This window comes from uncultured Winogradskyella sp. (genome assembly GCF_947501905.1).
In the GTDB taxonomy this organism is placed as follows: Bacteria; Bacteroidota; Bacteroidia; order Flavobacteriales; family Flavobacteriaceae; genus Winogradskyella.
In genome coordinates, this window is the sequence record NZ_CANMXL010000001.1 from 115,343 (window position 1) to 173,013 (window position 57,671).

The window sequence follows — 57,671 nt, forward strand, 5'->3', positions numbered from 1 at the left end:
CACCAGTCTCAATACGACCAGTTGCAACAGTACCACGACCTGTAATAGAAAATACATCTTCGATAGGCATTAAGAAAGGCTTATCCATATCACGTACAGGCTCTTCAATCCATGTATCTACAGCTTCCATTAATTCCATTACTGTATCAACCCACTTTTGCTCACCGTTAAGTGCACCTAAAGCAGAACCAGCAACAACAGGTCCATTATCTCCATCATACTCATAGAATGATAATAAATCTCTGATTTCCATTTCTACTAATTCTAATAACTCTTCATCATCAACCATATCCACTTTGTTCATGAATACAACGATACGAGGAATACCTACCTGACGTCCTAAAAGGATGTGCTCACGAGTTTGTGGCATAGGACCATCTGTTGCAGCTACAACCAAGATAGCACCATCCATTTGCGCAGCACCAGTTACCATGTTCTTTACGTAATCGGCGTGACCTGGACAGTCAACGTGAGCGTAATGACGATTTGCTGTTGCGTACTCTACGTGAGATGTGTTAATTGTGATACCTCTCTCTTTTTCTTCAGGAGCGTTATCAATTTGATCGAAGTCTTTTGCTTCAGATAAACCTGCATCAGCTAATACTTTAGTAATAGCAGCAGTTAAAGTTGTTTTACCGTGATCTACGTGTCCAATTGTACCTATATTAAGGTGTGGTTTTGAACGATCGAAAGTTGCCTTTGCCATGTTTAATTTATTTAATCTTAATTTATATTAGTGTTCAATTTTTATATACCAAAAAAAAGAGCCAATGACGAGATTTGAACTCGTGACCTCTTCCTTACCAAGGAAACGCTCTACCCCTGAGCTACACCGGCGTAAAGTATTTATTTCCTCATTAATATGAGATTTCTACCTTCGCAGAAACTTTGAGCGAGAGACCGGGTTCGAACCGGCGACATTCAGCTTGGAAGGCTGACGCTCTACCAACTGAGCTACTCTCGCTTTTTTAATTAGAATTTCTAATTAATGGTTTTCAATATTTCAAACTAGCTTTTAATTAAAAAAAGCTTTGGTGGGGAGAGCAGGATTCGAACCTGCGAAGTTAAAAACAACAGAGTTACAGTCTGTCCTCGTTGGCCGCTTGAGTATCTCCCCAATTATCAATTTTTAGGCTGCAAAATTACAGCTTTTTATTGACATTACATTCTTTTAAAAGAACTATTTTCTTTTCAAAAAAAAGAGCCGATGGAGGGACTCGAACCCACGACCTGCTGATTACAAATCAGCTGCTCTAGCCAGCTGAGCTACATCGGCTTTTTTAGCACTTTTTTTAGTTAAATTTTTAACATAAAAAAGTCCGCTATTTCTAACGGACTGCAAATGTAATGTTTTATTTTTTCTTTCAAAATATTTTTGAAAAATTTTTACTAGGAATGTGACCTCAACTTTTCTTTTCGTTTTTTTAATCGTCTCATCAAAGATGTTGCTACTAGGTCTGCACCTTCCTCAAAAGACTTACTCTGTTTTTTCACAACAAATGTATCTCCTGGAACACTGAGTTTTGCTTCAAAGATTTTATTTTCCTTATCGCTTGTATTTTCAACTTTTAGATACACTTCTGTTTGAATAATTTTATCGTAGTACTGATTTAGTTTTTCAAAACGTTTTTGGATAAAGTTTTTTAACTTAACGTCTGCTACAAAATTGATGGATTGCGTGTTTACATTCATAAGCCAGTTAGATTTTTTAGTTGATATTTCTTGGGTGAGCTTTAGCGTGCACTTTTTTTAATTCGGCTATACTACTATGTGTATAAACCTGAGTTGCTGCTAAGCTAGAATGTCCAAGTAGTTCTTTTACTGCATTAATGTCTGCGCCTTCATTAAGTAAATGTGTTGCAAAAGAGTGCCTAAGCACATGGGGGCTACATTTTAGTTTTGAAGATGCGTTACTAAAATACTTATTTATTACTCTATAAACAAGTGTCTCATAGACTTTTGCACCTTTCTTAGTTAAGAATAAGTGATTTAAGTCTTTAACATCAGTTAGATTACTTCTATATTCTTTATAGATATTTATGGTTTTAATTACCGATGGTATTAATGGGATATAACGTTCTTTATTTCTTTTACCCAATACCTTGAGGGTTTTATTAGTTACATCCACATCTTTTATTTTTATCTCTATGAGCTCAATACGTCTTATTCCTGTGGCATAAAAGAGTTCTACTATTAATTTATTTCTAGCGCTTTCAAAATCATCTACATCATTTAAAATTTGAAGAACATTATTTAATTCCTTTTGGGAAAACGGCACTTGAATTTTCTTTTCAATTTTTAGTGCTTTATGGGTTTTTAATGGGTTGGTTTTTAAGTCTTCTATTTTTAAAAGAAATTTATAGTAAGAATTAAGTGAAGACACTTTTCTATTTATACTTCTATTGGTAATACCCGAATTTACCAAACCTACAATCCATTGGCGAATAATATTATATCCTATATTATGGATAGATTCCTTATTATAGTCTGTATCTAAAAAACTTTGGAAATTTTCTAGGTCTTTTAGATATGCCGTAACTGTATGAGTAGAATACTTCTTTTCTAGCAATAAATAATCTGAAAACTTTTCTAAAGACATAGGTTTGATTGTAGAATTAAAAATAGCTTTTATTTATTTGAGATAAAAACTAGTGATAAAAAAATCCCGTTTACACTTAAGTAACGGGATTTTTAAACTCTTTAGTCTATTTTTTTAAATCTGTTCTGCGTCTTTTAAACCTTGAACATATTCTGCCTTTTGTATTTCTGCTCTACGAACAACTGAAGGTTTAGCATATTGCTTTCGCACTTGAAGCTCTCGTCTAGTTCCTGTTCTATTGAACTTTTGCTTGTAACGCTTTAATGCTCTTTCTATATTTTCTCCTGTGTTTACCTGGATTTTTAACATAGGTCTTAACCTCCTCTCTTTTAAATTTTGAGGCGCAAATATAGAAACTAATTCTACTTTATAAAAGTGAATATGTGATTTTTGAATTAGTCTTTAAATAAGGAGGCACGCTGTGATAAGTCATCAATCATCTCCTCATCTTCTTCACTTTCTAAAAGAACATTATAATTTTTCCAAAACTCTTTATTGTAAGGTTTTGATAAAAAGATGTCCATATCCCATGGTTTACTATTTAATTCTGACTTAACAATATCTCTTTCTAAAATGATTTCAGAAAATAATATTTCTTGTACTGTAGAATAATAACGCTCTTCTCTATTATATCTATCAATCTCTTTTTGTGATACTTTTCTATTAGTTTTTAAACCAACATTTACAAGTTTAGGTGTTTCGTAATAAATGTAATTAGGATACATCTTATCATTATACTCTATATAATTGATAATTAGTTTATGATTGGTTTGGGTACCAAATAATCTTTTACTTCTACTTTTTTGAGCATTTGATGCAGCGACTAACTCATACTCTACTTTTTTAATAGCGTAATTATCATAGTAAATATATAACCATCCTTGGGCTTTGTAACCATCATTGTATATACCTTTAGTATTAAGGTTTACAAAATTGGTACTTTCGTCTATTTTGATTTTATAAATCTTTCTACCATCATCTACTAATATAGTGTCTAATGCAAACTGATGTGTGTCTAATATATCTTCTCCGAAAAGCGCTTTTTTATCTTGAGCATTTCGAAATAAATTAAGTTTACCTTGAAATAAGTTCTGTAAGCCGTTTACTCGAGTGTCATTCCATTTAATAGATTTCACCAACTGTTGTTTAGACACATCTTCTCTTCTTATATCTTGAGCTCTTAACTTATTTCGCTTAGCATTTCTATTTCTATATGAGACATAAGAGAATATACTATCTACATCTCTTAAATCGTAACTCTTACGCATCTCATCTACATTAATCTTAAGATGTTCTTTACTTTTTGCTCCATAACCAGAGTCGTAAACGGTAATCGCACTTTCTATAAGCCACTTAAACTCTAGTTTATTTCGCTCTTTATGGCGTAAAAATCCTTTTTGTAAATATGCAGAATCTGGTAAATTTTCGGACAGTTCTTCAAGAGCTTTAAGCACAATATCATTCCCAGTTGTTGGCCTTGGGTCTGCAACAATTACAATCTCATCTAGCGATGCTACATCTTCCTCTAGATATATATCTTGCGAACCGCCAAACTCTTCAACAGGAATTTTAAAACTCTTAAATCCTATTGAAGAAATGATAAGTGTATCTTTTTTATTTACGACTGGGACTAATAAAACAAAACGTCCATCAGTATTACTAATAGTTCCGATAGTCGTATTCTTTACATAAATACTAGCGTTTTCTACAGGTGATAAATATGTAGAATCTATAACCTTTCCTTTGACTTCAACTTGAGAAAAACTCAATAAGGTTGAAAAGCAAACTATAATTGTTAATAGTAGATTAATGCGATTAGTGGACATTGTAAGTTGATTATTTTGTTTGGTTAACGTAAAGGCAAATACCGTTCCGTTTTACTCGATAATCGAGATTTAGTTATTAAAAACTCATACTTATTTGTCTTGAGTTATCTAATAGAACTCCAAAACTAATCAATTTATTTTATGTCGCAGGTTTGTAATCTTTGTTATCGATAACCATTTTAGCAAAATTGTTTTACAATTTTAGCTAAAATAATAATCTCAAAAATTTATGTAGCAGGCTTGTAGTCTTTATTATCGATAACCATTTTAGCGATAATCTCGCGAAGTATTTCACTAGTTCCTCCACCTATTGGACCTAAGCGACTATCTCTTGCCATGCGCGCTAAAGGGTATTCTTCCATGTAGCCATAGCCTCCTAAAAACTGAAGACATTGATAGATAACATCATCTGCCATTTTAGTAGACTGCAATTTAGACATGGTGGCTTCTTTTACGACATAATCACCCATATCTAGTCTTTTAGCGACATAGTAATTAAACTGCTTACAGATTTCCATTTGTGTTTCACAATCTGCATAGGTGTGTCTTAGAGCTTGAAACTTATCAATTGTTGTCCCAAAAGCAGTACGCTCCGACATATATTGTTTTGCATATTCTAATGCATACTCAGCTCGAGCATGAGCATTAACTGCCATAATTAAACGTTCTAAAGAAAAATGCTGCATTATATAAGGAAAACCTTGATTTTCTTCTCCCATCAAGTTTTCTGCTGGAATGACCACGTTATCAAACGCTATCTCACCTGTGTCCGAAGCCCTCCATCCTAACTTATCAAGTTTAGTTGCAGAAACACCTTCAGTTTCTCTATCTATAACAAATATGCTAATGCCTTTATTACCAAGCCCAGGATTAGTTTTTGCGGCCACAACTAAATAGTCACTGTAAACACCATTAGTAATAAAAGTTTTAGAGCCATTGATTACATATGTATCACCTTTCTTAACTGCTGTGGTTCTCATACCTGCAACATCACTGCCTCCAAAAGGCTCAGTGATACACAAGCAACCAATACTGTCTCCAGAAATACTAGGTGCTAAATATTTTTCCTTAATTCTATGATCACCTTCCTTATTAAGGTGTGTCATTGCTAAATAAGCATGTGCCCATATAGCCGCTGAAAATCCACCAGAATTTATTCGTTGTAATTCTTCTAATAGAATTACTGTATAAAAAAGGTCTAAATCCAATCCACCATATGCCTCAGGGTATGCCAGTCCAAAATATCCCATATCTCCAAATTTCTTCCAGATGAAACGCTCTATATGACCAGTTTCTTCCCATTTTTCAATATGCGGAACTACTTCTTTTTGCAAAAACTCTCGTAAACTTTCACGAAATAATTCGTGCTCTTCAGTGAAGTATAATTTTGACATTTTTTAGCAATTTTATTACAGATACAAATATAACTTAATAATCTGTAATTTTTTGAGTGGAAAACCATCAACTTTTGTTAAATCCTCAATATTCTGAAAACCTTCACGTAGTGTCCTTTCCTCGATTATGCTATTAGCAATCTCATAATCTATATGAGGAATTGTAACTAACTGATCTCTTGTAGCCTCGTTAAGATTATACCTATCAATATGTCGCGGTGTCTTTACAACAAAGTCTTCGACAATGCGCTCAATAACTTCTGGAGATAAGCCCCAAACTTCTGGTAACTCTACTTCAGACACAAAACCGCCATACTTATTTCTGTAATTTATTATACGCTCTGAGAGCTTCTCTCCAACACCATATACTTTTTGAAGCTGACTCGCAGTGGCCGTGTTTAAATCTTGCTTTTGAGCATTAGTTTTTGGTTTACTAGAACTCGAATAAGAGTTATTATAAGCTCTAGGTTTTGGATTAGTGACCCAGTCAGGGAATTTAAAATACGGAGAAATTTTAGTTAATAATGAGTCTGAAACCTTAGTGACATTCTGAAAATCCTTAGCAGAGTTTACCCATTTGTTCTGTTTTCTAAATTGATGTAATCTATCAATTTCCTGATTAGACATGCCAAGTGTGTAACCTTTATAATCAGTTATATAATTGGGATTAAACGGATATATCTTTGGTGTTTTATTTTGAAGCGCAATCTTTCTAAGAGAATCTACTTCTGCTCTATATAGTTTTAACTCATCCTTGCTTGGCTGACTAATTTCATCAGAAGAAAAATCAACAAAAAAGTATAGGCATTGCACGATGACAATTAGTAGCACTAATAAAAAAATCCCACTCCGTTTTTGCTTAGAAAACTTGAAGTGGGATTTCATAATAATTTTTATATAACTAAGCTGATCTCTTTGCTTTTATAGCATCTAAATATCTAGTTAATTGCTTTCTTACTATTGGGAATAAGAAGAATAAACCAACCATATTTGGGAATATCATTGCAAAAATCATGGCATCAGAGAATTTCCAGATAGACCCCATACTTGCAGCTGCGCCAATAACAACAAACAGTAAGAATAATACCTTGTAGACCATATCAGCAGTCTTTCCTCGTCCGAATAAGAACTTCCATGATTGTAATCCGTAGTATGACCAAGATATCATAGTAGATACGGCAAATAATACGACAGCTACTGTTAAGAATATATTAGAATAAGGAATATACTGTGCGAAAGCTTTTGATGTTATACCAGCGCCTTCATATCCAACACCATCAATAAACACAACACCAGAACCATCACCACCATATTCGAAGAAACCTCCAAAATTAAATATCACAATTACTAAAGCTGTCATTGTACAAATCAAAACCGTATCAATAAATGGCTCTAATAATGCTACTAATCCTTCAGAAGCAGAATATTTTGTTTTAACTGCAGAGTGTGCAATAGATGCAGAACCTGCTCCAGCTTCATTTGAAAACGCTGCTCTTTGGAAACCTACTAATAAAACACCTATCAATCCACCAACACCAAATGCCGTTGGGTTAAAAGCTTCTCTTACAATAAGACCTACAGCATCATCAATTAAACTAAAGTTACTAAATATAATATATAGACATGCTGCAACATACATTACTGCCATAAACGGCACAACTTTCTCTGTTACCTGAGCAATACGTTTAATACCTCCAATGATGATAATACCTACTAAAATAGCTAGCACAACACCAACGATTGCACCTGCAGCAGTACTTTCCCAGTTGAATAATTCTTTTATTACTATAGTAGCTTGATTTGATTGAGCAGCATTACCACCACCAAATGAACCACCTATACAGAATACAGCAAAAATTGCCGCAGCGACTTTACCTAATGTTTTAAATCCTTTAGATTTTAAACCTTTACTTATGTAATACATAGGGCCACCATAAACTACGCCATCTTCTCCAACATCTCTAAACTGAACACCTAATGTACACTCCACAAATTTTGTTGACATTCCTAAAAGACCACATACAATCATCCAGAACGTAGCACCAGGGCCACCTAAGGCAATTGCAAGTGCAACACCAGCAATATTTCCATTACCAACTGTACCTGAGACGGCAGTTGCGAGTGCTTGAAAATGACTTACTTCCCCTTCTTCACTTTCATCTCTAATAGTTTCTATGGCATCTCCTCCAGGCGTAGAATCACCATAAGCAGGTTCTACAATTGCATGATCTACATCATCATACTTACCTCTAACAACATTAATTGCCTTCCCAAAAAAGCGAATATTAGGAAACTTAAAATACAGTGTGAAAAATAACGCACTACCAACTAACAAAACAAGAACAAAAGGTATTTCCATAGTTTCAGATTTGTAAACTGGAAAGAAAATTGCATCAAAGAAAGCGTCAGCTACTGGCTGGAATGCTTCATCAATCTTTTGATCAAGCCCCTTTTCTGTTTCTTGAGCAAAATTTAATAAGGGTAATAAAAGTGCTAAAATAGATAGAAGAGATTTCTTCATAAGTAAAGTATTAGTTAGTTTTTTTTAAAGTAGCCGACAAGATGCTAAAAAAAATTGAGTTTTTAAAGCTTAGAGCGTTAAAATGGCTACAAAATCTAGACGATATTATATTCTGAATTTAACTTTTGAATTTGTTCTGGACGACCCAAAACTATAATTTTAGAACCAGGTATGAGTCTTGTATCAGCCTCTGGATTAACCAAGTACTCACCTTTCTCGTCCTTAAATCCTATAACATTACATCCTGTTTTACGTCGTAAATCTAGCTCTCTAATAGTTTTTATAGTACTTACATCGTATAACTGCTCTACTTTTACTTCCTCAACATTAATGTTACGTTCCCCAACAATACCTAAATTATCTATAAACTCTACCAAATCAGGTATTACAACTAAAGAAGCCATGTGATCGCCTCCAATTCTGTCTGGAAGAATTACATTATTCGCGCCTGCGAGCTTTAGTTTGTTATAAGACGTTTCCTGAGAAGCACGACTTATAATACTCATTTTTTTATTTATCTGTCTTGCTGATAATACTACAAATAAATTATCCGCATCACTAGGTAATGCAGATATTAAAGTATCAGCCTTTTCTATTCCTGCTAGATAAAGCGTTTCATCTTCATTAGCATTACCATAAACAAAAGGCAAATTTTCTTCCTGAAATCTTTCTATAATTTCTTTATCTCGCTCAATAATTACAAAAGGCTTATTGTAAGCCAATAGTTTTTTTGCGGCTTGTTTCCCGTTTCGTCCATAACCACATATTATAATATGGTTAGACATATTATCAATCCTCTTCTGCATCTTACGTTGTTTTATATTTTCAAAATTATTTTTACTTAAAATGTATTCGGTAATTATAGAAATGGCATAACCAACAATAACGACACTTGTTAGAATTAAAAAAATAGTAAACACCTTAGATGGTGTATCTAATGGATTGACCTCTGCAAAACCAACTGTAGTTATCGTAATCACTGTCATATAAACAGCATCTACTAAAGAATACCCTGAAATAAATTTATAACCCAGAACACCAATAAACGTTAGAATCACTAACATGATTAATGCTGTGTAAATTTTGGATTTAAATAATTTTAATAACGGATTTCCCATAGATTACAAATCAAAAACTGAACTTCTTTTGGTGTAAATAATATCCTTTATACGCATCCAAAATGCTAGAAATAGATATACTGCAAAACCAAAACCTACTGTAACAAAAGTTAAATACATAAATGATGTACGCACCACTTTTGCACGAATACCCAAACGGTCAGCTATTCGTTGACAAACGTAATAACCTCGCTTTTGAAAATAAAGAAGTAGTTTATAGAAAAAATTCATATTGCAAGTTATTCATTTTTTGAGATTAAATAACTACCAATTGCACATTGCAAGCATTTATTTTTATCGCAATATTCCGTTTTAAGCTGAATTAAAGCTTGAGATGTTAATCCTGACTTATCAAGTGGCTTTATACTCAGAAATTTTTCTGTTATACTATTTGATTCTAAACCTAAAGATTTTACTAAAGCGAATATTGAATCTTCTATTGCCTTATCTCTAGCTTTTGCATAGCTAAATTTTAAAGGTAAAATGGTATTAATTATCAATAAGTCTATAAAAGATTTTGATAACTTCTTTTTCGTCAATTTAGATATTTTATCGAACGTATAATGCGTCTTCCAAAACTCTGAAGCTTCAACTTTAAACAATTTATAGAATTCCTCTTTGGTATTTAACTCAATAATATCTGAAAACAAACTTGGTTTGCTGTGGTATAAGACTGCTAATTGAGATAATCGTAATGTTGGAAAGTTAGGCGGTCTTAACCTAAAAAACTGCAAAGGTATTACACCTTGATTATTAAGCTGAAACTTTTGCTTTAAAAATTGATACCTTATATGAAGGTCTTTGAAATAGACATCTTGAACATCATTGTCAAGTAAACCTGCTTGCCCAAAGAATAAGGCTTCTAAATCTGACAGCTCATGCCTAATTTTTCTAATGACTGAAAAGTCGAAAGAATTGGCTAAACTCAGAAAAGGCTCACCATTGACTTTTAGTCCAAAATTTTTGGCTAACATTTTAAAAAGAACAGCTTCCCAATCGTTATTTGATGCTGAAAGGAGTGTTTCTATATCTTTAGATTTACGTTCTAAACGCTCAATATAAAGGCGTTCTAACCAATTATTCATTAAAAACTCATCTGTATCCGGAAAGTCCGTTTCGCAATTAATCCAAGATTTTGATTGTAAGAGCCTATTGTAGCTATTAAGCAATGTATTATCTACAATACCCTTAAGTTCCAAGGTTGTAATTTCTGAATTATCTTTTCTGAATATATCTGAATCGTGTTCCCAAACCACATGCAAGATTACATTATCATATGCTTTATCTTTCTCATGGTTGTGTACATACCAATCTGTAGATTTTACATGAATTTCGACATTACCAGCCCATAACTGACCATTGATATTTATTTGGGCATTAAAAAAATCTGGTCCAGAATTAAGATTATGCTGGCCCAAATTAACTAAAGAAATAGATTCGTCTTTTGTTGACCTTAAATTTGAAACATCAAATTTTTTGTATTTCCATATAAAGTGAAGAAAATCCTCTTGCATACTCTAAAATAAAAAATCCCAAGCAATGCTCAGGATTTTTATTATAATTATATTGTATATAAACTTACAAAGCGCTAATAATATCGTGCTTAGTAATAATATGGTATTTACCATTTTCTAAATCAACTAAAACTGCATTATTTTCTTTATTGATAAGCTTAGAGATTTCTTCAATTTTAGTATTCTTTTTTACAATTGGATAAGGCTTACTCATCACTTCTTTTATAGGTAAGTCAGAAATATTTTTATCTTCAACATACTTCCTAAATAAATCTGTTTCGTCTACAGCACCTACAAAGCCAGTAACATCTTCAACTGGAATTTGAGATATTTTAAAAGTCTTCATACGCTCTATAGCATGAGATACCAATTCTTCAGTTTTTAAAGTAACTAATGGCTTGTCTGAATGATTTTTAATCAAATCTGATGCTACAGTAATTTCGTCTTCTATAAAACCGCGCTCGCGCATCCAATCGTCATTAAACATCTTACCTACATAACGACTTCCATGATCATGGTATAAAACAACCACAACATCATCAGGTCCAAAATGCTCTTTTAATTGCAATACACCTTTAATAGCAGCTCCTGCAGAATTACCCAAAAACATGCCTTCTTCTTTAGCTAGTTTCTGCGTATAAACGGCTGCGTCTTTATCAGTTACTTTAGTAAAACCATCTATAATAGAGAAGTCAACATTTTTTGGTAATATATCTTCTCCAATACCTTCTGTGATGTATGAGTAGATTTCGTTTTCATCAAAAACACCAGTTTCATGATATTTTTTAAATACTGAACCATAAGTATCTACTCCCCAGATTTTAATATTAGGGTTTTGTTCTTTTAGGTATTTACCAACTCCAGATATTGTACCTCCTGTACCAACGCCAACTACAAAATGAGTCACTTTTCCATCAGTTTGCTCCCAAATCTCTGGACCAGTACTTTGGTAATGCGCTTTAGCATTACTAGGATTATCGTATTGATTAACATACCAGGAATTTGGTGTTTCTTCTCCTAAACGCTTAGATACAGAATAATAACTCCGAGGGTCATCTGGCTCAACATCAGTTGGGCAAACCACAACCTCAGCACCAACAGCACGAAGAATATCCATTTTCTCCTTAGATTGCTTATCACTCAACACAAAAATACATTTGTACCCTTTTAGAATTGCAGCAAGTGCCAACCCCATACCTGTATTACCTGAAGTTCCTTCAATAATTGTTCCGCCTGGTTTTAATCTTCCATCTGCTTCTGCATCTTCAATCATTTGAAGTGCCATCCTGTCTTTTACTGAATTTCCTGGGTTAAACGTTTCATACTTAGCCAATACCAAACAGTCTAATTCTTCAACCAATTTATTCATCTTAACCATTGGTGTATTACCAATAGTTCCTAATATATTTTCAGCGTAATCCATAATTCCAAATTTGCAGTGCAAATTTAAGTTAAAAGTGATAAGTATTAAGTGAAAAGTTGATTTTGTTTTAATCGAATCGAATAGCTCTTACAGGCGATATTTTAGAAATAATCACAGAAGGGATTAACAGCATTAACAAACACAATACAAAAGTTCCAAAATTAAGTAGCAAAATATAATCTAAACTCATATAAACTGGAGCTTCACTTACATAATAAGTGTCAGGATTCAATGGAAACAGTTTGAAATATTTTTGAGCAAATAATAAGCCTAAACCTATAAGATTTCCCCAAAGCAAGCCCAAACCTATGAGATAAGATGCATTGTATAAAAACACTTTTCTCACGGACCAATTTGCAGTCCCGAGTGCTTTAAGAACACCTATCATTTGTGTGCGCTCTAAAATAAGTACTAATAAGGCAGTAATCATATTTATACCAGCTACCAAAATCATAATAGCAATAATACCATAGGTGTTATTATCAAAAATTTTAATCCACTCAAACACCGAATAATATTTATCGGTAACCGTTGTCGATTTCATAAGTGAAGGTATCTCTCTGTAAACCGCTTCTCCAGTTTCTTCAATTTTAGAAAAATCATCTACAAAAACTTCAAAAGCACCAACTTGATTTTTCTCCCATTTATTTAAACGCTGAATATGTCTGATATCTGCAATACAAAATTTTTCATCCAACTCTTGAAACCCTGAATTGTAAATTCCAACAATTTCAAAATTTCTAATACGCGGCAAACGTTCTAAATCTTCACCAAAAAGTGATTGAAAGGTATCACCTATTTTAAAGCCTAATCGATTAGCCAAATATTTAGAAATTAAAATTTCATTATTTAGTTTCTGGGTAAAATCTGGTAAACGGCCATCGATAAGGAATTCTTCAAAATAATTCCATTTGTAGTCTTTACCAACACCTTTAATTACAACACCTTCAAAATCAGTAGTTGTACGGATAATGGTAAATTTATTGGCTGTCCCTTGAATATGAGAAATCCCTTCTAGAGTATTAAATTCAGGATAGAAATCCTGTTCTAGACTTATAGGTACTTGAGATTCATCAGAAGTATTAGTGTCATAATTATCAATGATAATGTGACCGTTAAAAGCAACTACTTTGTCTCTAATTTTTTGTTGTAATCCCAAACCAGTAGCAATAGCAATCAACATCACCACAACACCAATAGCAATAGCGGCAATACCAATTTTAATTATTGGTGCTGAAACACTACTTTTATACGTTTTACTACCAATTATACGTTTGGCTATAAACAACTCAAAATTCAAAATCTAATATGGGCTTTAAGGTTTTCAAAAATACAGTTTTATTCTTTGTTTTAATAAGCATTGGCTGCGGTAATGGTTTGAAGAATAAAGAAAGAAGTTTGAAAGTTGAAAACACGAATAAACATGTAGCCAAAATTGACACCACAATAGTTGTTGGTGCTAACCAAACTGAGCACTATTTGCCACTCTTAAAAGGAAAACGTGTTGGTGTTGTTGCGAATCAGACTAGTGTAATATTTAAAGATGAATTAAAAATAATGCTAGATCCGCCTTCAGGTCTATCAGGACAACACAAAAGAACACATCTTGTAGACTCACTTTTAACACTCAATATTAATATCAAAAAAGTGTTCTCTCCAGAGCATGGTTTTAGAGGAAAAGCAGATGCTGGTGAGCTGGTAAAAGATGGAAAAGACACTAAAACAGGATTAACCATACACTCACTGCACGGGAAGCACAAAAAACCAACTAAAGAACAATTAAAAGATTTAGATATTATGGTTTTTGATATTCAAGATGTTGGTGTACGTTTTTACACCTACATTTCTACGTTACATTATGTTATGGAAGCTTGTGCAGAACAAAACATTCCTCTTTTAATTTTGGATAGACCTAACCCAAATGGTAATTATATTGATGGTCCTACATTAGAAAAAGAACATAGTAGCTTTTTAGGAATGCATCCTATTCCGTTAGTACATGGAATGACTATTGGTGAATATGCGCACATGATTAATGGTGAAGGTTGGCTAACAAATAGAATAAAATGCGAAATTACTGTTATAGAATTAGAAAACTATACACATCAAAGTAGTTATAGTTTACCTATAAGGCCTTCTCCTAACTTACCAAACAATCAATCTATTCTGTTATACCCTAGTTTAGGCTTATTTGAAGGCACAAATATTAACGCAGGCAGAGGAACAGAATTTCAGTTTCAACGCTATGGTGCTCCATTTTTAGACAATACACATTATCAATTTACTTATATTCCTAAACCAAATTTTGGTTCTAAATATCCTAAACATAAAGATGAAATTTGTTTTGGTGTAGACTTATCAAAAGAAAAAGTAGAAAGAAGCTTTACTCTTAAATACGTTATCGATGCTTATAATAACTCAGTAGATAAAACTAAGTTTTTCAATACCGAGAATTTTACTAAACACGCGGGTACAACTAAATTACAACAACAGATTGAAGCTGGTAAAACAGAAAAAGAAATTATAAAAACTTGGGAAAAAGATTTAAAAGATTTCGATAAAATGCGCGAGCAATATCTAATCTACGATAGATAGTGATTTTTCAAGAGGTTTTGGAAACTCCCTTTCTACCTCAACCACAAATACAATCTTTAAAGGAGACTGAACAGCTACTAAAACATTGCGCCCTTTTTTTAACTCATTAAGTGGAAGTTTATAAGAATTACTATCAACCCTTAGATTAATATCTTTCTTATTTGAATTATTAGCCGTATAGAGGTAATTTATTTTTTTATTACTTCTAAGAACTAGTGTATCCTTACTCTTATTAAAATCGTGATACAACCCAGAAGCTTGAATATTTTTGTTTTTATAAATTGTTGCTTTACCATTTTGTGCAAAACAAACATTAGCAAAACCTAAGCATAGGATTACTATAATAATGTGGGGGAATATTTTCATTGGAACCATTAAGTCAAACGTTACGTTTAAGCTCAACAGAATTAATTAATCTTGCTAAATATACGTGGTGGAATGAAGTTTGGACTTTTTTTTCGTTAAAATGACTGATTAGTCCGATGATAAAATCTGAGATTAAATGTCAGAATAATCGGTAATTATTCTACCAATCTGAAAATCAACAATCTAAGTAAAAGCAGTTCATTAAACTTCAGAATCAGCCGAAAGAGTAGGCTTTTCATAAGCTAGAAAAGGTTGCTTTAGTAAATCTTTAATGTTACTATTTTTTGCTTCGTTAGGAAAAACATCAACACCATAAACCAATTTTTCTCGGTCCATATACATGTATGTTCCAAGTAAACGATCCCAAATTGAAAAAATATTACCATAGTTAGAATCTGTATATGGCAATCTAAAATGATGGTGAATCTTATGCATATCTGGTGAAATCAACACATAACTAATCATTTTATCTATAGATTTTGGCAACTTAATATTAGCATGAGTAAACTGTGTAAATACTAGCGACATAGCTTGATACAACATCACTATAGCAATTGGCGTACCGACAGCAAAAACACCTAATAGCGTAAACGAGAATCTAATAACACTTTCTATAGGATGATGCCTATTTGCGGTTGTTGTATCTACTTTATGATCTGTATGATGTACTAAATGCACCATCCAAAGTGGTTTAACTTTGTGCTCGACATAATGAGCTAAATAAGCTCCAAAAAAATCTAGTAGTAATACACCGAGTAATATATAAGCCCATAATGGGAGTTCTGGTAACCAGTTAATAATTCCAAAATTATTTGATTCAACCCAAAATGCAGATTCCACTAAAACAAAAGCCAAACCAAAATTTATAACTATCGTAGTCAACGTAAAGAAAAAGTTTGGTATAGCATGCTTCCACTTTTTATAATCAAATTTAAAAAGAGGTATTGCACCTTCTAATAACCAAAACAAAGTTATTCCAGAGACTAAAAGTATACTTCTGTGCAATGATGGTATAGTTTCAAAATAATTATAAAGAGTATCCACGTATTATCGATTGAGATTAACAATGAGTTGAGCTTGTTTCAAATTTAGTAAAGAAATTTCTTTTTCTAAAGCTTGAAAATTTTCTTTATCATTAAGTAATCTATAAGATGTGTAATATAGGAACGATTGTAATGGTTTATTTACCTTTTCTATCTCTAGCTCTTCTAATTTCTTTAATTGACGTAATACTCTTCTAGGCTTATTCTTGATTAAATCCTGTGTTAGCTTTGTAAGTTGAATACGTTGCATTAATTCCGCTTTATTCTCTAAAGCTTGGTCTTTCTCTAAAATCGCCATTGCTTCAGCAAAATAGATGTCTGATAATTTTAAAATTTCTGGCCTCACTTTTTCATTGACCAATAGGCTATAGTCAATATATTTAGATGCCAAATAAAAGGTAGAATAAAAGTCTTTTTTACTGTAATAATTTAGGATTTCTTGCCTAACATAAGATGTATCCAAACGATATTTTAAAACAAATTTTGTAAAATTAAGCAACTCTACATACCCTCCAGATGTACCAATAATATTACCATTAGCATCCATGATTTTTAAAGAATCATCATTAAAATCATTGATATAACTTTGGCTTCTTTTACCTTTTATTTCATTAAACATATCCTCATAAAGAACTTCGTCGATTTTAACTGGCACAAAATATTCCCACATCAATTGGTTTAATTCTTGCGATTCAAAAAGATTTTCCAAAACAACATTTTTGCCATTAGTAACCTGTATTAAGATAGGTAGTGGATATTGTGTTGCTTCTTCCCAAACCATCAAAATAAGTTTGTTTTGAGTTCTTGCCATTCGTTTGGCAAAGTCCATAGACTCCATCCAATTAGTAGTTTGCGAGAAAAGGTTTTGAGATAAAAACGTTAAAAGTAAAACGATAGTAATCTTCTTCATTAATCTAAATTTTTATTTGCTGTTTCATAGCTTCGACAATATTATAAGCAGCTGGGCAAATAGCCACATTTTTTAATGTAAGGTTAGAAATTTGTTGAAATTTCTTTCTGTCTGTATGAGGGAATTCTCTACAAGCTTTAGGTCTTACATCATATATACTACAGTAATTGTCTACTCCTAAAAACGTACAAGGCACACTTTGTAGTATATAATCATTTTCTTCGTCTAGCCTCAAAAATTGTTCCACAAACTTTTGAGGTTTCATCTTAAAATATTTTGCAATACGTTCAATGTCTTTATCGGTAAACAACGGTCCAGTAGTTTTGCAACAATTGGCACATTCTAAACAATCGGTACGCTCAAACTCCTTCTCATGCAAATCTTGCATGATATAGTCAATTTTTTTTGGTGGTCTTTTTTTGAGTTTAGCAAAAAATGCTTTGTTTTCCTTATGCTTATCTTTGGCAAGTTTAGGAAGTCTATTGATTTGGTCCTGCATAGGGTAAATTTAATTAAAAATGAGATGCTGAATCAAGTTTAACTCTACAAACTCTATTGTAATTTTTATATGAAAGACATTTTTGGAAAAGCCTTACTAGATTATTACACCAATAATTACACCGAGGATATTGTGACTTGGACCAATATTTCTGATAAAGACAGTTTACCGATTCCGTATCTATTTCGTAATTATGCTGAAATGCCAAAACTCGAACAAAAAGCGTTACAATTATGTAAAGGGAAAGTTCTAGATGTTGGTTGCGGCTCTGGAAGTCATAGCTTGTATTTACAACAAAAAGATTTTGAAGTAAAAGCCATTGACATCTCTAAAGGTGCCATTAATGTTGCAAAAAAACGTGGTGTTATATATACAGAACACAAAGCCCTTTTAGACGAAACCGAAACTTTTGATACCATTTTACTCTTAATGAATGGTACAGGTATTTTTGAGAAACTTATACAAGTTTCAAACTATTTAAAGCACTTAAAATCACTTTTAAATACTAATGGGCAAATCTTAATTGACTCTTCGGATATTTCTTATATGTATGATGAATACTATTCTAAACGCTACTTTGGAGAACTTGATTACTACCTCAGCTATAAAGGCGACCAAGAATTACCACTAAAATGGCTCTATCTAGATTTTGAAACACTAAAAACTGCTTGCCAATCCGTAGGACTTAATTGTGAAAAAGTTATGGATGGTAAGCATTATGATTATTTGGCTAGGATTAATTAGCAATCTTTTTCTTAAAGAATAAATAAAATAATACAAACATAATAATCGCACCTAATAAACAAACTAACATTACTATTCTATATTTTTCCTCGAATTCTTTCTTTGATAAGATTATTAAATCGTTTTGCTCAATTTGAACAACATCTAAGTTTATACTAGAATTATTTTTATGGGGGATAAAGTATATTTCAATTAAGTTACCCAAATCAATTTTATCTAATAAATCACTAAAATTCTTAGAATACCTATATACTCCAAATTGGATATCATTATCTATTAAGTTAACACAAAGTAACTTCGAGTGATTCTTTGGTTCACAAATTTCAAATATTGATACTTTACCATAAACTTTACTAATCGAAGACAAATCAATATTTTGGTATTGAAACCCTATAAAAGATACGATTAATAAGATACTAATAAGAATCGAAGAAACTAACAAAAAAAGCTTTCGCTTCATACTTTTTATTTTAATGATTTCATTTTAAAAAAAGTTACTGCTTCTCTCCACCAACATAAGTCCCAATAACTTTTGTATTTGGTATATCTACAGCTTCAACTGTAACAATATCTTTATCTAGGATTACAAAATCCGCAAATTTACCAACTTCTATACTTCCCTTTTCATCCTCTTCAAAATTAGAATAGGCAGCCCAAATGGTCATACCTCTTAAAGCTTCCTCTCTACTTAATGCATTTTCCATCTGGAAGCCGCCTTCAGGGTATTGCTCTAAATCTTGGCGTGCCACTGCTGCATAAAACGTCAACATAGGATTTACGCGTTCCACAGGAAAATCAGTTCCTAAAGCAACTTTTCCGTATTGTTTTAATAAGTCTTTAAACGCATAAGCCCCTTTTATACGTTCTGCACCTACTCTATCTTCTGCCCAATACATATCACTCGTTGCATGTGTTGGTTGTACAGATGGTATAATGTCATTAAACTTTGGGAAATCTTCTTGAGATACAATCTGTGCATGCTCTATTTTCCAACGGCGATTTGGTTTGCCGTTCAATACCTCTTTATAAGTGTCCAAAACAGCGTGATTTGCCGAATCTCCAATGGCATGTGTATTCATCTGGTATTCTGAATTAGCAATACGTAGTGCCGTTTCTTTTAGGGTTTTAATATCATTAACCAACAAGCCAAAATGTCCAGGCTTATCACTGTAAGGGTCACGTAACATCGCACCTCTTGACCCTAATGCACCGTCTGCATAAAACTTAAACGAGCGCACATTGAGATGATCTGTTTTAATAATGCCTTTATCTATAAAATAATCTAGGTTTTTTTGAGTTGCTGATGCCATAGCATAGACTCGCATTTTTAAGTCACCCGATTGCTGTAAACTATCAATGAGGTTAATAGCCTCTATACTTAAACCTGCATCATTGACTGTAGTCAATCCAAGACCAAAACACTTGTCTTGAGCATCTAGTAATGCTTTTATGGCTTCTGCTTTGGTAGAAGTAGGCCAATAATCCATGACTAGAGATTCTGCATTATCAATTAAAACGCCTGTCAGTTTTCCATTTTCAGTAAGTAATTCACCACCATCAATTTTACTATCTATAGTTACTTTTCCTAAATCTAAAGCGGCTTGATTTGCTAAAATGGCATGGCCATCAACACGAGTTAATGCAATTGGTGTATCAGGAAACAAGGCATCTAGCTTTGCTTTATTAGGAAATGATTTATCCTCCCAATCGTTTTGATCCCAACCACGACCCATAATATAATCTAAGTTCTTTTCTTTTTGAAAATCTACCACACGTTGTATAACCTCATTATAACTTTTTGTACCCATTAAATCCACTTGATTTAAACCCAATCCTAGATTTAAAAAATGGCAATGCGCATCAATTAATCCTGGTGTTATAACTTGTCCGTTAGCATCAACTATATTGTCAGACTCGTAAGAATTCATAATATCTTCAGAAGTGCCAACAGCAACAAATTTTCCATCTTTAATGGCAAACGCTTCAGCCTTACTAAAGGCTTTATCTACTGTATAAATATTGGCATTTGTGACGATTAAATCTGCTTGTTGTTTCTGTTCTTCACATGAGAACAATACAACTATTGCTAGAATTGAGAGTAGTTTTTTCATTTTTTAGGTTGGTTTAATAGGTCTCGACTCCGCTCGACCTGACAAAAAATTATTTGTAAAAATAATAAAAGCGTTCTGGATAAGAACGCTTTTAAAATTATCTAACTGAATCTATGACTTATGTTAGAATCCAACCTTCCATACTTTATCAGAAGCTTCTAGATATTCTGACAAGGCAGCTGACCCATACCATGGAAACATATCATAATCCAAAAACTTAGCTTTTATAGCTGGGTCAGTTGCTAAAAGTGTTTTAGCTTTCTTCATATCAGTTTCATTGAGTATAAAAATACCACGGTAATTCTTATCATTTTTTCCTACTGGTCCAGCGACAACTAACTTTCCAGCTTCAACCATTGTATCCATATTTGCCATATGACCAGCAAATGCTTTATCGACTTCGGCTTTATCAGTTGAGGTATTCGTACCCGTTTTTAGGATCACAAATATGTAAGACTTCATACCATAATCATCTGCTCCTACTTTTTTGGCCAATTCGGCATCGTAATTTGGATTTGTTTTTTGAGCATTAGTTATTGTAAAACACAATAGCAAGGCTATTAATAATACATTTTTCATGACGAGTGATTTAGTATGCTTAAAGATATAAAAAATGAGACCATGAAACGACACTTCGACCACTTCGACTTCGCTCAGTGACCAAAGCTCAGTGGATCGGTTCAGGGTGACACTACGTTTTAAAAATCAAACTGATAGGTCGCTCCCGCCAAAAACTGTATACCTTGTACAGGAAAGTTATTCCATCTTTGGTAATCTTGATTTGCAATATTATTAGCCTTTGCAAACACCGACAAATAATCTGTGACTTTATAACCCACATGTGCATTAGCATCAAAGAAACTATCTAATGTTACTGGCACAGCTGGTGATGGTATAAGTGTTCCTAAGAGCGTAGATTCGTCTTTTCGTTCTCCGGTAAAGAAAATACTGCCTCCCATAAACCAGTGTCTTGAAATTTGATAATCTAAAAATACTGAGCCCGTTACGTTTGGTAAATTCCAAGCTTCTGCTTGATTATCTGTATTGTAGTTAAAATACTCTCCTTTGATAGCTAACTTAAAGTTTCGGTTAACATCTATATTTAACTCACCTGCAACTGAAAACGTTTTTACATTATCATAAACCACATTAAAAGAATTACCAAACTGATAATCTTCAGTAGCAAAAGTCTGAGCGTCGTTAGTTTTAAACAAAGGTTTACTTTCTTCAGCGAAATAGTTCCCCTTAATATTATAACTCACTGTATTTGATAGCTTTCCTTTTAGACCAATAAAACCGTGATACTGTTGATCCGTTGGAGAGACCAATAAAGTTGGTGATACAAATGGATTCTGATTTGCAAAATCGTAATACGAATTCTGAATTAAATCTCCAGTAACTCCCGCATAACCAATTAATATATCATTAACCAAACGGTATGACGCTTCTATATTTGGATACAAAAACAATTTGTTTTCGCTCTGCTCTGTATCATTAAGATACGTTAATCGTATACCCAGATCTACCGTTAAATCGTCTTGTTTTATTTGGTAAGATGGTGATAAAGTCACATTTACATTTCCATAGTCAATACCAACAGTTGAAATATAATTTCTATCAAAATTACCACCGATATAATCGACACGTAATTCTGTCTCTATTACTTCATTCCGTATTGGGATATCAAATCCTGCCTTAGCTACAAATCGATTTTCGCCAGAATCTCTATCATCTCCAAAACGTCTAAAACGCACACTTCCGTTTTTGATTAAAGCATTATCAAAATTGAGTTTTCCACCGACATAAAAACTATTGTATCTTATTTTAGAATCAATTGTATTGGCTTCTGTTTGTCCAAAAAACTGCTGTGGTAAACCATACCAATTGTAAGCCATAACATCAGCTCCTAAATCAAGTTTCCAAGAAAAATTATTTAGCTTTTTGGAGTAATTAACATTGAGTCCCGTTTTGGAAAAATCATCATCTAACAATAAGCCATTAATACCACCTTGTGATGAATGATGACTAAAATAGCCACCTACATTTTCTCCACTATTTAGCTCATGATTCAGATATATTTCGCCTAAAATAGTCGTATAGGTTCCGACACCTAAAGAGGCATAATTATCATATAGCTTTACAGGTTTAGCCTTATCTACATTGGCTGCTTTTCCTTTAGCTGGTGTAAATGTGGATGCCACTGGAATTGAAAATATATTGTATTTCACTTCCTTTTTATTAATAGTATTGGCATCATCTAAAGATGGCTTATCCTTAATCTTAAATGCATCCGAGATTGTCGGCGTATACGGCTTGATAACATTTACCGTTTGGTCATCAATTGTGTCCTTTGTACGCTCTTGTGCAAACGTAAAAGTGAAGACTAACATTAAAAGTGCTGTTATTTTATATTTGATGTTCATGTATCCTGTTTTGATTTTGATGATAAAAATTTGATTGATGAGATTCTAGTTATCACCTGATTCGATTGATGAATTTGTCTTTGCTTCTTCAGATTTTATTTTGTTCAATTCGGCTCTAGCTTCTCCTACTACATCTTCAAACTCTGGAAAGCTAGAAATGACACTTTCTAAAATGTATGTGGCTTGAAAAGCATCATCTAAAGCGTAATAATTTTTTGCCATTACAATTAAGCCTTTGGCTGAATATAATTTGTAACTGCTATAATCCTTAGCTAATTTTTGAATCACAGTATTAGACGCTGCATGTTTACCTTCTTTGTTTTTGAAATAGGCATTATAATACAATGCTTCTGCAGCCACACTACCCGAAGCCGTTTTCTGAACTTGAGCATAAGCTAATTTTGCTTTCTCTTCGTTACCAGTTTCTATTGCAGAACGTGCAATGATGAGTTGAGCGTCATTTTTAATCTTAGCATCTAAATTAGATTTTGACAATACTTTTTCTGCATAACTTTCAGCCTCGGCATAGTCTTTAGTTTGGTAATAAGCATTCATTAAATTAGACTGTGCATATATAACATTTTGAGGGTAATCTGCTTCTGTTTCTAGTTGCTTTAAAACTGAAATGGCTTCCGTCCATTCAGAATTATTGAGATAAATTTCACTAAGTTTTACAGTAGCTTGTTCTGTGTATTCATTTTTTGCAGCATTAACCACAGCTTTATAATGTGGTTTTGCATTATCAAACAAATCTTTCTTATAATACAGTTGAGCTAGATAAAAATGAGATTTTACAGCATGTATCCCGTTTGGAAATGCATTTAAGTATTTATTGAATTGACGTATCGCTTCATCTGTATCTCCGTCTAAATATTGCTTTTCTGCTGCTAAGTATGTTGTATTATCCAACTCAGCATCAGTAACTTCTACATAGTCCAAAGTTTTTACCCAACGAGCATATTCATCCACACGACCTAAATCGATATAGATTAAACGCGCTGTTGAGACTGCTTGAATAGACTCTTGAGAACCAGCAAAATCTTTGGCTACTTTTTTAAACTTACTTAAGGCTAGCTCATTCTCACTAGCGTTATAATGAATTAAACCCTGACGTAATAATGATTTTGATATAAAAGCACTACGCCTATACTCTGAATTTAAGCGGTCGTACATAGACATGGCTTTGTCCATTTCACTAGCTTTTACATAAGAATTTGCTAGCTCATACATAGCATCATCTCTTAATCCAGATTTAGGATAACCGATAATAAATGTGTTGAGTTCTTTAATTTTTGTTGAAGCCTTACCCATATAACCATGACTCATTGCTTTTTGAAATGATGCATAATCAGTTTCAATTTCATTAATGTTAATGGCTTTATCATAAGCCGAAATAGCATTACTATAATCACTAGACACAAAATAACCATCACCCAATCTTAGATAGGCATCATTTACTCTTAATTTATCATCATTTTTGGCATCGATAAATGTTCTGAAATACGTCGATGCTTGGTTGTAATCTTTTAGTTTGAAGTATGTATAAGCTAGGTTATAATCTAAGTTTTCGATTTCTGGAGTATCAGAAATTCCGTCTTGTTGCTTAAATTGTTTAAACCCTATTAAAGCTTCATTATAATTTGTAAGGTTGTAATCTGTTTCAGCTTTCCAAAACGTAGCACGAGCAACATAAGCATTATCGCGTGGTTGTTTTAAAGAGTTTTCGAACATCTCTAAAGCTTCACTATATCTATCTTCGTTATATAATTCAATACCTCTGTAGAAGGCTACTTTTTGGTATGCCAACTTATTCTCAAAACTATTTTTCTTTTCAAGAAGATTTAAAGCTTCTTTGTAATTTTTTGAAGTAATGTAAGAATCAATCAATAGTGTTTCGATTTCTTCTTTATAAGCTGTTTTTGGGTAAGCTTCTAGATAACCAGCCAAAACTTGTGGTACCGATTGGTATGGATTACCTATCTCGTAACTAATCTTAGCGTAATTTAGCCATGCATCTTCTTTAATAGTGTCATCAAAATTCATCTGAGATGCATTTCTAAATGCATTTAATGCTTCAGGTTTTTTATCTAGATTGATATAACTTTCTCCCAAATGGTAATATGCATTTTGTGCTACTGAATTATTACCATCTATAATTTTATTAAATTCTGAAATGGCATTTTCAAAATCATCTTGTTTGTAATACGCATAGCCCAACTGGTAAAAATCAGTATTGTTCCAGCGTCCGTTTTTACCCTTGTAAGCTTTTAAATATGGGATAGCTTCTTTATACTTTTCTAGATTAAAATAACTTTCGCCAATAATCTTTGATAATTCTGAAGTTTCTTCTTCATTACTTTTTGGTAATTGCTCTTCTGCTAAGGCTATAGCTTTCTCAAACTTACCCAGTTTAAAATTTAAATCGGCTTGATAATAATTAAGCTTCTCTTTATACTTTTCATTATCTGAAACAGCTTCGAAATATTCGTTTGCAGCATCATAGTCATCGCCCTCGTATGCCATATAGCCTAAATAATATTTAGCTTGAGAACCATATTCTCCATTTTCTTTAACACGATTTAGGTACTTTTCTGCACCGTTTTTATTTTTAGTTGCATAAAGGCTATAACCGTAGTTAAAATTGTATCTATCTTGCTCGGCACGAGCAATACTCATCTCATCTACTTTCTGGTACCATTTACGAGCATAAGCATAATCAGAGTTCTCAAAATAATAGTCAGCAACGTCTAAAAATGCTGTGTTACGCTTTGTGCTAGTGGGATATTCTTCTACAAAGTCCTCAATTAAATCATCAGCATTTTTTTGATTTAATCGTACAGCACAATTAGCAATGTAATAGCTACAATCAGATTTTAAAACTTCATCTTCTGTTTCATACTTTATATCATCAAATAAAGATTGTGCGGCTTTATATTGTTTATTATTATATAGAGTGAGTGCTTTTTGATACTCTTTAAATTCACTAGTATAGATAGCGGATTTTTGAGCAAAAAGAAATGATGAGAGTAAGAGGCAAATGCCTAAAACATGTTTTTTTAATAACGTCATTAGCGTCGTTTTTTGATTTGCGATTATGATGATTGGTATCAATTCAAAATTAAATTAATACCCTAATACTAACGCAGAAAATTACTGTTAATTATAAACCAAGTTATCAAACATGGATAGCAACAGCATCTGTTTTCTACTATTGTACGATTATACAATAATTGTTTACCTGCCAATTATTATGCCATTATTAAAATCTGTAAATTGAATTTTTTGCAATACATTTATAGCCATTAACGTTTACTACACCAAAATAAGCATATGTCAGAAACAGTTTTACAACTTAAAAACGCCAACATATATCAAGCAGAAAACCTAGTACTTAGCGATGTTAATGTAGAATTGCAAAAAGGTGATTTTGTGTACCTCATTGGCAAAACTGGAAGTGGTAAAAGTAGTTTTATGAAAACGCTTTACGGTGACTTAGAGCTAACCGAAGGTGAAGGTCATATCGTAGATTTTAATCTACTTGGTTTAAAAGAAAAAGATATACCGTTTTTAAGACGGAAATTAGGAATAGTATTTCAAGATTTTAAATTATTACCGGACCGAACCATAAACGGCAACCTAGAGTTTGTATTAAAAGCTACAGGTTGGAAGGACAAAACTGAAATTAACGAACGTCTTACTAAAGTATTAGATAAAGTTGGCATGGGGAATAAAGGTTTTAAATTCCCACATGAACTTTCTGGTGGCGAGCAGCAACGTGTTGCCATTGCACGCGCTCTACTTAACGAACCAGAGCTGATTTTAGCCGACGAACCAACGGGAAATCTAGACCCACAAACAAGTATTGAAGTCATGGAAGTCTTGCAAGACATTAATAAAAATGGCAATACCATTTTGATGGCTACTCATGATTATGCTTTACTATTAAAATACCCAAGCAAAACTTTTAAGTGTGATGAAAACAAGGTGTTTGAGGTGGTGCAACGGAAAAGCTAATTATATCTCTAAATGCTTTCTATACTCATACCAACATATAACTACAAAATTTCTAAGCTTGTAGAAGAAATTTATAAGCAACTCAGTAAAACAGGTATTGCATTTGAAATTTTATGTAATGAAGATGCTTCCACTAAGCATGTTGAAGACAACAAATTAAATCTAAGCAAATTAAGCAACACTTTTTTGTTTATTTCTGAGATAAACAAAGGTCGTACAGCAACGAGACAATTTCTTTGTGATAAGGCTAAACACGATTGGCTTTTATTTTTAGACGCAGATGTAATGCCAAAAAACAATGCATTTATTAAAAATTACATCTCACAAATAGATTCTGGATATGATGCTATTTTTGGTGGATTTGCATACGATACTTCCATGAAAATTGACACAGGCATTTTACGATGGAAATATGGAAAAATCTATGAAGAAGTTGATGCTAAAAAGCGAAACCTGAAGCCTTACGGGCTTATCATTTCTGCGAATTTCTTAATTAAAAAATCAGTTTTTTCTAAAATCAATTCTAGATTAGATCGAAGTAGTTATGGCCTTGACAATTATTTCTCTGCTTTATTAAGAGGTGAAAAAGTTAAAGTACTTCACATAAATAATGAAGCTTTTCACTATGGTTTAGAAAACAATGCTAAATACATAGAAAAAGCCGAAGAAGCTATCGGTACTCTTTTATGGATGAGAGATAAAAAGAAGATTACAACTCACAATAATAAGCTACTAAAGGTGTATAGCTTATTAAAAAAACTAAGGCTTAATTACGTTACCTCACTACTTTATAAGATATTGAATAAACCTATTCGTAAAAACTTATTGAGTAAAAATCCTAATGTACGTTTACTTCAGATATATAAATTATTATACATTAGCCAGAAAGATTTGAGCAAATAGATATGCCAAGCACACCATTTTTTTCGGTAGTAATTCCGCTTTATAATAAAGAGCTCTATATAGAAGAGACGCTTAAATCTGTACTCAATCAAACCTTTGATAATTTCGAAATCATCATTATTAATGACGGCTCAACAGATAAAAGTCTCGAAAACGCAAAGCATGTTTTAAAATCTTCTTCAAACTATTTAATTCGCAGCCAAGAAAACAAAGGACTTTCAGCTTCAAGAAACGTAGGTATTTCTTTATCAAAAGGAAAAATTATTGCATTGTTAGACGCTGACGATATCTGGCATGAAAATTTTCTAGAATCAATTTACAGTCTTTATTCAACTTTTCCTGAAGCTTCGGTTTATGGCACAGATTATCAAGAAAAGTATAGTGACACAAATATTCTTGAGACTAAAAAAAATCTAGACCATAATCTAAAAAACAACGCTTTTTTAATTGAAGATTTCTTTTTAACAAATAAGTTTCAATCTATAGTGTGCCAAAGCAGCATTGCTTTTAAAAAAGAGATGCTATCCGGAATTTTATTTGATGAAACTATCGATTATGCAGAAGATGTGGACTTTTACTTAAAATGTTTTATAAATAAAAAATTAGCATATAACTATACAGTTCTCACCACAATTTTGAGCAATATACCTAATCAGATAACTAGACAAGGAATTAAAAACAAAACCATTCCAAATTTAGACATGCATGAGAGTAATAACCCAAACAATCGTTCTTTAAAAGAGTATTTAGACTCTAAAAGATATGCTTATGCGATTGAATACAAGTTGGCTAAAGACAGATTGAACTTCGACCATCTTATCAAGTCTATAGATTTTGGAAACCTTAATTTGAAACAAAAAGTATTATTAAAAAGCCCTTTATTCTTTTTGAAATTTTTAAAAAGTATTAAAAAAATATTCTTGAAGTATAATGTTAGAATTACCTCATTTAGCAATTAGAATCTACTTTCCATAAGTTCAGTAATATATTTATCCCATTTTACAGACGTTTGATTCATAGAGAAAGATTGTATACTATCTAAAGCATTAGCTTTACAAATTTCATATAAAGTATTGTCAGTATACATTTCATTTATAGCGTTAGTTAGTGCTTCGAAGTTTTGATTTTCTACTAACAACCCGTTTTTTCTATCTATGATTATTTCATTAGGTCCAGACTTGCAGTCAAAAGAGATTATAGGTGTTTCGCAAGCCAAAGACTCTATCAAAACTCTAGGAAAACCCTCACCTAAACTAGACATAATCAAAAATTTTGCACCTGCTAAATAAGGAAAAGGATTATTTTGAAAAGGTAATAAATGTACTTTATCTTGGAGATTCAATCTTTTAATTTTTGTCAATAATGCTTTTCTCTCTGGACCACTACCAACTATGTACAGTTTAATATTTTGTAATGGTAATACAGAAATTTTATAAGCTTCTAAAAGTTTGTCAAATTGCTTAATAACATTTAGTCTTCCAAGAGCAATTACATAATCATCAGTAATTGTATTCTCTTGTTGTGCTTTATTCTTGATATAACTTATGTCTACAGGACTGTAAATTGAACTAACGTTAGAGAAAGAGAACTTTTTTTCTATTTCTTTTTGAATAGTTTTAGAGACTGTGTTAATTGATAAATACCCTTTGTATAAATACTTTGAGAGCAATATTGGATTTGGAAAGTACCATTTTAGATTAAAATGCCTAACCATATTTATCATGTTAGTTCTGAATACTATTTTATTTAAAATCAACTCTCTAAGAGGAAAGTTTTTCATTCTAAAATCTAAAACAATATCAAATTGGTGCTCCTTAATTTCTCTATATAATTGCTTATATCTGTAATATTTGTTTAATGATGATGTAGATCCATTTTTATATGCACCCAAGTTTATGAGTTCGCCTTTATATGGATAAGCTATATCATCAAAAAGAGTGATTAAGGCAACATTATGTCCTAATTCTGATAATATTATAGATAATAAACCTGCAGAACGTTCAGCTCCACCTCCATTTAACCTCTCAATCAGTATACAAATTTTGTATGTCATTTGTTTTCTATTGACTTAAACTCATCAAAATCTATATTTTCTTGAATTATGCGTTTACGGGCTTTAAAATTATCACTAAATATACTTCTACTCTTGCTAAGAGAGTCACTTTCAATTCCTATTAAATGCGCAAAACTATGAGGAAAATCATCTAACATATATGGGCGTGATTCATCAACAACAAAACCTTCAGGTCTCTCAAATGTAGGTGACATATACACAAAAAACGGAACCTCATACATCGAAGATGTTGGTTTGTCTTCAAAATGTCCAAAATAGTTTGCAACATCATATACTTCTTCTCCATGATCAGAAAAATATAATACTGCACTTTTTTGATTTATATTTTTTACAGAGTCAATTATCTCACTAAGAATAAAGTCAGTGTATAAAATTGAATTGTCATAAGTATCTATAATCTCATCTTTTTTATTCTCTTCTGCAGAAGAAAATTTGATAAAACTATCAGGATACCTCTTATTGTAGGCATAATGGCTTCCTACTAAATGAACAAAGATTACTTTTTTCCCTTTTTCAGAGAGTTTATTCTTGATTTTTGGTAATAAAACCTCGTCATGTAATGTGTTTTTTCGAAAATCATTATAATTTAAAAACAGTGTTTCATCCGAAGAAGAAGCTAACCTAGACACCAAATTATCATGAACACCAACTGCTCTATGGTTTGACAGCCAAACAACTCTAAAACCAGCACTTTTAACGTAATTTATTAATGTATTTGCAGCATTAGGGGTTTCGTAATTTGACAGGGTAAAAATATCTTTAATAGAACCCGTTGTATAGGCATGAGAACTAATTACGTTATTATAAACAACTAATGAATCTGATAATGCTTTTAAGTTTGGATTTGTATTACGACTATAGCCATAAATCTCCATATGCTTTCTACTCGCTGATTCTCCGATAACAACAACTACAACATCATTATCTGTAACTAGTTCTGTTTTGAGATTATTTTTGGAATTTATTGAAGCATTTATAGACTCTATCTGCTCATTATATTGCACATAAGACTTTATAGTGATGTATGACAAATTATAAACTATAAGACCACTAAATTTTAATATTGCTAATATTATAATAATGGCTATAAAATTTGGTCTTAATTTTTTTGATATGCTATTTACTTTCTTGAAAATTTTCCCTTTAAAGAATGGAAATAAGGGCACAAAAAACAGAAGCAACCAGAATAAATTTTTATTGTAATAGACAATACTAAACTCCCTTACTTCATTATAGTTAGTATTTAATATGACATATATATATGAAGCGTTAAATCTTGTTTGAAACAACAAATACAAACCCGTTTCAATTATCAACATCAAATAAAATGCACCTATAATAAAATTAGCTAATGTTTTTCCATATTTAAAATATGAAAGCAGGTTAACCATTATTAAAACAACAACTGCAAATAAGATATTTTCGGCTAAGTTTAAGAATGTAGAGAATTCTATCTCATGTATTATTATCTCTAGCATAAGTGATAATAATACTGGGTAGAGTAATATCGCAACACTTGGTTTTAAATAAATATTAAAATATTCTCTCACACTAATTTATTTTGTTTCTCTTGTAATAATTGTAAATAAAAATAATGACTATTGGCAAATAAACCATATAACTAAAAGCATAAGCCTTTACAACACCAACTAAGCCATATATATCAATAAAAAAGTAGCTCAAACAAAAATACAACAGACTCAAAAGACCATTAGAAAACAAATATGCTTTAAAAAGAAGTTTAGCATGAAATTGTTTTACTAGAACAATAGCTATAACATTAATAAAATCTCCAATAAGTCTCCAAAAAAACAATTCTGAAGTTGGAATAAACTCTTCACTTAAAAGAATATTTAATAACAAATAGCGCAGAAAATAAATAAGTGCAAATACAATTATTAATACAGGTATTATTAATACATAAAAACTTTTTATTTCTTTTTTAAAAACTTCAAAGCTATTTGTTTTTGATAATCGAGGTAATAGATAAAAAGAGGTTAAGCTAATGAAAAACATTAGATAAAATGAAGATATCCTATTCATAGCTTCCCAATAGCCGGCTTCTTCTACACTCAAACTCTCTATAATAAGATTTCGTATTAATAAAAAGGTTATTGACACTATGACTGTAGAATATGCAGCCATTAAAAAATAAATGCTAATATTTTTAAGTGCTTTAATTGAAAATAATTCAAACTTAAAAGCATAAAAAAGTATAAGTCGTTTTTCGCCTAGTGCAAAAAAATTAATGATAAAAACTATTATCGGTCCAAGAATAATGCCTACTAAAGCACCTTGCAAACCAAATTTGATGGCAAAAATTATGGTAACAAGCATATTACCTATACTCAAAATAGAATTTACAATAACTAATTTTTTATAGCACTCCAATCCATTAAGTACATATATTACAAGTAAATTATAGGAGAAAAAAGGTAAGCCTATTGCTAAAGTTTTAATGACATATGCATATGCTTCAGATTTAAACAAAACAGCACTCCAAGCTGAAGAAAATACCCAAAGAATTATACCAATTAAAAAAGCCAACCCAAGGCTTAGTTGAAATATAGTGGCAACAGTCTTTTTTTGCTTAAGTTCATTGTCTCTATATTCAGACACATAACGAATTGTAGCATTATGATAACCTTCTGCAGTAAAGCTTGAAGCCGTTTGTGTAAAGCTTCTAAGATTACCAAGAAGAGCTAGCCCGCTTGGTCCAAGAAATAATGCAATTATTTTTGAAGTGACTATACCAGAAATAGCTCTTACAAGTACTATTATGGCATTATAATAAGAAGCCTTTATAAGAAGATTGGAATTAAAAATCCTAAATTTCATTTACAAATTTCTAATAATTATTAAGGTACAATATTATCAATCATTAAAAACTTAATAGCTAATTTATACTGTATCATCTTGTATAATACCAAAAAGCGAACTACTAAATATTAAAATCACTATTCCAAAGTGTAAAAGATGCGTAAAGAAATGTCCCATTACCGCTCCTTCTAAGCCAAAAACATCAATTAGATAAACACTTGAAAAGTAAAGCGTAACAAAAAGGAATATCTCTAATATGATAAAGTGACTAAACATCTTTTTTGCTAAAAACTGGTAGGCAATAACCATAGCCAAAACTCTTATAAAATCACCTAAAATTTGCCATAAAAACAAATCTCCAGTTGGTAAGAATTCATCAGAAAAAATTAAAGTTACTACAAGCTTTCTAGTAAAATACATGACTATTAAAAGACCTGCAAAATAAGGCATCAAGTTTTTGTAAAAGCTAATGACTTCTTTTCTAAAGTCTTTTTTCGTATTAATTTTTGTTAATTTTGGGACTAAATATAATGCTATCAAAGAGTTTACAAACATAAGATAGTAATCAGAAATCCTATTCATGGCTTCCCAATAACCAGCTTCTTTTAGCCCTATTTCTCCTATAATATAATTACGGATTAAAATCATAACAATTGGCAATGCCACTGCACTAGATAGCGCCATTACAGAATAAGGACTAAGTTTAGAAAGTATTTTAGAAGACACATTCGTGATCTTTATAAAAGGAACCAAACTGGTTCTAAACAAGATACCAACCAAAGTAATTAAGAAGACCAATCCTGGTGTTATAGCAATAGCTACTAAAGCACCATCTATTCGATCTTGCCAGATTAACAATAAAGTTATCAGAAGCCCTGCTACCTGTCCTATAATGTTTATAATCAGTAAAAACTTATACTTAGAATAGCCATTCATTATAGCAAAGCAAAACGCATTTAAGGTATAAAATGGTAATACTATAGCTAGTATCTCAATGACGTAAACATAATCAGAAGAACCAAAAAGAAATGCATTGATATACTCCGCAAAATAATAACAACCAAACGCAGATAGCATTGTGCTTAAAAATCCTATATAGAAGGACGTCGAAAGCACTTCACTTAGCTTTTCACTTTTCTCTTTAAACTCAGCTATATATTTGACAACTCCTTTATAAAACCCTAATGCTGAGAAAGACTGAATAGCTTTTAAAAAACTTGAAATATTACCTACTAATGCTAAGCCTTCAGCTCCAATAAAAATGGCTATAAACTTTGAAGTAAATAAACCTGCAATAATTCTAATTCCTAATGTAAATGAATTGAGATTGGCTACGTTAAATAAAACGTTAGTGTTGATGTACTTATTAAATTTCTTCAACTAAGAGTTAACTTATAGTGGTTTAATAGCAAATCTAATTGTTTAAGGCTTTAACTTCAAACTTAACTCGATAAAATTTAACAAGTTACTGTTTAGTAGACTTTATTAAATAAAAGACATTAACAGCTAAAATTGCTGCATTAGCTATTATAATTGGTAAACCTATACGAAGTGTTGGCATTAAAAATCCGTAAAGAATAAAAAGTATACAACCTGACATATTAACTAACCTCAGCTTTTTTACATCTTTCATTGTAAAAGACAGGAGTACCATAAATGATGCTAAGTAGCCTATATACTCCGTTCCGGTTATTCCAAATAATTCCATTAAAAATTTAGTTTACATTAAAAAGAGAAACACTTTTCAATATTTCTCTTTTTCAAAATTTATAATTTTAGAAATCGTCTAGTGTATCTTGTTACGCTTACGATCTACATCTTTTAAGAATATCTTACGAAGTCTTAAGTGGCTTGGTGTAACCTCAACATACTCATCTTTCTGGATATATTCTAAAGCTTCTTCTAAAGAAAACTTAATTGCAGGTACAATCTTAGCCTTATCATCTGCTCCAGAAGAACGCACATTACTCAATTTCTTAGTTTTTGTGACATTAACCGTCATATCATCACCTCGAGAATTCTCTCCAATAACTTGACCTTCATAGATATCTTCTCCTGGATCTACAAAAAACTTACCTCTGTCTTGTAATTTATCAATAGAATATGGAATCGCTTGTCCGTTTTCCATAGATACTAAACTTCCGTTTTGTCTTTCTGGAATCCCTCCTTTTAATGGCTGATACTCTTTAAAACGGTGGGCCATAATAGCTTCACCTGCAGTAGCTGTTAACAATTGATTACGCAAACCAATAATACCACGAGATGGTACGATGAACTCGCAAACCATACGGTCTCCTTTAGCTTCCATACTTGTCATTTCACCTTTACGCATTGTTACCATCTCAATAGCCTTACCAGATACATGTTCTGGTAAATCAATAGTCATTTCTTCAAAAGGCTCACATTTAACTCCATCAATTTCCTTGATGATTACTTGTGGCTGACCAATTTGAAGTTCATAGCCTTCACGACGCATCGTCTCAATTAATACTGACAAGTGCAATACACCACGACCAAACACCATAAATTTATCTGCACTATCAGTTTCTTCAACACGTAATGCTAAATTTTTCTCAAGCTCTTTTGTTAAACGGTCTTTGATATGACGAGACGTTACAAACTTTCCGTCTTTTCCAAAGAAAGGTGAATCGTTAATTGTAAACAACATACTCATCGTAGGTTCATCAATAGCTATTGTTTTAAGTCCTTCTGGGTTTTCAAAATCAGCTACTGTATCACCAATTTCGAAACCTTCCAATCCAACAATAGCACAAATATCTCCTGCAACTACCTCATCTACTTTTTTACGCCCAAGTCCTTCAAACGTATGTAGTTCTTTAATCTTATTCTTTACAATAGAGCCATCTCTCTTCACTAAAGAAATTTGCTGATTCACTTTTAAGTTTCCTCTTGTCAATCTTCCTATAGCAATTCGTCCTGTAAAAGAAGAAAAGTCTAAAGATGTAATTAACATTTGTGTACTACCTTCTTCAATTTTTGGCTCAGGAATATGCTCAATAACCATATCTAACAATGGCTCAATATTTTCAGTTTCGTTCTGCCAATCATCACTCATCCAGTTGTTCTTTGCAGAACCATACACTGTAGGAAAATCTAATTGCCATTCTTCTGCACCAAGCTCGAACATTAAATCAAACACTTTCTCGTGTACTTCATCTGGTGTGCAATTTTCTTTATCTACTTTGTTTACCACTACACAAGGCTTCAACCCTAAATCAATTGCTTTTTGTAATACAAAACGTGTTTGTGGCATTGGCCCTTCAAAAGCATCTACTAAAAGCAACACGCCATCAGCCATGTTTAATACACGTTCTACCTCTCCACCAAAATCGGCGTGACCAGGTGTATCAATGATATTAATCTTAGTGTCTTTATAAATTACTGAAACGTTTTTAGAGGTAATTGTAATTCCTCTTTCACGTTCTAAGTCGTTATTATCTAAAATTAAATCGCCTGTATTTTCGTTTTCACGAAATAACTGGCAGTGATACATAATCTTATCTACCAAGGTTGTTTTACCGTGGTCAACGTGCGCAATAATTGCAATATTTTTAATAGTCGCCATAATAGGTGCTGATTTTAAGCGTGCAAAGATACGCTTTATTATTGGATATATCCGTCAGCAAATTGTTACGCTGTTTCTTTTCTATTTTTATGAAGTAAAACAGCTCGTTATTGGTATCTTATTAACCCAAAACTTATGGTATATTTGCAGCGTATACTTAAAAACGTTTCCAAAGAATGGCACTTCAAAATATCCCTAATATTAAACATGTAGATTCTAATAATTTCTTTTTGCTTTGCGGACCTTGTGCTATTGAAGGTGAAGATATGGCATTACGTATTGCGGAAAAAGTAATTTCAATTACTGATAAACTTGAAATTCCATACATATTTAAAGGCAGTTTTAAAAAGGCGAATAGAAGTCGTATTGACAGTTTTACAGGTATTGGAAACGAAAAAGCACTTAAAATATTAAGAAAAGTCTCTGAAACTTTTAATGTGCCAACAGTAACTGATATACATGAGGCATCAGATGCCGCTATGGCTGCAGAGTATGTAGATGTATTACAAATACCTGCGTTCCTAGTAAGGCAAACAGATTTAGTGGTTGCAGCAGCAGAAACAGGCAAAGTGGTAAATCTTAAAAAAGGACAATTTATGAGTCCTGAAGCTATGAAGCATGCAGTACAAAAGGTTAAAGATGCAGGCAATGAAAATGCATGGATTACGGACCGCGGGACCATGTTTGGTTATCAAGATATGATTGTAGATTTTAGAGGCATACCAACTATGCGTGAATACGCGCCAACGGTTTTAGACGTTACGCATTCACTCCAACAGCCTAACCAAAGTATTGGTGTTACTGGTGGCCGACCAGATATGATTGAGACTATTGCTCGCGCTGGTGTTGTTAATAATGTAGATGGATTATTTATTGAAACTCATTTTGACCCTGCAAATGCCAAAAGTGATGGTGCTAATATGCTACACCTTGATAATCTTGAAGGCTTATTGACAAACTTAACGGCAATAAGAAAACTTGTTACTTCTTTTTAGTTCTTGATTTTCTTATGGCTATATAAGGACTTGTATTGATTCTTAACTGTTCTTGTAGCACGTACACTATTACATCATCATTAATATCTTCAACAGATTTGTATCGAAGAGATGCCACTGATTTTCGATTAGAGATAACAAAGTGTTCTTGATATTTGCCTATTTGTTCACGGTGCCAAAAGGCAAAATCCACATAATCTTTAGATTGATTTAAATAACAAATAGGTATTCCATTTGTATAAAAAACAGGAATACGCCATTTGTAAAGCATTTCTACACCTGGCACAACAGCTTCAATTATAGTTTGCAATTGCAATAAAATAGACTTGAAGGGTTCTTGCTGCTTGAGTATATAGTTCTCTGCAGGATTCAATATCTATATAAAAATATTCCAGATGCCAATAGCTAATATAGCAATACCTATAATAGCTTTAAACGGACTTAATTTGTCTGATAATTTCTGAAGTGATTCTTTAAAAGCCGGTGCTTTTCCAATAACATGAGTTAACAATAAGAAACCACCCAAAAGGCTAACAATATTAAATAATGGATTATGCATTAAACGTATCAAACTCAAAACTACTAATGCACCTCCAATTATAGTTTGAAATGGCGCTAAATACCCTGCTATTTTATTGAAAAAATTACGGTCTCCATCCCATTTATCTAAAGTTGCCAAGCCTAAAAGTAATCCACCTGCAATATTTGCTATAGTTAATAATGTAACAATCATAATTTATTGTTTTATAGTTAGTAGATAAATTTAGTTAAAATCTTGGAAAGTTTATATCTATTAATTCAGAAAATACAAATCTACTATAGATCTCAATAAACCACATATAAAATGGTATGATTTTTGATGGTATACATCAAGCTAACATATTGATTTTAAACGTCATAAAACCAACTTTTTGAAGTTAAAATTACTACATAGAAAAATTATTTTCTTATTCTTTCTATCAATTTCCTCTTTATCGGAAAGTCAAGGAGAGAGGGATTATTGGTATTTTGGCCAAATGGCCGGCATGAAATTTAATGGCGAAAACATTCAGAGTTTATCTAACAACACCATAGAAAGAAGAATTGTTTTTGGAATAATAGAAGGCCCTGACAACCTCATATGTGCTAATAATGAAGATGGAGAACTCATGTTTTATTCTGATGGTAGAATTTTTAAAAATAGTCTTCATCAAAATATGCTAAACGCTCCAACTAATGAATATTCTGTTTATTATGCACAAGCCGCTATTTCAAGAGACCCAGGAAATCAAAACAAATATTATGTTTTTGTTAATATCCAAGATGGCCTAGACAGTTTTTTAACTTACACTGTTGTTGACATGACATTAGATGGCGGTCTGGGTGGTTTAGACCCAGACAACACTCATGTTACAATGATAAATGATGTTGCTCAACAAATGGTAGTTGCTAGACATGCTAATGGAAAAGATAGTTGGATAATATGCGTGAGAAGAGGTAGATATTATGCCTATTTAATAACAGAAAATGGCATAGCATCAACCCCTGTAGTTTCATCAGCTGGCGTGAGTATATTTGACGGGAATTTTGCAGATTTTGGGACTTTAACAATATCCCAAAATAATAAATTAATTGCCGCAGCATTTCCTGGACTTAGTAAATTGTTTTTATTAGAATTCAATGACTTAACTGGCAGAATAAGCTTAGCATATGAATATGAAGATATTGATGATACGTTTAGTGATAATCCAAATGGTGCTGTAGAATTTTCTAATAACAATAATGTATTATATCATTCAGGTAATAGTTCTGGTATAAAACAGTTTAATATTTCTGATCTTAACAATATTCCCAGTCCAATTTTTATAACTTCAAGTGGAAATTACCCTTATCTAAAGCTAGGCCCAAATGGAAAAATATACAGTTCCCAAAATGGAGAAACTTTCATTGGAGCCATACAAGAACCTGATATTATTGGTTTAGAATGTGATTACGACTCTAATGTTTTAAACTTATCTGGAAGCCAACTATTAGATTTGCCTGTTTTTTTACAACCAAAGTTCCCAGAAGGTATTTCGTTTATAAACATTTGCGAAGGTGAAACTACAGAGATAAATTTTGCAGGGACATTTAGGGAAACCGTAAGAATTGAATGGGATTTAGGAGATGGAAATACTGCCATAGGTGAAAACATAAATCATACATTTTTAAACCCTGGTACCTACAGTGTTACAGCTTATGTGATTAATGAAGATGATGATGAAATTATTTTTACAGACACTAAAGAAATAATAATATACGAATCACCCATATTACAACAACCTGATGATTTGTACTTGTGTCTTGAAGACACAACTATATTTTTTGCAGATTATAATGATGTCATTGTAAGTAACTTTAATCCAGCTATTTATAGCATTAAATATTATTTTTCTGAATCTGATGCCTTGCTTAGAAGTAATGATGTCCTTGAATATATTCCTGAAATAGGCACAAAAACGATATGGGTTCGTATCGAAAATAAACTAAACCCTTTGTGCTACGATATTTTAAGTTTTGATATCATCACCCCTGAATATATTGTAATAGATATGCCTACAGAACAATATATTTGCGATGAGCGTGCAGGACTTACTCTTTCTGCTCCAGATGGTTTTATTAGCTACGAGTGGTCTAACGGAGCAATGACGCAGAGTATAAATATAAACTCTACAGGCTTATATACCCTGACTGTAGTTAAAGATTTTGGGGATTTTACATGCGAAGCAAGAACAACTATATCTGTTGGTAACGGAGATGAACTACCAATTATTGAAGACATAAAAGTAATTGATTGGAGTAGAAATCATAATTCTATTGAAGTTGTTATAGACAGGATAGGTAATTATGAGTATTCTGTTGATGGTGTTAACTTTCAAGAATCTAATGTCTTTTTAAATCTTCCTTTTAAAGAAGACTATAGAGTTTATGTAAGAGATATCAATTGTCAACAAACTATAGAAAGTGATAAATTATTTCTACTCTATCACGATAGATTCTTCACACCTAATGGTGACGGCGTTAACGATTATTGGCGAGTAATCAACAACTTCAGAGAAGAGAATATACAAATACAAATCTTTAATAGATACGGAAGATTACTAGAAACCATGAGTTATTATGACCGAGGCTGGGATGGAACTTCTGATGGTGTAGAGATGCCAACATCAGATTATTGGTTTAGGGTAGTAAGACAAAATGGTAAAATACATTACGGGCATTTTACATTAAAACGCTGATAAATATTTAATCATTTAATTTTGAATAATGGATTGTTTTATTTTACTTTGTATTTCAAAGTACTTTTATTATGAGCAACGAAGACTATCTAAAAGACATTAGCGAGATTAAAAATCTCATGAATAAATCCTCAAGGTTTATTTCTCTAAGTGGTTTGTCTGGCATATTGGCAGGGATTTACGCTTTAATCGGAGCTGCAGCAGCATATTGGCTAGTAGAAACTTACAGTAATGGAACATTATATATTTTTCACGGCAAAGTATTTTGGCTATGCATGGCTGTTTTAGCAGCTGTGGCTTTTTTTAGCATTCTAACAGGAATTATCTTAACAACCAGAAAAGCAAAAAAGAACAGTGAAAAAATATGGGATAGTTCTTCAAAAAGATTGTTACTTAATTTTTTAATTCCATTAGTTGTTGGAGGAATTTATTGTCTCATTATTTTAAGCCAAGGTCGTTATGGACAAACAGCTGGTCTAATGCTAATTTTTTATGGCTTAGCACTAGTCAGTGCCTCAAAATATAGTTTAGGGGATATAAAGTATCTTGGATATATTCAAATTGTTTTAGGCTTATTAGCAAGTTATTATCCTGGATACGGTTTTTGGCTTTGGGTTATTGGCTTTGGCATAATGCATATTATTTATGGAGCTTGGATGCATTTTAAATATGATATAAAAACAAATAATCATGAAAAATAGAAAACGACAAATCATTTTAGTGGTTATTATTCTTGTAGTATTATTGTTGTGGATTGAAATGTCTGTAGGCATATTTGGGTCTCCAATTGCAGGAAATTAAGCTAAGCAAATATGACAGCAGTTAAAAAAATTAATTTTTGCATCTTATTATTTTCGCTTTTAATATCATGTAGTAATAATAAAGGAGAATTTATTATTGTAAATGAGAGTGATTTTGATATTGACTCATTGAGCATAATGCCAGATTCAAAAAAGCAATTCATTTATATAGAAAAAGGCAGCAAAATAAAATATTCTATAGCTATGGATGAAGTATCATCAGATGGCAGTTATTTTATCTCATTTAGAAATGTAAAAGACAATAAAAGAATAGAACAAAGATTTGGATATTATACCAATGGGTATCAAACTGAAAAGGAAATTGTAATTACAATTAAAAATGATACTATTCTGTTCAAAAGTAATTTTAATTCATATTAAGCAAAAAGACTCCTGCTTACACAGGAAATTATGAGCATAATCACCAATATAAACAAACTCTTTGACCATCGTATCCGCTTAGGCATTATGTCGGTGCTCATGGTTAATGAATATGCAGATTTTAATACACTCAAAGAATTGCTTGGCGCTACGGACGGTAATCTGGCCAGCCACACAAAAGCCTTAGAAAAGGCTGAATACATTTTAATAGAAAAACAATTTATAGGCAAAAAGCCAAACACACGTTACAGTGCTTCTAAATTGGGAAAAGCTGAATTTAAAAAGCATATAAATGCCCTAGAAAAACTAATAAAAAAGACTGAGTAAAATCCAAAAGTATTTTTTTGCGTATTTACTTTGTATTTCAAAGTACTTTTAAATGACAAACAAACGAAAACAACTCATTATATTTCTATTTGAACATTCGCAGCGTCTATATACAGCAATGTTCAAAAGACATGAATCTTGGAAGTATTCTAAAAATGACTTACTACAATTTCCTATTGAATCATTCGGCAGACATCTTGGCGAATTTCTTAACAAAAATAATTTTGAGCTTATACCAAAAGTTGAACGTCACGATTGCTACCATGTATTATGTGGTTATAGTACAAAAGTAGAGGACGAAATTGCTCTACAATGTCTTTGTTATGGTAATGGTAAACGTAGCCCTTACCTCTATGGTGCAATTATCCTAGGCGTCGCAATACTGCCAGATTATTACAACTATTACTACAAGTCTTATAAAATAGGAAAATCCGCTAATGCATTTCATCAATTTGATTATAAGAAACTTCTTCGAATCCCTATTGACGATTTACGCACTTCAATATTTTCAAAATCTCAAATACAAAACATTAACAATAACATCTTAAATTATTAATATCATGGAACATACAAACACACCTCAACAAGAAAAACAGCAGTCAAACAAGTTTACATATTGGCTAAAAACATCCATTACCGCTCGAATGCTTATGGTTGGTTTCTTGGTCATTGTACTTCTTATTCCGCTGTCTTATATTAATGTATTGATAAAAGAGCGTTCCTACAGGCAAACAGATGTGGTTAATGAAATCAATGAAAAATGGGGAAGCAATATATTAGTTTATGGTCCATTATTAAAATTACCTTACAAAACCTATTCGGAAAAGACTACTTATAACGAGAAGACAAAAACCTATCTTAAAGAAACTGAAACACACATAAACTATGCGTATATCTTTCCTGAAAAACTAGACGTTACATCAAACGTGAAATCCAAGTCCATGTATCTTGGTAATTTTGAGTCTGCTGTGTTTACTTCAGATTTTAAAATTACTGGAGAATACAAAACACCTGACTTAAAATCTAAAGACATTAAAAACGAAGATATTGTTTGGGATAAAGCATCTATACTATTTAAAACCACAAATCTTAAAGGTATTAAAACGGAAATGACAGTGAAACTTAATGATGCTGTTTACAATTTCGAAACCAATTTTAACGATAATAACAATTATAAAAATCGTCTAGACGAGCTAGAAACTGGTTTTATAGATCAAACAATTCTAGAAGGTAGTTTTACATTTAATATGCAAGTCATATATGATGGTAGTGAGCAAATACAAATGATTCCGGTTGGTAAAACAACAACTATGACAATGACTTCTAATTGGGCAGACCCAGGTTTTATTGGCGCTTATTCACCAAATGACGAAACCAGAAGCATTACTCCAGAAGGTTTTAAAGTAGACTGGAAAGTATTATCTATTAACCGCGCATTCTCACAATTGTATCTTAATAAAATTCCTAATCTCAATCAGTTTGCTTTCGGAACCAAATTTGTTGTTTTAGTCGATGAGTACCAGAAGAGTGAACGCTCTTCAAAATATGGTTTCTTAGTAATTGGTCTTACATTTTTAATCTTCTTTTTAATACAGACAATGAGTAAGATTCATATTCATCCGTTTCAGTATTTAATGATTGGCTTGGCATTAACCATGTTCTACACTTTACTAGTTTCTATATCTGAGCATAGTAATTTCTTAAAAGCATATTTAGTTGCTGGAATTTCAGTAGTAGCTTTGATTACTTTGTATTCAAAATCTATTTTAAAGAGTATAAAATTTTCAGCATTCATTGGCATTTCTCTTTCTGCACTTTATGCGTTTATATATGTAATTATTCAACTAGAAAATTATGCACTTTTAGTAGGTAGTATTGGACTCTTCTTAATACTTGCAAGTGTCATGTTTGTATCAAGAAAAATAGATTGGCATAACGATTAATTAGTTGGTGATGCACTTCGGCTATAGCAATCACAAAATACGCGACTAGTCGAGGTGCTTAATCAATAAATCAAACTCATGAAAGACACTATTAATAATACTGGTAAGATTGTAGCGCTAACTAGCTTTATTATTGGCACTATATTCTTAGCATTTTATCTCTATTATGGCGAAACTGTAGTCAATGTGTATTTGGCCTTTCTTTTTATTGTATCAGCAATTATAGTCAATACTGTGTTATTAACAGTAATCATTGGCGCAGCAGTCCTAAATAGAATAAATCGTATAGAAGCTTTAAAAACTATTGTAATTATGCTACTTAACATTCCAGTTTCAATATTATATTTCTATATGATAGTATCATTTCCTGGACATGAATTTTTATTATGAAAATACAACTCAATAAAACATATCTAATCTTAGCAATAATTCTTTTTTTAATTGAAGTTTGTATAGCAATCTTCTTAAAAACGGGATTTATAAGACACACATTTGGCGATTATTTAGTAGTGTTTCTTCTCTATTGTGGATTAAGAGGATTAACATCTTTGGGTATTTGGCGAACCGCAATTACAGTTTTAATCATTTCATTTTTAATAGAGTTCCTTCAGTTAACTTCAATTTTAGAAGTATTCAATTTAGAGAATAGCAGACTTGCCAAATTAGTTTTTGGAACTACCTTTCAGTTTACTGACTTAGTCGCTTATACGTTAGGAGTCGTAACTATACTATTTATTGAAACGAAACTTCAAGTAAAACTAAAATTAGAGCGTTTTTTTAAAGCGAAAAACATAATCGTTTTCGGAATTTTATTTACAATTCTAAGTATTTCACTTCCCAATTATATTATTGCAAAATCAGCAGAAAACAAAACATTCTATAAAATTGAAGATATTCCAAAAAACAAAGTTGGCCTCGTTTTAGGTGCTAATAAACTTACTGAAAGTGGAAACGTTAGTTTGTATTATTTGTACAGAGTTAATGCCGCTGTAAAATTATATAAAGCAAATAAAATTGAATACGTTTTAGTAAGTGGCGATAATAGTAGAAAAGGGTATAATGAGCCAAGCATGTTTAAAGAAGATTTAATTAAGAAGGGTATTCCTGAAGATAAAATTTTCCTAGATTATGCTGGTTTTAGAACCTTGGATTCTGTTGTTAGAGCCAAAGAAATTTTTGGTCAGTATAGTATTACTATAATATCTCAACGTTTTCATTGTCAACGTGCCATTTACTTGGCACAAGCTCACAACATCAATGCTGTAGGCTTTAACGCCAAACACTTTAAGAAGAGCCAATTTTTCAACAAACCACCTAGAGAATATTTGGCAAGAGCAAAAGCTGTTTTGGACATCATTACAGACAAAAAACCAAAATTCCTAGGACATTCAATTACAATACGATAATTCATGAAAACATACCTCATCAAAAAATATGACACCCTATCTATATTAGTTTCTGCGATATGTATGAGCGGACTATTACTTATACTTCGGGTAAAACTAAATAAATCATTCTTCTACTTATTCCTGGTTTGGAATATTGTTCTAGCGATTGTGCCTTATGCCATAACTATGTATTTAAGCTCTGTGAAATTAAATAGAGTAAAGCTTGGTTTCTGGTTTTGTGTTTGGCTATTATTTCTTCCCAACTCACCATACATTATAACAGACTTATTGCATTTACGCGTTAGCAATTCGCATATGTTATGGTTAGATATCCTGGTTATTCTATCCTTTGCCGCATCTGGACTATTACTCTTCTTTTTATCTCTAAATGACATGAAAATATTGCTAAGCTCTCACTTTAAAAAGGCACCTATAAAACACCTAATAACTGGAATTATCTTCCTTAGTGCATTTGGTGTATATCTAGGCAGGTTTTTGCGTTATAACTCTTGGGAAATACTAAGCCAACCTCAGCAATTAATATCTGATATCATTGATATGTTTTTTTACCCAAAAGCTAACTATGAAGTTTGGCTGTTTACATTTGGATTTGGAATATTCATATTTGTTGGATATTGGATGTTTAAGAAAATCTATTCCTTACCATCCACATAATCCTGTAGATAGCTATATCTATCAGATAAAGCTCCATCAGAAGTAGTCATTTTTGCGCGATTCAAAATTCCATCTTTGTCATTATTAAAAAATGCAGGAATGACATGCTCTAAAAAAGCCTCGCCAAAACCTTCACTAGCATCTTTTGGAAGCTCACAAGGTAAATTATCTACTGCCATGACTGTAATGGCTTCTTTATTATCAAAACTAGTTTCAGATTCTGTATGTGGGTTGTAACCATAAAAAGGCTCAGCTATTGTCGAAGGGCGAATTGTACTCGCAACAGGACCATCAATATCGCAAGAGATATCTGCAATTAAATTGATTTTAAACTCATGCTGTTTAGCATCATCACGAGTAAATAAATATGGCGCACCATCACCATAAAAATGACCTGCTATGAAGTAGTCGGTTTCTTTTGCATAAGGCATAAAATTACTCTCATAACCACTTGGGTCTTTGTAAAAGGCAAACTTCTCTCCTACTTTACCGTCTTTACGTTTGGCATATTCCATTACATCAGCCATGCAATATACTGGCTCTGTAAATTCAGAAGTTAGATACAAAGCATCACTTACTTGTTTAATACCCAAATGATCTAGTATTTCTTTTGCACCATAGGCCACTTTCCCTGTTCCTGTTAATAAGATTTTAATGTTTGGGAGTGTAATTTTATCTAGCTCAGATTTTACGGCATCTAAATCAGATAAGCTTTCAACTTTTGGAAGATTAAATAATCCATCTCTAAGACCTAAAGCCCTAAAACCATTGTATGCACCAACCAATCCTGCATAACGACCAAAACCAATTAAACGCGCATTGTTTTCACGTACTATTGTTTCGTGATCAAACATCTCTATGTTCTTTGCAAGCATAGCCCTTAACAGCTTACGATTATAAGGTTGCTTTTTTATGGTATGCGAGAAGTAAAAGTATTTTTTATTAGGAATTAGGTAATCCAAAGGCACCTCTTTAACACCTATCATAACATCCGCATCAGAGACATCGTCTGTAACCTTAAATCCTAAAGCTTTGTATGCTGAGTCAGGAAATATTCTAATATCTGAAGATTCTACTATAAATTCTGCATTAGGAAATTCTGCTCTAGCTTCAGCCAATTTTTCTGGTGAAAATACAACGCGTCTATCTGGTGGATTTTTTCGTTCCTTTATAATAGCAAATTTCATAATACTCTTTTAAGTTACTGACAAAACGACTAGAATATAGTCTGGAATAATTTTTGCTCAAAAATACTTGGATTTAAGAGGTTGCACAACTTTTTTTGTAACTTCGCTATCCTTTTATAAAAAAAGGAATTTTTAAATTGATGAGTTCCTGAATCGAGTTCAGAATTAATTCGATTTCGCAAAACAAGATTTTGCTATCTCATTAAGGGGTCGACTGGTTTTGACAGCGAGATTAATGAAATGGTAAGCACGTCGTGTAATGGCATTGAAACACGTAAAAGGCTAGACCAAATTTTAAACGGCGAGAATAACTACGCTTTAGCTGCATAATCTGAATTATAGTAAGATTGGCCTAGGCTCACAAGGTGAGCAAGCTAAATGTCTCCAGAAAGCCTTGGTTAGTGGCGTTCTATTTAGAGGCATCGTAAATATTAACTAAGATTGGGTAGCGCTTTGATGCCTTTTCGAGATTAAAAAGCTAAGTAATAAGTAGGTTGTCTTTTGCCAGCTTATTATCGAAAATCTAAGAATAGAATAAGCGTGTAGAAAGCCCTTTGATTACTTGTTTGGACGAGAGTTCGATTCTCTCCGACTCCACAATTAAGCATAGCTTAATATCAGCTTTATGCAAAAAAGCGCAACAAGTTTTACTTGATTGCGCTTTGTTATTTAAAGATGTAACATAAACAATTAAGATCCATTTACAGTATGGGAGCAATAGTGAACAGCGAAGCTAATCTCTCCGACTTCACAATAAACCCTTGTATTTTTTATTAAGCTCAATAACTATATAAATATTAATATAGCCACTAATATAAATAACAGTAAGAATACTAATCCTTCATTTGGTTTTACTAAAAATTCCCACGAATTTCTTTTATCATTTCTCTGCATCCTAACGTATCTTTTATCTAACAGCAAAGCATTAATTAAATAAGGTTAATCTTTGTCATGTTAAATCGTTTCAATAAAGTTAATTTAAGTGATACAGACACCAACATTAAATGTAATAAACAAGCTATATTAGTTATATGTGGGCTATATAGCTAATAAGTGGAAATTATATCATTAACTAAGTAAGGAATTGATTAATATATCGACTACTTTTACATCTAAATAAAGCATATTTATTAACTAGAAAAGAAACCGAAAAACTTCAACTAAAATTAATCTTATTAATTTCAATAATGAGGTTGTTTCTGACCTAATTAATAAAATATTAACCCACAGAAAGAAAGGAACCAAAAGTATGCTAACTTGGAAAGATGTTATCAACTTTTCCGTAAACGGAAATCCAACGCCAGACAAACGTGTTGAAAAAACTGAAGCTGAGTGGAAAGCTCAATTAACTCCAGAGCAATTCAGGATTACAAGACAAAAAGGTACAGAACGCGCTCATAGTGGAGCGCTTTGTAGTATTTATGACGAAGGGAAGTATAACTGTGTATGTTGTAATACACCTTTATTTGATTCTACAATTAAGTTTAGTTCTGGAACAGGATGGCCTAGTTTTACACAGCCCATTAAAGAAAATGCTATTAAGTACGAAAGAGACACCTCTTATGGTATGGTACGTGTAGAGGTTATGTGTAATACTTGTGATGCGCATTTAGGACATATATTCCCTGACGGACCAGAACCAAGCGGCTTGCGTTATTGTATCAATTCAGAGTCTATGATTTTAGATAAGGAGACGGCTTAATGAAAACTAAGAATATACAAATAGCCACGGTCGGTGGGGGTTGCTTTTGGTGTACAGAAGCAGTTTTTCAGGAAGTAAAAGGTGTAGAAAAAGTAATCTCTGGGTATTCTGGCGGGAATGCTCCTGGCCACCCAACCTATCGCGAGATATGTTCTGGACTTACAGGGCATGCAGAGGTTATTCAGATTAGTTTTGATGCTAATGTAATTTCATATGAGGATATATTAGTCATTTTTATGACCACACATGACCCAACAACATTAAATCGCCAAGGGGCTGATCGAGGTACGCAATATCGCTCTATTATTTTTTATCATGATGAAAATCAAAAAGAAATTGCAGAAGTCGTTAGTAGAGAGATTGCACCTTATTACGAAAATCCTGTTGTGACTGAAATTTCGCCTTTAGATGTTTTTTACGAAGCTGAAAAAGAACATCAAGACTATTACAAGAATAATCAGTCTCAAGGTTATTGTAGTTTTGTTATTACTCCAAAACTAAGTAAGCTAAGGCAATTACACGCCGATAAACTTAAATAGTAATTCTGAAAACGTAATGGAAACAAAAATTAAACTTTATGGCACCGAAAGGTGCCATAAAACGCAATACTATAAATCCTTTTTTGAAAATAAGAATCTTAGCTATGTGTTTCTTGATGTTGAAGAGGATGAAATAAATGCTATTGAATTGCGTAACTTATACGAGAATAAAAAACTTAATTTTCCAACAATTACAATTTCTGGTAAAAAGCTAAGAAATCCCTCGGAAAAAGATTTAAATAAGTGGATTAATAAATTATTATGAACCTCAATCTAAAGCATAAATTTATAACAGAGCTTCCGGCTGACCCTATTGCTGAGAATACTAGACGCCAAGTTAATGAAGCTTGCTTTAGCTATGTTTTGCCTAAAAAAACCTCTCAACCAAAATTAATCCATGTTTCAAAAGAATTTTCCAAAGACTTGGGCTTTACAGATAAGGACTTACAATCTGAAGAGTTCTTGAAAATTATAACTGGAAATAAAGTCTTAGAAAACACAAAACCTTATGCCATGTGTTATGGCGGACATCAATTTGGTAATTGGGCTGGACAATTAGGAGATGGGCGCGCCATTAATTTATTTGATATTGAGCATAATAACAAGCAATGGACCATTCAGCTTAAAGGTAGTGGCGAAACACCTTACTCTAGACAAGGTGATGGATTAGCTGTTTTACGCTCTTCAATTAGAGAATATTTGTGCAGTGAAGCCATGCATCATTTAGGTGTACCAACAACACGTGCTTTGTCACTGGCCTTAACTGGTGATGATGTTTTACGCGATATGTTATATGATGGTAATCAAGCTTATGAAAAAGGAGCTATTGTCTCTCGGATATCACCTTCCTTTTTACGCTTTGGTAATTACGAAATATTTGCAGCAAGAAATGACCATAAAACTTTAAAAACACTTGTAGATTATACTATAAAATATCATTTCAGCCATCTAGGCGAGCCTTCAAAAGAGACTTATATTAAATTTTTCAATGAAGTTATGCAGCGCACTTTAGATATGATTATCCATTGGCAACGTGTCGGCTTTGTGCATGGCGTTATGAATACCGATAACATGTCTATCCTAGGTTTGACGATAGACTATGGGCCTTACGGTTGGTTAGATAATTTTGATTTTGGCTGGACACCAAATACAACAGATGCGCAAAACAAAAGATATCGCTTCGCCAACCAACCCAACATTGGTCTTTGGAATTTGTACCAACTCGCCAATGCTTTATATCCTTTAATTGAAGACGTAGAACCTCTAGAAGCCATTTTAGAAAATTACAAAACTGGATTTGAGAGCAAATCATTTGAAATGATGAAATCTAAACTCGGCTTATTTGAAGACGATGAAAAAGATTTAAAACTCATTCAAACTTTGGAGGATAATCTACATTTAACCGAAACAGACATGACTATTTTCTTTAGAAAATTAAGTGATTTTAAAAAAGATAATTCCATTAATGGGTTTCAACTTATTCAAGATGCATTTTACAGCATTGAATCCATTACTGATGTTATTAAAAAGCAATGGTATGACTGGTTTGACCGTTACCAATTTAGATTAGAAAAAGAAAGATTATCTGATGATGAACGCCAAGCAAAAATGAACGCCGTTAATCCAAAATATGTACTTAGGAATTACATGGCACAACTCGCTATTGATGATGCAAACAAAGGCGATTATCAATTAATTGATGAATTATTTAAACTTCTTAAAAATCCCTATGATGAACAACCTAAGCATGAAAAGTGGTTTTCTAAACGACCAGAATGGGCAAGACATAAAGTAGGTTGTTCTATGTTATCTTGCAGCTCTTAATAACAAATAAACTTATGGAAAAAACAGTATCAGAAGCCATTGCTTACAGACGTTCAACACGTGTTTATAAAGATGATGAGATTGACACTGAAAAAGTAAAAGAATGTTTAGTAAATGCCTCGTTAGCTCCTACCAGTAGTAATTTGCAATTATGGGAATTTTATCACGTGACTGACAAAACTAAACTTGAAGAATTAGCTACAGCTTGTTTTAACCAAAGCGCTGCCAAAACTGCCAAACAATTAGTAGTCGTTGTTACCCGAAAAGATTTGTGGCGCAAACGTGCTCAAGCTAATATTAACTTTTTAAACAAAGTATATGATAAAGAAGGTTTGAGTGAGCGTGATTTGAAACGCAAAAAAATGGCGACCAACTATTACAAAAAATTGATTCCAACCATTTACACTGACTTTTTAGGAATATTGGGCTTCTTAAAATATATAATATTTCAAATTATAGGGGTATTTAAACCTATTTATAGGCAAACACGCTTAAGCGACATGCGTATAGTAGCACATAAAAGCGCGGGACTAGCAGCTCAAAATTTTATGACGAGTATGGCAGCCATTGGTTATGACACTTGCCCAATGGAAGGTAGTGATACGCTAAGAGTAAAACAAATATTAAATCTGCCTCGAGGTGCCGAAATTAATATGGTTATTGGTTGTGGTATTAGAGACGATAAAGGCATCTATGGACCTCGATTTAGAGTTCCTTTTGAAAGCGTTTATTTTGAAGTTTAAAAATAACTCCATTATTTAAACTTAAACCCTTTTATTTTGTTTCCTGCTTTATAATTCTCCAAGCCTTTATTTAGCCATTCAAAGTAAGCCTCTGCATTTGGCTCATAAGCATTTGTTGTATTAAGCAATTCTAAATCGTGATTTAATAACACATAATACGGTTGCGAATTATTCTGAAAGTTTATAGTTTGTAAAGTTGCCCATTTATCGCCAATACTTTCAATAGTTTTCACGGTTCCATTTGCCCTTAAGTAATCAAACTGTTCATCTTCAGGCAATACTTTTTTATCATCGACATACAATGAAACAATCACATAATCTTTACTTAAAATATTATAAACCTCAGAGGTACTCCAAACCTGTTCTTCCATCTTACGACAGTTAACACATGCCCAACCTGTAAAGTCTAATAATATAGGTTTGTTCTCAGCTTTCGCTTTTGCTAAACCTTCTTGCCAGTCTTTATCACAATTTAAATCTAATGGGCAATTAGAGGCTTTATCATACAAGCTATAAAACATTGGTGGCGGAAAACCACTTAATAGTTTCAAATTAGCATATTTAGTATTGGTTAATCCTGGTATTAAATAGATGACGAAAGCTACAACTAAAATCCCTGTGGTGATACGCCCCTTTCCTAATTCCTGAAGTGGCCCATCATGCGGGAATTTAATTTTTCCGAATAAGTATAAGATTAGGCCAATACCTATTATAATCCAAAGTCCAATAAAGACTTCGCGTTTTAGTAATCCCCAATGCTCAACCAAGTCAGCATTAGACAAGAATTTAAGTGCTAGTGCTAATTCTATAAATCCTAAAACTACTTTTACAGTATTTAACCATCCACCTGATTTTGGTAGTGAGTTTAACCATTTTGGGAACATGGCAAATAAGGTAAATGGTAAAGCCAAAGCTAGACCAAAACCACTCATTCCCATAGTCAATTGCATAGCACCACCATCAGCTGTAAGAGAGCTTCCTAATAGTGTTCCTAAAATTGGCCCTGTACATGAGAAAGACACTATAGCTAAAGTCAAGGCCATAAAAAACACGCCAATGAATCCACCTATTTTGTTAGCTCTACTGTCCATAGCTGCACTCCATGATTGTGGCAATGTCAATTCAAAATATCCAAAAAATGAAAATGCAAAAGCGATAAAAATGATAAAGAAAATAATATTTAGCGTCACATTTGTAGAGATGCTATTGAGAATTCCTGGATCCAAAGAATCTAATAAGTGAAATGGAATACTCAACAATAAGTAAATAAGAAAGATAAAAAATCCATAAAGAATAGAATTGAATAATCCTTTCTTAGAATCTCCTGAACTTTTAGTGAAAAATGAAACCGTTAAAGGAATCATTGGGAAAACACAAGGCGTTAATAATGCGATTAAACCTCCGAGAAAGCCTAAAATAAAAATTGAAAAATTACTTTTCTCTTCTATATCTTGCTTCTCATATTTGTCCCAACCTGTGATATTTAATTTTAATTCTTCTGATAGCTTTTGACTGCGCTCGTCGATGTTTACAGCTTTAGCTTCGGCTTTGCTTCCATCTAAATTGAGATTAAACGTAAAATCTCCTGGGATACATTTTTCATTATCGCAGGTTTGGTATTCTACAAATACTTCAACTTGTTTTAAATCTAAATTTGTAATTGAAATACGTTGCTTGAAAACAGCCTGCTCTTTGAACTTTACAACATCTTCTTGAAATATCTTATCAAAAACAGGCTCTACTGATGGTTCTGAAGTCTTTCCTAATAATTTGTAATTATCTTCTAAATCTTTGAACTCAAAAAAAGTTTGAGGCGCAAAGCCTTCTTTATCTATTTTAAACTGAGAATATATATACCAACCATAATCGATATTTGCTGTAAAAGACAATTCATATTCTGTATCAGAAATCTTGTCAATATTAGATTCCCATTTAACAGGTTCTAAAATTTGCGAAAAAACAGAGGATGTAAAAACTAGACTTAGTATTGCAAAAAGAAAACGCTTTGTTATTGCCATAAATAAAAGTTAAAGCACAAATGTATATGTTGCGCAGATTTTACTACTTAAAAGTCGTCTAATTTATAAAAACCTTAAGAATTCATGGCATAAAAAAACCGAACGTTTTGTGTTCGGTTATTAGTTTTATGATTTTTTCTCTATGGTAAGTATTTCAGAATATTGCCATTTGGATATGCCTCCTTCAAGTTCATAGACTTTTTCAAAGCCAGCTTCTTTAAGTTTTCGAGCACATTTAGCACTTCGTTTTCCAGACTTACAATACAGTAATACAGGCTTTGATTTATCTAATTTAGTAATATCCTCTTCAAAAGTAGGAGATCTAAAATCAATATTTTGAGCAGATTCTATATGAATTTCGTCAAACTCTGATGGTGTGCGTACATCAACAAGCTGCACATCTTCTAGTTCTATAATTTTTTTCATTTCTTCAGCTGTAACTAACTTTACATCAGTAGAATCTGCATTTTTATCAACGCAGCTAGTACTAAATAATAAAATGAAACTTAATAATGTGATTGATAATAGTTTTTTCATGATTATTGATTGATTATGATATTTGATGGACTTCTCCTTCCCATTCAGTGAAACCACCAAGAAGATTATAGGTCTTCTCAAAACCTAGCTGATTCATAATAGCACATGCTTGTGCACTCCTTCCTCCTGCTTTACAATACACAAAATAATTTTTGGTGTTATCTAGTTGTTGAATCTCATCAATAAAGCCTTGACCCTTAAAAATATCTATATGCAAAGCATTAGGAATTACTCCTAAGTCCTCAACCTCTTCTTGTGTTCTAACATCTAAAACTACTGAATTATTGTCTTCAGATAGCATTTTTGTCCAATCTTCTTGTTGTAAATCAGCCATTTACTTTAAATTTCTTAAACAAAATTAACATTTCTTTATGATATAGACGTAAAAAAATCTGAAGTGTTACACTCCAGATTTAATTTTAACATTTATTCTCGTTAAACGAAAAACCTATTATTTTGTTTTAATAGAACAACCTATTGCTCTTGTTTTTTTCTGTTCTATTTCTTTTCCAGCCAAAAGTGCATCAACAGCATTCTCTGCATACTTTGTTTTAACTGCAGCTGCATCTTTATAATTATCATCAATTGCACCAATGTACTTTACAATATTACCTTCTGTAGATTTTTCTAAAATATAAACGTGAGGTGTTTTAGTCGCGCCGTATTGCGGGTATATTTTTTGACCATCATCCATCAAATAAGGAAATGTAAAGCCTTTGGCTTTTGCTCTTGCTTTCATGGCCTGCATATTATCTCCTGGTTTAACATCAGTATCATTTGGCATAATTGCAATAACCGGATATCCTTTTGATGCATATTTTTTATCTAATTCTACAATTCTATCTTCATAAGCCACTGCATAAGGACATGTATTACATGTAAATATCACAATAAAGCCTTTTGCAGTTTTATAATCTGCAAGTGACACTTTTTTTCCGTCTATATTCTCTAAAGAGAAATCTGTAGCCACATCTCCAATATCATAACCGCCATCGGTTGTAATGGTAAATGCTGTTAAACTCACAAAGCAGATTAAAACTGCCAATACTCTTAGTGTTTTCATGATAAATCTATTTTAAAAATTGTTGTACTTCTTTTTCTAATTCTTTATAGTTAAACGACCTTTCATAAAACTGTCGCTTATCGTTTTTGTATATAATCGTGGCAGGTAATGCGCCTGACCATGTACTATCTATTGCTGGTATCCATCTGTTTTGGTCTACATCATCAAAACAAACAACTTCAGATTGTAATTGTTTTTCTTTGATAAAAGGTTTTAGTTTAGTTTCATATTGTCTTGGGAAATCTAAACTCACTAACAATACCTCAACACCTTTTTTTTCATATTCAGCTTTTACTTTTTCAAAATATGGCAACTCTTTAATACATGGTGCGCACCAAGTTGCCCAAAAATTAACTACATGAACTTTATCATCGGTTTTATTGATTAAAGGCTCCAGACCATCATAGTCATAGATTTTTAAATCTATATCAGATTTAACTTCTGCTTCAGAATTTTTCACCTCAGCAACAGCTTCTTTTGATGTCTCTTTACATGATAAGCTTAAAAGCAATACTATAATTAAGAATCGTTTCATCTTATAAAATTAATGATGCATTTATGGAGATGAGAACTTTTAACAAAAAATTAAATTTAAATTTAATGACCGATAGTAAGTTTGCGCTGATAATCGAGACTATTAATAATCTTAAAAGAATATAATGAAAAATATAAAAATAGTTGCAGTATTAGTTTTAGCAATCTCATTTTTTTCTTTCACTTTACTAAAAGAAAGACAAGTTGATGTAGAAACAAGTAAAATCTCATGGATTGGTAAAAAAGTAACTGGAAGTCATGAAGGTACAATTAATCTACAAAGCGGTGTTCTTAAATTTGATGGCAAAAAACTAGTAGGCGGAAGTTTTGTTATGGATATGTCGACGATTAATGTTACAGATATGCAAGGCAAAGGAAAGGCAAATCTTGAAGGGCATTTAAAATCTGATGATTTTTTTGGCGTAGAAAAACACAAAACAGCTACGCTAGAAATCACAAAAGTTACAAATCAGTATAGTGATTATGAAGTTACTGGGCAGCTAACTATAAAAGGCATTACAAAACCTATATCATTTAATATGGTTATTAAAGAAAACTCTGCTTCTACAAAATTGACTATAGACCGAACTAAGTTTGATATTAAATATGGTTCTGCTTCTTTTATTGATAATTTAAAAGACAAAGCAATTTCTGATGATTTTGAGCTTGATGTAAAATTATCGTTCTAGTTAAATAGAAAACCTTCAAATTAGTTTGAAATAAAAATTTTCATTTCTATATTTGAACTTTAAATAAACAAATGCAAACAAACAAAACATGGTGGTGGAGCTTAACTAACGAAACGTTCGTGAAGTAGTCCATTGTGTTAACTAAAATACTTAAAGGCTTGTCATTCACGACAAGCCTTTTTTAATTTTAAATACTGAAATATATTCAGCATAAATGAAAACATTTAACCTATACACCCATTACAAAAAGATTCTAACAGATACAATTACTCCTGTTTCTGTGTATTATAAGGTAAGGGATAAATTTCCTAATAGTATTCTACTAGAAAGTGGGGATTATCATAGAAACCATAAGAATTTCTCTTATATATGTTTTAATCCAATAGCCTCTATAAAAGTTGAAAACGAAGTTATTTTTCAAAATTTCCCAGACGGAAGTTCTACTGAGATTGCTATAAACGATTCTGTAAATGTAGTAGAAGAAATTCAAAGTTTCACAAAACGCTTCAAATCGAATTCCGAGGAAAATTTCAAATTCATTAATAATGGGATTTTCGGTTTTACGGCTTATGATGCGGTTAAATAT

58 protein-coding genes, 4 tRNA genes and 1 other RNA gene (2 of these 63 running past the window's edge) are annotated in these 57,671 nt (G+C 32.2%); 23 read left to right on the forward strand and 40 right to left on the reverse strand.

Going from position 1 to position 57,671, the window contains the following annotated elements; translation table 11 throughout:
- The 17 genes from tuf to Q0770_RS00615 all read right to left on the reverse strand — a co-directional run.
- Positions 1 to 706: the 5' portion of an elongation factor Tu gene (gene tuf / locus Q0770_RS00535; protein ID WP_299112933.1), read on the reverse strand. The gene continues 482 nt to the left of window position 1, outside the view; only the first 706 of its 1,188 coding nucleotides appear in the window; it begins with the start codon at positions 704 to 706; its stop codon lies off the left edge, out of view.
- 59 nt (positions 707 to 765) lie between these two features.
- A tRNA-Thr gene (locus tag Q0770_RS00540) sits at positions 766 to 837 on the reverse strand.
- A gap of 54 nt (positions 838 to 891) precedes the next feature.
- Positions 892 to 964 (reverse strand) — tRNA-Gly (locus tag Q0770_RS00545).
- 68 nt (positions 965 to 1,032) lie between these two features.
- A tRNA-Tyr gene (locus tag Q0770_RS00550) sits at positions 1,033 to 1,117 on the reverse strand.
- 85 nt (positions 1,118 to 1,202) lie between these two features.
- A tRNA-Thr gene (locus Q0770_RS00555) sits at positions 1,203 to 1,276 on the reverse strand.
- Positions 1,277 to 1,389: 113 nt separating this feature from the next.
- Positions 1,390 to 1,692, reverse strand: coding sequence for a ribosome hibernation-promoting factor, HPF/YfiA family (gene hpf / locus Q0770_RS00560; RefSeq protein WP_188374203.1), 303 nt, complete (start codon positions 1,690 to 1,692; stop codon positions 1,390 to 1,392).
- Between the two features lie 16 nt (positions 1,693 to 1,708).
- Positions 1,709 to 2,599: a tyrosine-type recombinase/integrase gene (locus Q0770_RS00565; protein WP_299112934.1), complete on the reverse strand. Its 891-nt coding sequence runs from the start codon at positions 2,597 to 2,599 to the stop codon at positions 1,709 to 1,711.
- 114 nt (positions 2,600 to 2,713) lie between these two features.
- Positions 2,714 to 2,908 (reverse strand): 30S ribosomal protein S21, encoded by a 195-nt coding sequence (gene rpsU, locus Q0770_RS00570; protein WP_299112935.1) that lies wholly within the window; start codon positions 2,906 to 2,908, stop codon positions 2,714 to 2,716.
- 86 nt (positions 2,909 to 2,994) lie between these two features.
- Positions 2,995 to 4,425 carry a carboxypeptidase-like regulatory domain-containing protein gene (locus tag Q0770_RS00575; RefSeq protein WP_299112937.1) on the reverse strand — a complete coding sequence of 477 codons (1,431 nt, stop codon included), beginning with the start codon at positions 4,423 to 4,425 and terminating at the stop codon, positions 2,995 to 2,997.
- A 227-nt stretch (positions 4,426 to 4,652) separates the two neighbouring features.
- On the reverse strand, positions 4,653 to 5,819 hold the full coding sequence (locus Q0770_RS00580; RefSeq protein WP_299112939.1) for an acyl-CoA dehydrogenase family protein: 1,167 nt from the start codon (positions 5,817 to 5,819) through the stop codon (positions 4,653 to 4,655).
- 15 nt (positions 5,820 to 5,834) lie between these two features.
- The gene (locus Q0770_RS00585) at positions 5,835 to 6,704 is read right to left on the reverse strand and encodes a ComEA family DNA-binding protein (RefSeq protein ID WP_299112941.1); all 870 of its coding nucleotides are present in this window, start codon (positions 6,702 to 6,704) and stop codon (positions 5,835 to 5,837) included.
- Between the two features lie 16 nt (positions 6,705 to 6,720).
- Complete coding sequence (locus Q0770_RS00590; RefSeq protein ID WP_299112943.1) at positions 6,721 to 8,340, reverse strand: sodium:alanine symporter family protein; 1,620 nt, start codon at positions 8,338 to 8,340, stop codon at positions 6,721 to 6,723.
- A 95-nt stretch (positions 8,341 to 8,435) separates the two neighbouring features.
- Positions 8,436 to 9,458, reverse strand: coding sequence for a TrkA family potassium uptake protein (locus Q0770_RS00595; RefSeq protein ID WP_299112945.1), 1,023 nt, complete (start codon positions 9,456 to 9,458; stop codon positions 8,436 to 8,438).
- A gap of 3 nt (positions 9,459 to 9,461) precedes the next feature.
- Positions 9,462 to 9,689 (reverse strand): PspC domain-containing protein, encoded by a 228-nt coding sequence (locus Q0770_RS00600; RefSeq protein ID WP_188373930.1) that lies wholly within the window; start codon positions 9,687 to 9,689, stop codon positions 9,462 to 9,464.
- A gap of 8 nt (positions 9,690 to 9,697) precedes the next feature.
- A complete protein-coding gene (locus Q0770_RS00605) occupies positions 9,698 to 10,972 on the reverse strand; it encodes a DUF2851 family protein (protein ID WP_299112949.1) in 1,275 nt (424 codons plus the stop codon).
- A 64-nt stretch (positions 10,973 to 11,036) separates the two neighbouring features.
- Complete coding sequence (locus Q0770_RS00610) at positions 11,037 to 12,395, reverse strand: pyridoxal-phosphate dependent enzyme (RefSeq protein ID WP_299112951.1); 1,359 nt, start codon at positions 12,393 to 12,395, stop codon at positions 11,037 to 11,039.
- Positions 12,396 to 12,462: 67 nt separating this feature from the next.
- Positions 12,463 to 13,695: an ABC transporter permease gene (locus Q0770_RS00615; protein ID WP_299112953.1), complete on the reverse strand. Its 1,233-nt coding sequence runs from the start codon at positions 13,693 to 13,695 to the stop codon at positions 12,463 to 12,465.
- An 8-nt stretch (positions 13,696 to 13,703) separates the two neighbouring features.
- Between Q0770_RS00615 and Q0770_RS00620 the strand changes: the two genes are divergently transcribed.
- On the forward strand, positions 13,704 to 14,990 hold the full coding sequence (locus Q0770_RS00620) for a DUF1343 domain-containing protein (RefSeq protein ID WP_299112955.1): 1,287 nt from the start codon (positions 13,704 to 13,706) through the stop codon (positions 14,988 to 14,990).
- Here Q0770_RS00620 and Q0770_RS00625 read toward each other — a convergent pair.
- From Q0770_RS00625 to Q0770_RS00640, 4 genes are all read right to left on the reverse strand, one after another.
- The gene (locus Q0770_RS00625) at positions 14,973 to 15,356 is read right to left on the reverse strand and encodes a hypothetical protein (RefSeq protein WP_299112957.1); all 384 of its coding nucleotides are present in this window, start codon (positions 15,354 to 15,356) and stop codon (positions 14,973 to 14,975) included. The two genes, Q0770_RS00620 and Q0770_RS00625, sit on opposite strands and share 18 nt — an antisense overlap.
- A 201-nt stretch (positions 15,357 to 15,557) precedes the next feature.
- A complete protein-coding gene (locus Q0770_RS00630) occupies positions 15,558 to 16,400 on the reverse strand; it encodes a sterol desaturase family protein (protein ID WP_299112959.1) in 843 nt (280 codons plus the stop codon).
- Positions 16,401 to 16,403: 3 nt separating this feature from the next.
- Positions 16,404 to 17,309 (reverse strand): hypothetical protein, encoded by a 906-nt coding sequence (locus Q0770_RS00635; protein WP_299112961.1) that lies wholly within the window; start codon positions 17,307 to 17,309, stop codon positions 16,404 to 16,406.
- A 4-nt stretch (positions 17,310 to 17,313) separates the two neighbouring features.
- Positions 17,314 to 17,808 (reverse strand): YkgJ family cysteine cluster protein, encoded by a 495-nt coding sequence (locus Q0770_RS00640; RefSeq protein ID WP_299112963.1) that lies wholly within the window; start codon positions 17,806 to 17,808, stop codon positions 17,314 to 17,316.
- 69 nt (positions 17,809 to 17,877) lie between these two features.
- Between Q0770_RS00640 and Q0770_RS00645 the strand changes: the two genes are divergently transcribed.
- Positions 17,878 to 18,552, forward strand: a complete 675-nt coding sequence (locus Q0770_RS00645) for a bifunctional 2-polyprenyl-6-hydroxyphenol methylase/3-demethylubiquinol 3-O-methyltransferase UbiG (protein ID WP_299112966.1) — start codon at positions 17,878 to 17,880, stop codon at positions 18,550 to 18,552.
- Here Q0770_RS00645 and Q0770_RS00650 read toward each other — a convergent pair.
- The 5 genes from Q0770_RS00650 to Q0770_RS00670 form a co-directional block, all read right to left on the reverse strand.
- On the reverse strand, positions 18,545 to 19,012 hold the full coding sequence (locus Q0770_RS00650) for a hypothetical protein (protein ID WP_299112968.1): 468 nt from the start codon (positions 19,010 to 19,012) through the stop codon (positions 18,545 to 18,547). The genes Q0770_RS00645 and Q0770_RS00650 overlap by 8 nt on opposite strands.
- Before the next feature lie 34 nt (positions 19,013 to 19,046).
- Positions 19,047 to 20,663 carry an amidohydrolase gene (locus tag Q0770_RS00655; RefSeq protein ID WP_299112970.1) on the reverse strand — a complete coding sequence of 539 codons (1,617 nt, stop codon included), beginning with the start codon at positions 20,661 to 20,663 and terminating at the stop codon, positions 19,047 to 19,049.
- A 123-nt stretch (positions 20,664 to 20,786) separates the two neighbouring features.
- Positions 20,787 to 21,242: a YciI family protein gene (locus Q0770_RS00660; protein WP_299112972.1), complete on the reverse strand. Its 456-nt coding sequence runs from the start codon at positions 21,240 to 21,242 to the stop codon at positions 20,787 to 20,789.
- A 119-nt stretch (positions 21,243 to 21,361) separates the two neighbouring features.
- Positions 21,362 to 23,086: a TonB-dependent receptor gene (locus Q0770_RS00665; RefSeq protein ID WP_299112973.1), complete on the reverse strand. Its 1,725-nt coding sequence runs from the start codon at positions 23,084 to 23,086 to the stop codon at positions 21,362 to 21,364.
- A 45-nt stretch (positions 23,087 to 23,131) separates the two neighbouring features.
- Positions 23,132 to 26,155, reverse strand: coding sequence for a tetratricopeptide repeat protein (locus tag Q0770_RS00670; RefSeq protein WP_299112974.1), 3,024 nt, complete (start codon positions 26,153 to 26,155; stop codon positions 23,132 to 23,134).
- Between the two features lie 261 nt (positions 26,156 to 26,416).
- On the opposite strand from Q0770_RS00670, the gene Q0770_RS00675 reads away from it, so the two are divergent.
- From Q0770_RS00675 to Q0770_RS00685, 3 genes are read left to right on the forward strand one after another with little or no spacing between them, the layout of a single operon-like run.
- The gene (locus Q0770_RS00675; RefSeq protein WP_299112975.1) at positions 26,417 to 27,100 is read left to right on the forward strand and encodes a cell division ATP-binding protein FtsE; all 684 of its coding nucleotides are present in this window, start codon (positions 26,417 to 26,419) and stop codon (positions 27,098 to 27,100) included.
- Positions 27,101 to 27,112: 12 nt separating this feature from the next.
- Positions 27,113 to 28,003: a glycosyltransferase family A protein gene (locus tag Q0770_RS00680; protein WP_299112982.1), complete on the forward strand. Its 891-nt coding sequence runs from the start codon at positions 27,113 to 27,115 to the stop codon at positions 28,001 to 28,003.
- Between the two features lie 2 nt (positions 28,004 to 28,005).
- Positions 28,006 to 28,962 (forward strand): glycosyltransferase family 2 protein, encoded by a 957-nt coding sequence (locus Q0770_RS00685; protein ID WP_299112985.1) that lies wholly within the window; start codon positions 28,006 to 28,008, stop codon positions 28,960 to 28,962.
- Here Q0770_RS00685 and Q0770_RS00690 read toward each other — a convergent pair.
- From Q0770_RS00690 to typA, 6 genes are all read right to left on the reverse strand, one after another.
- Positions 28,959 to 30,056, reverse strand: coding sequence for a glycosyltransferase (locus Q0770_RS00690; RefSeq protein ID WP_299112987.1), 1,098 nt, complete (start codon positions 30,054 to 30,056; stop codon positions 28,959 to 28,961). The genes Q0770_RS00685 and Q0770_RS00690 overlap by 4 nt on opposite strands.
- The gene (locus Q0770_RS00695; protein WP_299112989.1) at positions 30,053 to 31,627 is read right to left on the reverse strand and encodes a phosphoethanolamine transferase; all 1,575 of its coding nucleotides are present in this window, start codon (positions 31,625 to 31,627) and stop codon (positions 30,053 to 30,055) included. Before Q0770_RS00695 ends, Q0770_RS00690 begins: the two co-directional genes overlap by 4 nt.
- A gap of 1 nt (position 31,628) precedes the next feature.
- Positions 31,629 to 32,915 carry an O-antigen translocase gene (locus Q0770_RS00700; protein WP_299112991.1) on the reverse strand — a complete coding sequence of 429 codons (1,287 nt, stop codon included), beginning with the start codon at positions 32,913 to 32,915 and terminating at the stop codon, positions 31,629 to 31,631.
- Between the two features lie 63 nt (positions 32,916 to 32,978).
- Complete coding sequence (locus tag Q0770_RS00705) at positions 32,979 to 34,277, reverse strand: O-antigen translocase (protein ID WP_299112993.1); 1,299 nt, start codon at positions 34,275 to 34,277, stop codon at positions 32,979 to 32,981.
- 85 nt (positions 34,278 to 34,362) lie between these two features.
- Entirely contained in the window at positions 34,363 to 34,605 is a 243-nt protein-coding gene (locus Q0770_RS00710; RefSeq protein WP_299112995.1) for a uroporphyrinogen decarboxylase, read from the reverse strand.
- Positions 34,606 to 34,683: 78 nt separating this feature from the next.
- Positions 34,684 to 36,483, reverse strand: coding sequence for a translational GTPase TypA (gene typA / locus Q0770_RS00715; RefSeq protein WP_299112996.1), 1,800 nt, complete (start codon positions 36,481 to 36,483; stop codon positions 34,684 to 34,686).
- Positions 36,484 to 36,659: 176 nt separating this feature from the next.
- Here typA and kdsA point away from each other — a divergent pair, with 176 nt between their 5' ends.
- The gene (gene kdsA, locus Q0770_RS00720; RefSeq protein WP_299112998.1) at positions 36,660 to 37,478 is read left to right on the forward strand and encodes a 3-deoxy-8-phosphooctulonate synthase; all 819 of its coding nucleotides are present in this window, start codon (positions 36,660 to 36,662) and stop codon (positions 37,476 to 37,478) included.
- On the opposite strand, the gene Q0770_RS00725 is transcribed toward kdsA, so the two are convergent.
- Both Q0770_RS00725 and Q0770_RS00730 read right to left on the reverse strand, forming a co-directional pair.
- Positions 37,465 to 37,851: a DUF1801 domain-containing protein gene (locus Q0770_RS00725; protein ID WP_299113000.1), complete on the reverse strand. Its 387-nt coding sequence runs from the start codon at positions 37,849 to 37,851 to the stop codon at positions 37,465 to 37,467. The two genes, kdsA and Q0770_RS00725, sit on opposite strands and share 14 nt — an antisense overlap.
- A 3-nt stretch (positions 37,852 to 37,854) precedes the next feature.
- The gene (locus Q0770_RS00730; RefSeq protein ID WP_299113002.1) at positions 37,855 to 38,211 is read right to left on the reverse strand and encodes a hypothetical protein; all 357 of its coding nucleotides are present in this window, start codon (positions 38,209 to 38,211) and stop codon (positions 37,855 to 37,857) included.
- Between the two features lie 292 nt (positions 38,212 to 38,503).
- On the opposite strand from Q0770_RS00730, the gene Q0770_RS00735 reads away from it, so the two are divergent.
- The 9 genes from Q0770_RS00735 (at position 38,504) to Q0770_RS00780 (ending at position 46,249) form a co-directional block, all read left to right on the forward strand.
- Positions 38,504 to 40,735 carry a T9SS type B sorting domain-containing protein gene (locus tag Q0770_RS00735; RefSeq protein WP_299113004.1) on the forward strand — a complete coding sequence of 744 codons (2,232 nt, stop codon included), beginning with the start codon at positions 38,504 to 38,506 and terminating at the stop codon, positions 40,733 to 40,735.
- Between the two features lie 71 nt (positions 40,736 to 40,806).
- Positions 40,807 to 41,436 carry a hypothetical protein gene (locus Q0770_RS00740; protein WP_299113006.1) on the forward strand — a complete coding sequence of 210 codons (630 nt, stop codon included), beginning with the start codon at positions 40,807 to 40,809 and terminating at the stop codon, positions 41,434 to 41,436.
- Positions 41,437 to 41,547: 111 nt separating this feature from the next.
- Positions 41,548 to 41,916 carry a hypothetical protein gene (locus Q0770_RS00745; protein WP_299113007.1) on the forward strand — a complete coding sequence of 123 codons (369 nt, stop codon included), beginning with the start codon at positions 41,548 to 41,550 and terminating at the stop codon, positions 41,914 to 41,916.
- Positions 41,917 to 41,946: 30 nt separating this feature from the next.
- Complete coding sequence (locus Q0770_RS00750) at positions 41,947 to 42,243, forward strand: transcriptional regulator (RefSeq protein WP_299113009.1); 297 nt, start codon at positions 41,947 to 41,949, stop codon at positions 42,241 to 42,243.
- 52 nt (positions 42,244 to 42,295) lie between these two features.
- On the forward strand, positions 42,296 to 42,799 hold the full coding sequence (locus Q0770_RS00755; RefSeq protein ID WP_299113011.1) for a Coq4 family protein: 504 nt from the start codon (positions 42,296 to 42,298) through the stop codon (positions 42,797 to 42,799).
- 4 nt (positions 42,800 to 42,803) lie between these two features.
- A complete protein-coding gene (creD, locus tag Q0770_RS00760; protein ID WP_299113013.1) occupies positions 42,804 to 44,186 on the forward strand; it encodes a cell envelope integrity protein CreD in 1,383 nt (460 codons plus the stop codon).
- Positions 44,187 to 44,264: 78 nt separating this feature from the next.
- Positions 44,265 to 44,576, forward strand: coding sequence for a hypothetical protein (locus Q0770_RS00765; protein ID WP_299113015.1), 312 nt, complete (start codon positions 44,265 to 44,267; stop codon positions 44,574 to 44,576).
- Positions 44,573 to 45,592: a DUF2809 domain-containing protein gene (locus Q0770_RS14695; RefSeq protein WP_306420447.1), complete on the forward strand. Its 1,020-nt coding sequence runs from the start codon at positions 44,573 to 44,575 to the stop codon at positions 45,590 to 45,592. The genes Q0770_RS00765 and Q0770_RS14695 overlap by 4 nt, the downstream gene beginning before the upstream one ends.
- Before the next feature lie 3 nt (positions 45,593 to 45,595).
- Complete coding sequence (locus Q0770_RS00780) at positions 45,596 to 46,249, forward strand: DUF1361 domain-containing protein (protein WP_299113018.1); 654 nt, start codon at positions 45,596 to 45,598, stop codon at positions 46,247 to 46,249.
- Here Q0770_RS00780 and Q0770_RS00785 read toward each other — a convergent pair.
- Complete coding sequence (locus Q0770_RS00785) at positions 46,228 to 47,436, reverse strand: NAD(P)-dependent oxidoreductase (RefSeq protein WP_299113020.1); 1,209 nt, start codon at positions 47,434 to 47,436, stop codon at positions 46,228 to 46,230. The genes Q0770_RS00780 and Q0770_RS00785 overlap by 22 nt on opposite strands.
- 206 nt (positions 47,437 to 47,642) lie before the next feature.
- Here Q0770_RS00785 and ssrA point away from each other — a divergent pair.
- The 6 genes from ssrA to Q0770_RS00815 all read left to right on the forward strand — a co-directional run bounded on the left by ssrA (position 47,643) and on the right by Q0770_RS00815 (position 52,244).
- Positions 47,643 to 48,036, forward strand: a transfer-messenger RNA (tmRNA) gene (gene ssrA / locus Q0770_RS00790).
- 649 nt (positions 48,037 to 48,685) lie between these two features.
- Complete coding sequence (gene msrB, locus Q0770_RS00795) at positions 48,686 to 49,138, forward strand: peptide-methionine (R)-S-oxide reductase MsrB (protein WP_299113022.1); 453 nt, start codon at positions 48,686 to 48,688, stop codon at positions 49,136 to 49,138.
- The gene (gene msrA, locus Q0770_RS00800) at positions 49,138 to 49,677 is read left to right on the forward strand and encodes a peptide-methionine (S)-S-oxide reductase MsrA (RefSeq protein WP_299113024.1); all 540 of its coding nucleotides are present in this window, start codon (positions 49,138 to 49,140) and stop codon (positions 49,675 to 49,677) included. The genes msrB and msrA overlap by 1 nt, the downstream gene beginning before the upstream one ends.
- A gap of 16 nt (positions 49,678 to 49,693) precedes the next feature.
- On the forward strand, positions 49,694 to 49,942 hold the full coding sequence (locus tag Q0770_RS00805) for a glutaredoxin family protein (RefSeq protein WP_299113026.1): 249 nt from the start codon (positions 49,694 to 49,696) through the stop codon (positions 49,940 to 49,942).
- A complete protein-coding gene (locus Q0770_RS00810) occupies positions 49,939 to 51,501 on the forward strand; it encodes a YdiU family protein (protein WP_299113028.1) in 1,563 nt (520 codons plus the stop codon). Before Q0770_RS00805 ends, Q0770_RS00810 begins: the two co-directional genes overlap by 4 nt.
- Positions 51,502 to 51,515: 14 nt before the next feature.
- A complete protein-coding gene (locus Q0770_RS00815; RefSeq protein WP_299113030.1) occupies positions 51,516 to 52,244 on the forward strand; it encodes a nitroreductase family protein in 729 nt (242 codons plus the stop codon).
- Between the two features lie 11 nt (positions 52,245 to 52,255).
- Here the strand turns inward: Q0770_RS00815 and Q0770_RS00820 are convergent, their stop codons facing one another.
- From Q0770_RS00820 to Q0770_RS00840, 5 genes are all read right to left on the reverse strand, one after another.
- The gene (locus Q0770_RS00820) at positions 52,256 to 54,262 is read right to left on the reverse strand and encodes a protein-disulfide reductase DsbD (protein WP_299113032.1); all 2,007 of its coding nucleotides are present in this window, start codon (positions 54,260 to 54,262) and stop codon (positions 52,256 to 52,258) included.
- A 126-nt stretch (positions 54,263 to 54,388) separates the two neighbouring features.
- A complete protein-coding gene (locus tag Q0770_RS00825) occupies positions 54,389 to 54,799 on the reverse strand; it encodes a rhodanese-like domain-containing protein (protein WP_299113034.1) in 411 nt (136 codons plus the stop codon).
- 13 nt (positions 54,800 to 54,812) lie between these two features.
- Positions 54,813 to 55,133, reverse strand: coding sequence for a rhodanese-like domain-containing protein (locus tag Q0770_RS00830; RefSeq protein WP_299113036.1), 321 nt, complete (start codon positions 55,131 to 55,133; stop codon positions 54,813 to 54,815).
- A gap of 117 nt (positions 55,134 to 55,250) precedes the next feature.
- Positions 55,251 to 55,862, reverse strand: coding sequence for a thioredoxin family protein (locus Q0770_RS00835; protein WP_299113038.1), 612 nt, complete (start codon positions 55,860 to 55,862; stop codon positions 55,251 to 55,253).
- 7 nt (positions 55,863 to 55,869) lie between these two features.
- Complete coding sequence (locus Q0770_RS00840) at positions 55,870 to 56,397, reverse strand: TlpA disulfide reductase family protein (protein ID WP_299113042.1); 528 nt, start codon at positions 56,395 to 56,397, stop codon at positions 55,870 to 55,872.
- A gap of 124 nt (positions 56,398 to 56,521) precedes the next feature.
- Between Q0770_RS00840 and Q0770_RS00845 the strand changes: the two genes are divergently transcribed.
- Together Q0770_RS00845 and Q0770_RS00850 are read left to right on the forward strand one after the other, a co-directional pair.
- Complete coding sequence (locus tag Q0770_RS00845) at positions 56,522 to 57,085, forward strand: YceI family protein (protein WP_299113044.1); 564 nt, start codon at positions 56,522 to 56,524, stop codon at positions 57,083 to 57,085.
- Between the two features lie 214 nt (positions 57,086 to 57,299).
- Positions 57,300 to 57,671 carry the 5' portion of an anthranilate synthase component I family protein gene (locus Q0770_RS00850; protein ID WP_299113046.1) on the forward strand. Its footprint extends 1,035 nt past the window's final position, so the window shows 372 of its 1,407 coding nt (coding positions 1-372); the start codon lies at positions 57,300 to 57,302; its stop codon lies off the right edge, out of view.

Bases quoted from the DNA above. Each gene is read 5' to 3' on its own strand.
- hpf (WP_188374203.1), bottom strand. From the start codon at position 1,692: ATGAATGTAAACACGCAATCCATCAATTTTGTAGCAGACGTTAAGTTA.
- Q0770_RS00565 (WP_299112934.1), bottom strand. From the start codon at position 2,599: ATGTCTTTAGAAAAGTTTTCAGATTATTTATTGCTAGAAAAGAAGTAT.
- rpsU (WP_299112935.1), bottom strand. From the start codon at position 2,908: ATGTTAAAAATCCAGGTAAACACAGGAGAAAATATAGAAAGAGCATTA.
- Q0770_RS00575 (WP_299112937.1), bottom strand. From the start codon at position 4,425: ATGTCCACTAATCGCATTAATCTACTATTAACAATTATAGTTTGCTTT.
- Q0770_RS00580 (WP_299112939.1), bottom strand. From the start codon at position 5,819: ATGTCAAAATTATACTTCACTGAAGAGCACGAATTATTTCGTGAAAGT.
- Q0770_RS00585 (WP_299112941.1), bottom strand. From the start codon at position 6,704: ATGAAATCCCACTTCAAGTTTTCTAAGCAAAAACGGAGTGGGATTTTT.
- Q0770_RS00590 (WP_299112943.1), bottom strand. From the start codon at position 8,340: ATGAAGAAATCTCTTCTATCTATTTTAGCACTTTTATTACCCTTATTA.
- Q0770_RS00595 (WP_299112945.1), bottom strand. From the start codon at position 9,458: ATGGGAAATCCGTTATTAAAATTATTTAAATCCAAAATTTACACAGCA.
- Q0770_RS00600 (WP_188373930.1), bottom strand. From the start codon at position 9,689: ATGAATTTTTTCTATAAACTACTTCTTTATTTTCAAAAGCGAGGTTAT.
- Q0770_RS00605 (WP_299112949.1), bottom strand. From the start codon at position 10,972: ATGCAAGAGGATTTTCTTCACTTTATATGGAAATACAAAAAATTTGAT.
- Q0770_RS00610 (WP_299112951.1), bottom strand. From the start codon at position 12,395: ATGGATTACGCTGAAAATATATTAGGAACTATTGGTAATACACCAATG.
- Q0770_RS00620 (WP_299112955.1), top strand. From the start codon at position 13,704: ATGGGCTTTAAGGTTTTCAAAAATACAGTTTTATTCTTTGTTTTAATA.
- Q0770_RS00625 (WP_299112957.1), bottom strand. From the start codon at position 15,356: ATGAAAATATTCCCCCACATTATTATAGTAATCCTATGCTTAGGTTTT.
- Q0770_RS00635 (WP_299112961.1), bottom strand. From the start codon at position 17,309: ATGAAGAAGATTACTATCGTTTTACTTTTAACGTTTTTATCTCAAAAC.
- Q0770_RS00640 (WP_299112963.1), bottom strand. From the start codon at position 17,808: ATGCAGGACCAAATCAATAGACTTCCTAAACTTGCCAAAGATAAGCAT.
- Q0770_RS00645 (WP_299112966.1), top strand. From the start codon at position 17,878: ATGAAAGACATTTTTGGAAAAGCCTTACTAGATTATTACACCAATAAT.
- Q0770_RS00650 (WP_299112968.1), bottom strand. From the start codon at position 19,012: ATGAAGCGAAAGCTTTTTTTGTTAGTTTCTTCGATTCTTATTAGTATC.
- Q0770_RS00655 (WP_299112970.1), bottom strand. From the start codon at position 20,663: ATGAAAAAACTACTCTCAATTCTAGCAATAGTTGTATTGTTCTCATGT.
- Q0770_RS00660 (WP_299112972.1), bottom strand. From the start codon at position 21,242: ATGAAAAATGTATTATTAATAGCCTTGCTATTGTGTTTTACAATAACT.
- Q0770_RS00665 (WP_299112973.1), bottom strand. From the start codon at position 23,086: ATGAACATCAAATATAAAATAACAGCACTTTTAATGTTAGTCTTCACT.
- Q0770_RS00670 (WP_299112974.1), bottom strand. From the start codon at position 26,155: ATGACGTTATTAAAAAAACATGTTTTAGGCATTTGCCTCTTACTCTCA.
- Q0770_RS00675 (WP_299112975.1), top strand. From the start codon at position 26,417: ATGTCAGAAACAGTTTTACAACTTAAAAACGCCAACATATATCAAGCA.
- Q0770_RS00680 (WP_299112982.1), top strand. From the start codon at position 27,113: ATGCTTTCTATACTCATACCAACATATAACTACAAAATTTCTAAGCTT.
- Q0770_RS00685 (WP_299112985.1), top strand. From the start codon at position 28,006: ATGCCAAGCACACCATTTTTTTCGGTAGTAATTCCGCTTTATAATAAA.
- Q0770_RS00690 (WP_299112987.1), bottom strand. From the start codon at position 30,056: ATGACATACAAAATTTGTATACTGATTGAGAGGTTAAATGGAGGTGGA.
- Q0770_RS00700 (WP_299112991.1), bottom strand. From the start codon at position 32,915: ATGAAATTTAGGATTTTTAATTCCAATCTTCTTATAAAGGCTTCTTAT.
- Q0770_RS00710 (WP_299112995.1), bottom strand. From the start codon at position 34,605: ATGGAATTATTTGGAATAACCGGAACGGAGTATATAGGCTACTTAGCA.
- typA (WP_299112996.1), bottom strand. From the start codon at position 36,483: ATGGCGACTATTAAAAATATTGCAATTATTGCGCACGTTGACCACGGT.
- kdsA (WP_299112998.1), top strand. From the start codon at position 36,660: ATGGCACTTCAAAATATCCCTAATATTAAACATGTAGATTCTAATAAT.
- Q0770_RS00730 (WP_299113002.1), bottom strand. From the start codon at position 38,211: ATGATTGTTACATTATTAACTATAGCAAATATTGCAGGTGGATTACTT.
- Q0770_RS00735 (WP_299113004.1), top strand. From the start codon at position 38,504: ATGAAATTTAATGGCGAAAACATTCAGAGTTTATCTAACAACACCATA.
- Q0770_RS00740 (WP_299113006.1), top strand. From the start codon at position 40,807: ATGAGCAACGAAGACTATCTAAAAGACATTAGCGAGATTAAAAATCTC.
- Q0770_RS00745 (WP_299113007.1), top strand. From the start codon at position 41,548: ATGACAGCAGTTAAAAAAATTAATTTTTGCATCTTATTATTTTCGCTT.
- Q0770_RS00750 (WP_299113009.1), top strand. From the start codon at position 41,947: ATGAGCATAATCACCAATATAAACAAACTCTTTGACCATCGTATCCGC.
- Q0770_RS00755 (WP_299113011.1), top strand. From the start codon at position 42,296: ATGACAAACAAACGAAAACAACTCATTATATTTCTATTTGAACATTCG.
- creD (WP_299113013.1), top strand. From the start codon at position 42,804: ATGGAACATACAAACACACCTCAACAAGAAAAACAGCAGTCAAACAAG.
- Q0770_RS00765 (WP_299113015.1), top strand. From the start codon at position 44,265: ATGAAAGACACTATTAATAATACTGGTAAGATTGTAGCGCTAACTAGC.
- Q0770_RS14695 (WP_306420447.1), top strand. From the start codon at position 44,573: ATGAAAATACAACTCAATAAAACATATCTAATCTTAGCAATAATTCTT.
- Q0770_RS00780 (WP_299113018.1), top strand. From the start codon at position 45,596: ATGAAAACATACCTCATCAAAAAATATGACACCCTATCTATATTAGTT.
- Q0770_RS00785 (WP_299113020.1), bottom strand. From the start codon at position 47,436: ATGAAATTTGCTATTATAAAGGAACGAAAAAATCCACCAGATAGACGC.
- msrB (WP_299113022.1), top strand. From the start codon at position 48,686: ATGCTAACTTGGAAAGATGTTATCAACTTTTCCGTAAACGGAAATCCA.
- msrA (WP_299113024.1), top strand. From the start codon at position 49,138: ATGAAAACTAAGAATATACAAATAGCCACGGTCGGTGGGGGTTGCTTT.
- Q0770_RS00805 (WP_299113026.1), top strand. From the start codon at position 49,694: ATGGAAACAAAAATTAAACTTTATGGCACCGAAAGGTGCCATAAAACG.
- Q0770_RS00810 (WP_299113028.1), top strand. From the start codon at position 49,939: ATGAACCTCAATCTAAAGCATAAATTTATAACAGAGCTTCCGGCTGAC.
- Q0770_RS00815 (WP_299113030.1), top strand. From the start codon at position 51,516: ATGGAAAAAACAGTATCAGAAGCCATTGCTTACAGACGTTCAACACGT.
- Q0770_RS00820 (WP_299113032.1), bottom strand. From the start codon at position 54,262: ATGGCAATAACAAAGCGTTTTCTTTTTGCAATACTAAGTCTAGTTTTT.
- Q0770_RS00825 (WP_299113034.1), bottom strand. From the start codon at position 54,799: ATGAAAAAACTATTATCAATCACATTATTAAGTTTCATTTTATTATTT.
- Q0770_RS00830 (WP_299113036.1), bottom strand. From the start codon at position 55,133: ATGGCTGATTTACAACAAGAAGATTGGACAAAAATGCTATCTGAAGAC.
- Q0770_RS00835 (WP_299113038.1), bottom strand. From the start codon at position 55,862: ATGAAAACACTAAGAGTATTGGCAGTTTTAATCTGCTTTGTGAGTTTA.
- Q0770_RS00840 (WP_299113042.1), bottom strand. From the start codon at position 56,397: ATGAAACGATTCTTAATTATAGTATTGCTTTTAAGCTTATCATGTAAA.
- Q0770_RS00845 (WP_299113044.1), top strand. From the start codon at position 56,522: ATGAAAAATATAAAAATAGTTGCAGTATTAGTTTTAGCAATCTCATTT.